The organism is Arthrobacter sp. 05L417 (assembly GCF_056397865.1).
Genome location: NZ_JBFTOG010000027.1, coordinates 1 through 57,671, shown reverse-complemented (window position 1 = coordinate 57,671; position 57,671 = coordinate 1). Strand labels below are relative to the sequence as shown.

The 57,671-nt window shown below is 63.9% G+C and carries 49 protein-coding genes (1 of these 49 running past the window's edge); 26 read left to right on the top strand and 23 right to left on the bottom strand.

What is annotated here, in order from left to right; genetic code table 11:
- Window positions 1-372 carry the 5' end (the start) of a magnesium transporter CorA family protein gene (locus tag AC1DJW_RS17925; protein WP_284752301.1) on the bottom strand. 600 nt of this gene lie to the left of the window's left edge, so the window shows 372 of its 972 coding nt (coding positions 1-372); its start codon is at window positions 370-372; the stop codon falls past the left edge of the window.
- A 146-nt stretch (window positions 373-518) separates the two neighbouring features.
- Between AC1DJW_RS17925 and AC1DJW_RS17920 the strand changes: the two genes are divergently transcribed.
- The 3 genes from AC1DJW_RS17920 (at window position 519) to AC1DJW_RS17910 (ending at window position 8,475) form a co-directional block, all read left to right on the top strand.
- The gene (locus AC1DJW_RS17920; RefSeq protein ID WP_059389945.1) at window positions 519-695 is read left to right on the top strand and encodes a CsbD family protein; all 177 of its coding nucleotides are present in this window, start codon (window positions 519-521) and stop codon (window positions 693-695) included.
- A gap of 176 nt (window positions 696-871) precedes the next feature.
- Window positions 872-5,695 (top strand): NAD-glutamate dehydrogenase, encoded by a 4,824-nt coding sequence (locus tag AC1DJW_RS17915; RefSeq protein ID WP_476902068.1) that lies wholly within the window; start codon window positions 872-874, stop codon window positions 5,693-5,695.
- Between the two features lie 611 nt (window positions 5,696-6,306).
- On the top strand, window positions 6,307-8,475 hold the full coding sequence (locus AC1DJW_RS17910; protein ID WP_476902067.1) for a bifunctional polysaccharide deacetylase/glycosyltransferase family 2 protein: 2,169 nt from the start codon (window positions 6,307-6,309) through the stop codon (window positions 8,473-8,475).
- Between the two features lie 28 nt (window positions 8,476-8,503).
- Here AC1DJW_RS17910 and AC1DJW_RS17905 read toward each other — a convergent pair whose 3' ends face one another.
- Both AC1DJW_RS17905 and AC1DJW_RS17900 read right to left on the bottom strand, forming a co-directional pair.
- Window positions 8,504-10,096, bottom strand: coding sequence for an AMP-binding protein (locus tag AC1DJW_RS17905; protein ID WP_476902066.1), 1,593 nt, complete (start codon window positions 10,094-10,096; stop codon window positions 8,504-8,506).
- A 114-nt stretch (window positions 10,097-10,210) separates the two neighbouring features.
- Window positions 10,211-11,227, bottom strand: a complete 1,017-nt coding sequence (locus AC1DJW_RS17900) for a LacI family DNA-binding transcriptional regulator (protein ID WP_459341596.1) — start codon at window positions 11,225-11,227, stop codon at window positions 10,211-10,213.
- A 199-nt stretch (window positions 11,228-11,426) separates the two neighbouring features.
- Between AC1DJW_RS17900 and AC1DJW_RS17895 the strand changes: the two genes are divergently transcribed.
- The 8 genes from AC1DJW_RS17895 to AC1DJW_RS17860 are packed head-to-tail and all read left to right on the top strand — an operon-like array spanning window position 11,427 to window position 20,333.
- Window positions 11,427-12,806, top strand: a complete 1,380-nt coding sequence (locus AC1DJW_RS17895) for an FAD-binding protein (protein WP_459341597.1) — start codon at window positions 11,427-11,429, stop codon at window positions 12,804-12,806.
- Window positions 12,803-13,807 carry a zinc-dependent alcohol dehydrogenase gene (locus tag AC1DJW_RS17890; protein ID WP_476902065.1) on the top strand — a complete coding sequence of 335 codons (1,005 nt, stop codon included), beginning with the start codon at window positions 12,803-12,805 and terminating at the stop codon, window positions 13,805-13,807. Before AC1DJW_RS17895 ends, AC1DJW_RS17890 begins: the two co-directional genes overlap by 4 nt.
- Before the next feature lie 53 nt (window positions 13,808-13,860).
- Window positions 13,861-15,228 (top strand): MFS transporter, encoded by a 1,368-nt coding sequence (locus AC1DJW_RS17885; RefSeq protein WP_390277134.1) that lies wholly within the window; start codon window positions 13,861-13,863, stop codon window positions 15,226-15,228.
- A gap of 2 nt (window positions 15,229-15,230) precedes the next feature.
- Window positions 15,231-16,361 (top strand): Gfo/Idh/MocA family protein, encoded by a 1,131-nt coding sequence (locus tag AC1DJW_RS17880; RefSeq protein WP_306959959.1) that lies wholly within the window; start codon window positions 15,231-15,233, stop codon window positions 16,359-16,361.
- Window positions 16,358-17,230: a sugar phosphate isomerase/epimerase family protein gene (locus tag AC1DJW_RS17875; protein ID WP_390277136.1), complete on the top strand. Its 873-nt coding sequence runs from the start codon at window positions 16,358-16,360 to the stop codon at window positions 17,228-17,230. The genes AC1DJW_RS17880 and AC1DJW_RS17875 overlap by 4 nt, the downstream gene beginning before the upstream one ends.
- Window positions 17,227-18,387, top strand: coding sequence for a dihydrodipicolinate synthase family protein (locus tag AC1DJW_RS17870; RefSeq protein ID WP_476902064.1), 1,161 nt, complete (start codon window positions 17,227-17,229; stop codon window positions 18,385-18,387). Before AC1DJW_RS17875 ends, AC1DJW_RS17870 begins: the two co-directional genes overlap by 4 nt.
- Window positions 18,388-18,390: 3 nt before the next feature.
- Entirely contained in the window at window positions 18,391-19,176 is a 786-nt protein-coding gene (locus tag AC1DJW_RS17865; protein WP_476902063.1) for an SDR family NAD(P)-dependent oxidoreductase, read from the top strand.
- Entirely contained in the window at window positions 19,173-20,333 is a 1,161-nt protein-coding gene (locus AC1DJW_RS17860) for a glycerate kinase (RefSeq protein ID WP_476902062.1), read from the top strand. Before AC1DJW_RS17865 ends, AC1DJW_RS17860 begins: the two co-directional genes overlap by 4 nt.
- Here the strand turns inward: AC1DJW_RS17860 and AC1DJW_RS17855 are convergent.
- From AC1DJW_RS17855 to AC1DJW_RS17845, 3 genes are all read right to left on the bottom strand, one after another.
- On the bottom strand, window positions 20,330-20,689 hold the full coding sequence (locus tag AC1DJW_RS17855) for a YegP family protein (RefSeq protein ID WP_284752287.1): 360 nt from the start codon (window positions 20,687-20,689) through the stop codon (window positions 20,330-20,332). The genes AC1DJW_RS17860 and AC1DJW_RS17855 overlap by 4 nt on opposite strands.
- A gap of 197 nt (window positions 20,690-20,886) precedes the next feature.
- Window positions 20,887-21,750 carry an HNH endonuclease gene (locus AC1DJW_RS17850; protein ID WP_476902061.1) on the bottom strand — a complete coding sequence of 288 codons (864 nt, stop codon included), beginning with the start codon at window positions 21,748-21,750 and terminating at the stop codon, window positions 20,887-20,889.
- Between the two features lie 28 nt (window positions 21,751-21,778).
- Window positions 21,779-22,243: a GatB/YqeY domain-containing protein gene (locus AC1DJW_RS17845; RefSeq protein ID WP_476902060.1), complete on the bottom strand. Its 465-nt coding sequence runs from the start codon at window positions 22,241-22,243 to the stop codon at window positions 21,779-21,781.
- A gap of 170 nt (window positions 22,244-22,413) precedes the next feature.
- Between AC1DJW_RS17845 and AC1DJW_RS17840 the strand changes: the two genes are divergently transcribed.
- The gene (locus AC1DJW_RS17840) at window positions 22,414-24,909 is read left to right on the top strand and encodes an ATP-dependent Clp protease ATP-binding subunit (protein ID WP_284752284.1); all 2,496 of its coding nucleotides are present in this window, start codon (window positions 22,414-22,416) and stop codon (window positions 24,907-24,909) included.
- A gap of 44 nt (window positions 24,910-24,953) precedes the next feature.
- On the opposite strand, the gene AC1DJW_RS17835 is transcribed toward AC1DJW_RS17840, so the two are convergent.
- The 4 genes from AC1DJW_RS17835 to AC1DJW_RS17820 all read right to left on the bottom strand — a co-directional run bounded on the left by AC1DJW_RS17835 (window position 24,954) and on the right by AC1DJW_RS17820 (window position 29,764).
- Window positions 24,954-25,820 carry an SDR family oxidoreductase gene (locus AC1DJW_RS17835; RefSeq protein ID WP_476902059.1) on the bottom strand — a complete coding sequence of 289 codons (867 nt, stop codon included), beginning with the start codon at window positions 25,818-25,820 and terminating at the stop codon, window positions 24,954-24,956.
- A gap of 27 nt (window positions 25,821-25,847) precedes the next feature.
- Window positions 25,848-26,273 carry an SRPBCC family protein gene (locus AC1DJW_RS17830; RefSeq protein WP_284752282.1) on the bottom strand — a complete coding sequence of 142 codons (426 nt, stop codon included), beginning with the start codon at window positions 26,271-26,273 and terminating at the stop codon, window positions 25,848-25,850.
- Between the two features lie 144 nt (window positions 26,274-26,417).
- A complete protein-coding gene (locus AC1DJW_RS17825) occupies window positions 26,418-28,532 on the bottom strand; it encodes an ABC transporter permease subunit (RefSeq protein ID WP_476902058.1) in 2,115 nt (704 codons plus the stop codon).
- An 8-nt stretch (window positions 28,533-28,540) separates the two neighbouring features.
- Entirely contained in the window at window positions 28,541-29,764 is a 1,224-nt protein-coding gene (locus tag AC1DJW_RS17820; RefSeq protein ID WP_459341608.1) for a sugar ABC transporter substrate-binding protein, read from the bottom strand.
- 413 nt (window positions 29,765-30,177) lie between these two features.
- Here AC1DJW_RS17820 and AC1DJW_RS17815 point away from each other — a divergent pair, with 413 nt between their 5' ends.
- The gene (locus tag AC1DJW_RS17815; protein ID WP_059389950.1) at window positions 30,178-30,540 is read left to right on the top strand and encodes an SPW repeat protein; all 363 of its coding nucleotides are present in this window, start codon (window positions 30,178-30,180) and stop codon (window positions 30,538-30,540) included.
- Between the two features lie 123 nt (window positions 30,541-30,663).
- Here AC1DJW_RS17815 and AC1DJW_RS17810 read toward each other — a convergent pair whose 3' ends face one another.
- Both AC1DJW_RS17810 and AC1DJW_RS17805 read right to left on the bottom strand, forming a co-directional pair.
- On the bottom strand, window positions 30,664-31,662 hold the full coding sequence (locus AC1DJW_RS17810) for a zinc-dependent alcohol dehydrogenase family protein (RefSeq protein ID WP_390277159.1): 999 nt from the start codon (window positions 31,660-31,662) through the stop codon (window positions 30,664-30,666).
- A gap of 115 nt (window positions 31,663-31,777) precedes the next feature.
- Complete coding sequence (locus AC1DJW_RS17805) at window positions 31,778-32,833, bottom strand: zinc-dependent alcohol dehydrogenase family protein (protein WP_476902057.1); 1,056 nt, start codon at window positions 32,831-32,833, stop codon at window positions 31,778-31,780.
- 142 nt (window positions 32,834-32,975) lie between these two features.
- Between AC1DJW_RS17805 and AC1DJW_RS17800 the strand changes: the two genes are divergently transcribed.
- The 7 genes from AC1DJW_RS17800 (at window position 32,976) to AC1DJW_RS17770 (ending at window position 39,490) form a co-directional block, all read left to right on the top strand.
- On the top strand, window positions 32,976-33,986 hold the full coding sequence (locus AC1DJW_RS17800; RefSeq protein WP_284752277.1) for a LacI family DNA-binding transcriptional regulator: 1,011 nt from the start codon (window positions 32,976-32,978) through the stop codon (window positions 33,984-33,986).
- A 102-nt stretch (window positions 33,987-34,088) separates the two neighbouring features.
- Window positions 34,089-35,819, top strand: coding sequence for a ribulokinase (gene araB, locus AC1DJW_RS17795; protein ID WP_476902056.1), 1,731 nt, complete (start codon window positions 34,089-34,091; stop codon window positions 35,817-35,819).
- Window positions 35,816-36,523, top strand: a complete 708-nt coding sequence (locus AC1DJW_RS17790) for an L-ribulose-5-phosphate 4-epimerase (RefSeq protein WP_476902055.1) — start codon at window positions 35,816-35,818, stop codon at window positions 36,521-36,523. Before araB ends, AC1DJW_RS17790 begins: the two co-directional genes overlap by 4 nt.
- A 34-nt stretch (window positions 36,524-36,557) precedes the next feature.
- Window positions 36,558-38,078, top strand: a complete 1,521-nt coding sequence (gene araA / locus AC1DJW_RS17785) for an L-arabinose isomerase (RefSeq protein WP_459341614.1) — start codon at window positions 36,558-36,560, stop codon at window positions 38,076-38,078.
- Entirely contained in the window at window positions 38,075-38,977 is a 903-nt protein-coding gene (locus AC1DJW_RS17780) for an aldose 1-epimerase family protein (RefSeq protein ID WP_390277173.1), read from the top strand. The genes araA and AC1DJW_RS17780 overlap by 4 nt, the downstream gene beginning before the upstream one ends.
- Before the next feature lie 101 nt (window positions 38,978-39,078).
- The gene (locus AC1DJW_RS17775; protein WP_390277175.1) at window positions 39,079-39,288 is read left to right on the top strand and encodes a hypothetical protein; all 210 of its coding nucleotides are present in this window, start codon (window positions 39,079-39,081) and stop codon (window positions 39,286-39,288) included.
- Complete coding sequence (locus tag AC1DJW_RS17770; RefSeq protein ID WP_390277176.1) at window positions 39,272-39,490, top strand: hypothetical protein; 219 nt, start codon at window positions 39,272-39,274, stop codon at window positions 39,488-39,490. Before AC1DJW_RS17775 ends, AC1DJW_RS17770 begins: the two co-directional genes overlap by 17 nt.
- 86 nt (window positions 39,491-39,576) lie before the next feature.
- Here AC1DJW_RS17770 and AC1DJW_RS17765 read toward each other — a convergent pair whose 3' ends face one another.
- The 6 genes from AC1DJW_RS17765 to AC1DJW_RS17740 form a co-directional block, all read right to left on the bottom strand.
- Window positions 39,577-39,771 carry a hypothetical protein gene (locus AC1DJW_RS17765; protein WP_390277178.1) on the bottom strand — a complete coding sequence of 65 codons (195 nt, stop codon included), beginning with the start codon at window positions 39,769-39,771 and terminating at the stop codon, window positions 39,577-39,579.
- 122 nt (window positions 39,772-39,893) lie between these two features.
- A complete protein-coding gene (gene arfA / locus AC1DJW_RS17760) occupies window positions 39,894-41,405 on the bottom strand; it encodes an arabinosylfuranosidase ArfA (protein ID WP_390277181.1) in 1,512 nt (503 codons plus the stop codon).
- A 49-nt stretch (window positions 41,406-41,454) separates the two neighbouring features.
- The gene (locus AC1DJW_RS17755) at window positions 41,455-42,354 is read right to left on the bottom strand and encodes a carbohydrate ABC transporter permease (protein WP_390277183.1); all 900 of its coding nucleotides are present in this window, start codon (window positions 42,352-42,354) and stop codon (window positions 41,455-41,457) included.
- Complete coding sequence (locus AC1DJW_RS17750; RefSeq protein ID WP_459341619.1) at window positions 42,351-43,337, bottom strand: carbohydrate ABC transporter permease; 987 nt, start codon at window positions 43,335-43,337, stop codon at window positions 42,351-42,353. The genes AC1DJW_RS17755 and AC1DJW_RS17750 overlap by 4 nt, the downstream gene beginning before the upstream one ends.
- 76 nt (window positions 43,338-43,413) lie before the next feature.
- Entirely contained in the window at window positions 43,414-44,766 is a 1,353-nt protein-coding gene (locus tag AC1DJW_RS17745; protein WP_476902054.1) for an ABC transporter substrate-binding protein, read from the bottom strand.
- A gap of 199 nt (window positions 44,767-44,965) precedes the next feature.
- Window positions 44,966-45,997: a LacI family DNA-binding transcriptional regulator gene (locus AC1DJW_RS17740; RefSeq protein WP_476902053.1), complete on the bottom strand. Its 1,032-nt coding sequence runs from the start codon at window positions 45,995-45,997 to the stop codon at window positions 44,966-44,968.
- Between the two features lie 181 nt (window positions 45,998-46,178).
- Here AC1DJW_RS17740 and AC1DJW_RS17735 point away from each other — a divergent pair, with 181 nt between their 5' ends.
- The 3 genes from AC1DJW_RS17735 to AC1DJW_RS17725 all read left to right on the top strand — a co-directional run bounded on the left by AC1DJW_RS17735 (window position 46,179) and on the right by AC1DJW_RS17725 (window position 48,813).
- The gene (locus AC1DJW_RS17735) at window positions 46,179-46,559 is read left to right on the top strand and encodes a low affinity iron permease family protein (protein ID WP_284752265.1); all 381 of its coding nucleotides are present in this window, start codon (window positions 46,179-46,181) and stop codon (window positions 46,557-46,559) included.
- A 593-nt stretch (window positions 46,560-47,152) separates the two neighbouring features.
- A complete protein-coding gene (locus AC1DJW_RS17730) occupies window positions 47,153-47,575 on the top strand; it encodes an META domain-containing protein (RefSeq protein WP_284752263.1) in 423 nt (140 codons plus the stop codon).
- A 56-nt stretch (window positions 47,576-47,631) separates the two neighbouring features.
- Window positions 47,632-48,813 carry a low temperature requirement protein A gene (locus tag AC1DJW_RS17725; RefSeq protein WP_476902052.1) on the top strand — a complete coding sequence of 394 codons (1,182 nt, stop codon included), beginning with the start codon at window positions 47,632-47,634 and terminating at the stop codon, window positions 48,811-48,813.
- Between the two features lie 53 nt (window positions 48,814-48,866).
- Here the strand turns inward: AC1DJW_RS17725 and AC1DJW_RS17720 are convergent, their stop codons facing one another.
- From AC1DJW_RS17720 to AC1DJW_RS17705, 4 genes are read right to left on the bottom strand one after another with little or no spacing between them, the layout of a single operon-like run.
- The gene (locus AC1DJW_RS17720; RefSeq protein ID WP_476902078.1) at window positions 48,867-50,276 is read right to left on the bottom strand and encodes an aldehyde dehydrogenase family protein; all 1,410 of its coding nucleotides are present in this window, start codon (window positions 50,274-50,276) and stop codon (window positions 48,867-48,869) included.
- A gap of 52 nt (window positions 50,277-50,328) precedes the next feature.
- Window positions 50,329-50,856, bottom strand: coding sequence for a hypothetical protein (locus AC1DJW_RS17715; RefSeq protein WP_476902051.1), 528 nt, complete (start codon window positions 50,854-50,856; stop codon window positions 50,329-50,331).
- A gap of 27 nt (window positions 50,857-50,883) precedes the next feature.
- Window positions 50,884-52,398 (bottom strand): APC family permease, encoded by a 1,515-nt coding sequence (locus tag AC1DJW_RS17710; RefSeq protein ID WP_284752260.1) that lies wholly within the window; start codon window positions 52,396-52,398, stop codon window positions 50,884-50,886.
- Window positions 52,395-54,311, bottom strand: coding sequence for a primary-amine oxidase (locus AC1DJW_RS17705; protein WP_284752368.1), 1,917 nt, complete (start codon window positions 54,309-54,311; stop codon window positions 52,395-52,397). The genes AC1DJW_RS17710 and AC1DJW_RS17705 overlap by 4 nt, the downstream gene beginning before the upstream one ends.
- 134 nt (window positions 54,312-54,445) lie before the next feature.
- Between AC1DJW_RS17705 and AC1DJW_RS17700 the strand changes: the two genes are divergently transcribed.
- Window positions 54,446-55,081: a TetR/AcrR family transcriptional regulator gene (locus AC1DJW_RS17700; RefSeq protein ID WP_459341626.1), complete on the top strand. Its 636-nt coding sequence runs from the start codon at window positions 54,446-54,448 to the stop codon at window positions 55,079-55,081.
- Here the strand turns inward: AC1DJW_RS17700 and AC1DJW_RS17695 are convergent.
- The gene (locus AC1DJW_RS17695; protein ID WP_284752258.1) at window positions 55,078-56,094 is read right to left on the bottom strand and encodes a LacI family DNA-binding transcriptional regulator; all 1,017 of its coding nucleotides are present in this window, start codon (window positions 56,092-56,094) and stop codon (window positions 55,078-55,080) included. The genes AC1DJW_RS17700 and AC1DJW_RS17695 overlap by 4 nt on opposite strands.
- Window positions 56,095-56,306: 212 nt before the next feature.
- On the opposite strand from AC1DJW_RS17695, the gene rhaI reads away from it, so the two are divergent.
- Both rhaI and AC1DJW_RS17685 read left to right on the top strand, forming a co-directional pair.
- Window positions 56,307-57,473: an L-rhamnose isomerase gene (gene rhaI / locus AC1DJW_RS17690; protein ID WP_390277206.1), complete on the top strand. Its 1,167-nt coding sequence runs from the start codon at window positions 56,307-56,309 to the stop codon at window positions 57,471-57,473.
- Window positions 57,474-57,475: 2 nt separating this feature from the next.
- Window positions 57,476-57,671, top strand: a 196-nt coding sequence (locus AC1DJW_RS17685; RefSeq protein ID WP_476902050.1) for a hypothetical protein, incomplete at its 3' end; no start/stop codon positions are given.

The following is a 57,671-nucleotide window of genomic DNA, read 5'->3' as shown; positions in this document are numbered from 1 at the left end:
GTGCGCCGTCAGCTTGTCGGTGTCGAACCCGGTCCCGTGCACTGTCACGAGGGCGTTGTGGGTCACGAACGCCGAGATTTCGACGACGGCCAGTTCGCCGGTGCCTGGCCGCAACGCCGCTTGGTAGGCCGAGAGGAACAGATGGTTCGGGTACCGGTCCAGTTTGGGCCGCTGGAAGTCGTGGACGGCGTCCTCGACGGCGAGGCGGTGGAGCCCGTACACGGTTTCGACGCCGAGCAGGTCATCCGCCGTCGGGTCCGTGTAGTCGATCCACAGCACCACGTCATCCTGGCGGGCCAGGGCTTCGATTTCGTGGGCCCGGACATCGTCGCGTTCGAGTTTGCCTTCGCGGTATAGCCGTATGAACACCATCCGCCCCATGGTACGGGACCCTAATCCGTGCTTCCTGAGTGGCAAGGCTTCCCGGCCGGGACGTGTCTTTGCCGCGCTTCCGTCCCTACAATTTAAGTGCGGCCGCGCGGTGTCCTGCCGCGGGCCGCCGACTAAGGAGAGCCATCATGGGTTGGGGTGAGAGGATCCATCACGCTGCCGGGAAATTCCACGGCAAGGCCACGGAAGCGGCCGGCGAGGCCACCGGCAATGACCGGCTGAAGGCTGAGGGCAAGTCCCGTCAGGTCAGGGCCGATCTGAAGCTGGCAGGCGAAAAGATCAAAGGCGCCTTCAGGAAGCACTAGTCCTCCGACGCCGACAGCAGGGCGCGGGCCGTGCGGCCCGCGCCCGCGTCATGTCCCGATACTTTGTTCGAGCATCTGGACGGGGTCATTACGGCCAGCCATGATGAAGGGAGGCGCGGAGGGCTGGATCGTCAACCCCAGTTTGCGAGTGGCACCCGCAGTGGAGGCGCGGTGACATGACACGCGAATCGGTGCCGGCGGAGCAGGCGAAGTCAGTAGCTTCCCTTGAGCCCAGCGAAGCTTTCGTGGCCGAATACTTTGCCCAGGTGCCCCCGGAGGATCTGCGAAGCTACAGTCCCGAGACACTCCGTGCGCGGGCCGCGCACCATCTGAAAGTGGCGTCGTCGCGCGCGCCCGGGCGGGCCGCCGTCGGGATCCTGACGGAATTGGATGCCAGCGTCGTCGCGGTGGTGACAGAGGACATCCCGTACCTGGTCCACTCCGTCACGGCGGAGCTCACGCGCGACGACACGTCGATCAACCTCCTTGTTCATCCAGGCTTTCGGGTGCTTCGCGACCCGGTGTCCCACGAGCTACTGGACGTCCGCCTCGGAACGTCCGATGGCGCGACCCCTCCGGAAACCGGGGAAACCGAGGTCTGGATTGCCGCGGAGATCGGCAGGCTGGCCGATGCTGCGGCCGTGAGTCAACTGACGGAAAACCTGCAGAGGGTGCTGGATGATGTCCGGGTTGCCGCCGATGACGCGGCCGCCCTCCGTGGCAAGGTCGCCGAAGCAGTTGCCTCCGTGGACGGATTCCCGCGTGATGTGGTGCCGCCACCGGATCAGCTCAGGGAACTGCTCCTCTGGCTCGACGACGGAAACTTCCTGTTTCTCGGGTACACCGAAGACGAACTCACGACGGCGGGCGGCCAGGACATGCTCGTCGAACGGCAAGGCGCCGGGCTGGGTCTGCTGCGGCGGATACAGGGGGACGCCTCCGGAAGCGCTGGGCCACGCGCACCCGGTATCCCAGGGTCACGGGCACTCGCCCTCTCCACCTCGGAGGTGCGATCCACCGTCCTGAGGCGCTCGTACCTGGACGAAGTTCGCCTGCAAATGTTCGATGCGGCCGGCCGGACCACCGGCGAACGACGCTTCTTGGGGTTGTTCACGCCCGGCGCCACGCACCAATCGGTCCGCCGGATTCCGGTAATCCGCGAGAAAGTCCAGGCAGTCAGCGAAAGACTCGGGTTTACGCCCCGATCGCACCAAACCAGGGACCTGATGGCTATCCTGGAGACCTTTCCGCGGGACGAACTGTTCCACGTTGAAGCGGATGAGCTCGCGCGCCTGGCGGGCGAAATTCTTCGTGCCGAGGTGCTGCAGCGGATCCGCGTGTTCCTTCGACCTGACAGCCATGGACGGTTCGTGTCCGCGCTCGTCTTCTTCCCGCGCCACCGTTACAGCACCGCTGTCCGGCTGTTGATGGAGGAAGAACTCAGGCGCGCGTTCAAGGCGGACGCAGTCGATTTCGAAGTCCGTCTGACCGAGTCGCCCATGGCCCGGGTGTTCTTCCGGATCCATGTAGGTGCCACGCCCGACGCCGCCGCGTCCAGGGCCGCCGTCGTCGACCCTTCCCAACTCGAGCGGCGCCTGATAGCCGCTACCCGCTCATGGTCGGACGGGCTCGAGGACGCGGTCCGGGACCGCTTCCCGGCGGCGGAGGCCGCAAGGCTCGCCGGGCTCTGGTCGGACGCCTTTCCCGCCGGTTATCGCGCGGTCTACGAGGCGGAGGCCGCGCTCGGGGACATCGTCAACTTCGAGACCTTCGACCTGGACGGAGCAGGGGGCAGGCCATACGGGGATCCGCTGCTCACGGTGTACGCCAGGAAGGGTGCGCCGGGCACGCTCGTCGAGGACGCCCGGATCCGCCTCTACCTGACAAGGCCCAGGAGCCTGACTCAGATCCTGCCCTTCCTGCACAACTTCGGGCTCGAAGTGCTGGACCAGCGGCCTTTCGAGCTTCGGCGGGGTGGCCAGGAGCTGTTTCTTTACGACCTCGGCGTGAAGTTTCCTGGCGGCGTTGACCCCGAGGGAACCAGCGGACTGCTCGCGGATGCCTTCACGGCGGCCATGCGGGGGGACATCGAATCCGACCGGATCGACGCACTCGTCATCCGGGAACGGATTGCGTGGCGGCAGGCCGCAATCCTGAGAAGTTACGCGAAATACCTCCAGCAGCTGGGGACCACCAACTCGTACGGATTCATCGCGGACACGCTGATCAGCAACGTCCGGGCAACACGCGCGCTCCTTGCCCTGTTCCAAGCGAAGTTCGATCCGGGACTGGACGAGCCTGACCGCGGCAGGAACATTGCTGATGCCAAAAAGGAGTTGCTGGCCGCGATCGACGACGTCCCGGTCCTCGACGCGGACCGGCTGCTGCGCACGTTCATGAACCTCGTCGAAGCCACAACGCGGACCAACTACTTCCTGGACAAGGCCCACTTGAGCTTCAAACTCAATCCCGCCGCGATTGCCGGTGCCCCGTTTCCGCGCCCGAAGTACGAGATCTGGGTGTACTCGCCGCGGGTGGAAGGCGTCCACCTGCGCTTCGGAACCCTGGCGCGCGGGGGTTTGCGGTGGTCTGACCGAAGCGAGGATTTCCGGACCGAGGTCCTGGGACTGGTCAAGGCACAAAACGTGAAGAACTCCGTCATTGTGCCCACAGGAGCAAAAGGAGGTTTCTATCCCAAGCGGCTGCCCGACCCGGCAATGGACCGGGAGGCATGGCTCGCTGAGGGCCTGGAGTGCTATCGGATCTTCGTCAAGGGCATGCTGGACATCACTGACAATTTGCTCGCCTCATCCAGGGGAGAGTCGGTGGTGCCCCCGGCCGGCGTGGTGCGCCATGACGGCGATGACTATTACTTGGTGGTTGCAGCTGACAAGGGAACAGCGTCATTTTCAGACGCGGCCAATTCCGTGGCCCGGGAGTACGGCTTTTGGCTCGGCGACGCGTTCGCGTCCGGGGGATCCGTGGGATATGACCACAAGCAGATGGGCATCACGGCCCGCGGTGCATGGGAATCCGCGAAACACCATTTCAGCGAACTCGGCACGGATTCACAGAGCGAAGACTTCACTGCGGCCGGCATCGGAGACATGAGCGGGGACGTGTTCGGAAACGCGATGCTGCTCTCGCCGCACATCCGCCTGGTGGCGGCTTTCGACCACCGGGACATCTTTCTTGATCCGAGTCCTGACGCGGCAACGTCCTTCGAAGAACGCAGGCGTCTCTTCGGTCTTCCCCGTTCGTCCTGGGCCGACTACGATCCTTCGCTGATCAGCGAAGGCGGGGGTGTCCATTCCCGCCGGGCCAAAGCCATCGGGATCACGGAGCAGGTCCGGACTGCCCTCGGCCTGGAGCCGGGGACGGCTTCGCTGCCTCCCCACGCGCTGATGCAGGCCATTCTCCGGGCGCCCGTGGACCTGCTCTACAACGGGGGAATCGGAACATACGTCAAAGCCTCCACCGAGGACCACACCGACGTCGGCGACAAAGCCAACGACGCCATCAGGGTCAACGGCAACGAGCTGAGGACCCGGATCGTGGCCGAGGGCGGGAACCTGGGGTTCACGCAGCGCGGCCGGATTGAGGCGGCACTCGCCGGTGTCCTCCTCAACACCGATGCGATAGACAATTCGGCCGGCGTGGACTGTTCGGACCACGAGGTCAACATCAAGATCTTCGTTGACCGGATGATTGCGGCAGGGAAAATGGGGTCTGGGGAACGTGCGGGCTTCCTGCATTCCCTGACCGATGAAGTGAGCCGCCTGGTCCTGGCAAACAACACGGACCAGAACGTCCTCCTTTTCAACGACCGGCACTTGGCGCCGGAGCTGAGTCCTGGTTTTGAACGGATCATGGACTGGCTGGAGGACGCGGCGGACTTGGACCGCGGCCTGGAGGCCCTGCCGAGCACGGAACAACTCCAAGACAGGCTGCGGGCAGGCACTGGACTGACCTCGCCGGAGCTGTCGGTGCTAGCCGCCTACGCGAAGATTGAGCTGGCGAGGGAGCTGACCGCCAGCGACCTCGCCGACGATCCCTGGTTCAAGCGGGTCCTCCGTGGCTACTTTCCACGCCAGTTGTCCGAGCGCTTTGATGCTGAACTGGACTCCCACCCGCTGCGTCGGCAGATCATCTGCACGGTGGTGGCCAACGACATGATCAATCTTGGAGGGATCACGTTCGCCTTCCGAGCCATCGAGGAGACTACGGCAACTGCGGCGGCCGTGGCCAGGGCTTTCGTGGTGGTCCGCGAGGCTTATGAGCTGCAGCGGTTCGTGGACAGGATCGCAAGCCTGCCTCCCGGGTTTCCCAGCGAACACGCCGCTGCGGTGGCCCTTCCACTGCGCAGGCTCCTCGACCGGGCAACCCGGTGGTACGTGACACACGATCATCGGGACCAAGGCATCGCGGAAGCCCTGAGGAGGATCGGGCCGACCCTGGACCTGCTACGGACCCGGACCACGGAATTTCTGCGCGGCTCGGACCTTGACCGCGCCGAGCAACGGCTGGCGCATTGGAACGACGTCGGGATGCCGGGTGATCTGGGGCGGCGCGCCTCCGATTTGCTCGAGAGCTTCTCCCTCCTGGACATCTCGCTGGTGGCGGAGCAAGTGGATGAACCCCTCACCACCATCGCCGACATGTACCACACGGTCATTCATTGGATCGGTGTGGGAACGCTGTTGCTGCGCATCACTGACCTGCCGCGGCAAAGCCGGTGGGAAGCCCTGGCTCGTGCAGCCCTGCGCGACGACGCCTATTCCGCCGTCGTCGACATCACCATTTCCGTCATGCGGACGACCCGGGCGAGCGGGGCCTCCGGCGCCTCTGCCGTGGACCGCATCGTGGAGTGGGAGAGCGGACGCCAGGAGCAGCTGGGAAGGATCAAGGACACCTTTGTGGAGGTCACCAAACCCGGGCAAGTAGACCTCGCGTCGATCTCCGTGGCCCTGAAACTCCTGCGAACGCTGGCGAAGCGCTAGCCGTTTTGAACCTTGAACCCGGGGGATCGTCGCACAAGACGCTTTTTGGGCTACGGGATGCGAATCCTCTAAGGTTGGTGCCCGATGGCAGCTTTTAATGAAACGTCCGATCAGCCTGGATCCGCGTCGCCGAGTGGGCCTGTCTTCGTCGACGCCTCAGGCCGGCGCCTGCAGAGGCTCAAGCTTATTGGGCTCGGAGCCCTTGTGCTCGCAGGAGGCTATGTCATCCTCCTGCTGGTTGCGTTCATGGGAGGGCCCAATGTTGCGGCGCCCTTCCTGCCCCTGCCGGCCGCAGTGAAGCCCTTGGCGCCACCGGCCACTCCGGCAGCCCGTGGTCTTCCGTCATCCCCATCGACTCCGCCTTCCAACGCGGACGGGCTCCCGACCGGCGGGGGCCGATTGCCTGCGCCTTCGACGCCGGCCGCTTTCGGTGTTCCGGTGACTTCTCCTTCGCCCGCTGCTGTGGCACGACCGATCAACGGTGCGGCCGCGCAACATGCTGCCTCGTTTGCGCCGGTTGCGTCCTCTGCGCCGGGCTCGTCGCCGACGGGTCCGGGCAAGAGCGGGACAGCTCCGGGCCAGGCTACGCGACCGTCCACGCCGACGCACCCGTGAGTGCGCGCCGCCTGAGCAAGCGCACTGCTCCGGTCAGTGTCAGGGCGCACTGGTTCATCCTTCTGGCCGTCCTGTTGGCACTGGGTGTCGCACTCGTCGTGCAGGGGTACATGCATCACCTCGCCGGGATCGCCGATGACTCGGTGCCCGGGGGTGGCTCCGCGAGTACCGTCCCGGACGCGGTCTCGCACGGTGGGCCGGTGGTTGATTCCCGCGGCGGCTCCGTTCGTACCGTCGGTCCGCCGGACCGCACGCTCGCGCTGACGTTCGACGACGGTCCGGACCCGGTCTGGACTCCCCGGATCCTTGACGTCCTCCGCAAGCACCATGTCCATGCCACGTTTTTCGTGGTGGGTTCAGCTGCCATCGACAATCCCGACGTCGTACGCCGCATCCTTGCGGACGGCAACGAGATCGGGGTGCACACGTTGACACATGCGGACCTTGGGAGCGCCCCGGCTTGGCGCCAGCAGCTTGAGGTCCAGGGCGACCAGCAAGTGATTGCCGGCATCACGGGCCGTGCCTCGACGCTCCTGCGTCCGCCGTACAGCTCCGAGAACGACGCCGTCCGGGACGGGACGTGGGCGGCGATGCGCACCGCTGCGGACCGGGGTTATCTCACGGTGCTCTCCACCCAGGACAGTGAGGACTGGCAGCGGCCCGGAGTCGCCGCCATCGAGAAGAACCTCACCCCTTCAGGCCCGCAGGGCCAGGTGCTCCTCATGCACGACGGCGGCGGAGACAGGGAGCAGACGGTCACGGCGCTCGACTCCGTCCTCACCAAGGTCGCGGATCAAGGCTTCCGGGTCACGACGGCGGGCGACGCCGTCGGGATCGCAAGCATGCGCGATGCCTCGGTGGGAGAGCAGACCAGCGGAAACGCGTTGGTGTGGGGAATACGGCTCAGCGATTTCTTCATCGCCGCCATCTCCTGGGCGCTCGTTGCGGCCGGAGTCGTGACGGTGGTCCGGGCCGTGCTCGTGGTGGTGTGCGCAGCGCGCCACCGGAAAGCGGCGCGCCGGTCCCTTGCGACCGGCCGCAGCCGACGCCGGGTGGACGTGCCGGTCCGGCCCGAGGTCACGGAGCCGGTCAGCGTCATCGTCCCCGCGTACAACGAGGCCGCCGGCATCGAAGCCGCAGTCCGGTCTATCGCCGAATCAAGCCATCCGGTGGAGATCATTGTGGTTGACGACGGGTCGACCGACGACACCGCGGACATCGTCGAAAAGCTCGGCTTGCCGGGTGTTACGTTGATCCGGAAAGCGAACGGCGGCAAACCCTCCGCGTTGAATGCCGGGCTTGCAGCTGCCGGCCACGATCTCGTGGTGATGGTCGACGGTGATACCGTCTTCGAACCGGAAACGGTTCACGCCCTCATTCAGCCCTTCGCCGACCCTCGAGTGGGCGCAATTTCAGGGAACACCAAGGTTGCCAACCGTGGAGGGATCCTCGGAGCCTGGCAGCACATCGAATACGTCGTCGGCTTCAACCTGGACCGCAGGTTGTTCGACATCGCCGAGTGCATGCCGACCGTTCCCGGGGCTATTGGTGCCTTCCGCCGCGATGCCCTGTTCCGGGTTGGCGGAGTCAGCGACGACACGCTTGCTGAAGACACGGACCTGACCATGGCACTGTGCCGCGATGGCTGGCGGGTCGTGTACCAGGACGATGCGAGGGCCTGGACCGAAGCTCCCGCGAGCCTTGGCGCGCTTTGGAAACAGCGATACCGCTGGTGCTATGGCACGCTTCAGGCCATGTGGAAGCACCGGGGCGCGGTGGTGCAGGGCGGGCAGGCTGGAAAGCTCGGCCGGCGCGGGCTCGGCTATCTGCTCGTCCTCCAGGTGCTGCTGCCGCTGTTCGCTCCAGTAGTGGACGTCTTCGCCATCTACGGCCTGGTCTTCCTTGATCCGGTCCGGATCGCTGCGCTCTGGCTTGTCTTCCTCCTGGTGCAATTCCTTATGGCGGCCTATGCGTTCCGGCTCGACAATGAGTCGCTTCGTCCACTGTGGACCCTTCCGCTTCAGCAGTTCGTCTATCGGCAGCTCATGTATCTCGTCGTCATCCAGTCGGTAGTCACGGCCTTGGCCGGCGTGCACCTGCGGTGGCACCGAATGGAGAGGTATGGAAGCCTGCGTGTGCCACCGGCTTCGCAGGGCCAAGCATAGCCACGGAGAGTGCCGGCGCGGGCTGTCCCTAACCCTTAGCGCGCAGCTCCCGCCGAAGGATCTTTCCTGACGCCGATTTGGGAATCACCTCGACGAACTCCACCGATCGCACGCGCTTGAACGGAGCCACCCGCCCGGCGACGAACTCCATGACCTCCCCGTCCCCGAGCTCGGCCCCCGCCTGCCGGACGACGAACGCCTTCGGCACCTCTTCGCCGTCGTCCGCGTGGGTGCCGATGACCGCGGCGTCCGCAATCCGCGGGTGGGTGAGCAGGAGCGCTTCGAGCTCGGCGGGCGCAATTTGGTAGCCCTTGTACTTGATCAGCTCCTTGAGCCGGTCGACGATCGTCACGACGCCGTCAGCCGTGACGGTCGCTATGTCACCGGTGCGGAGGAAGCCATCCGGATCGATAGTCGCCGCTGTTGCGTCGGGCCGGTTCAGGTAGCCGAGCATGACCTGCGGGCCGCGGACAAGGAGCTGACCGGGAGCGCTCGGTCCTTCGGCCGGGACTTCGATTTCTTCGTCCGTGGCGGGGTCGAGGAGCTTGCACTCTGTGTTCGGCACGGTGTAGCCCACTGAGTCGAGCGGGACATGCTCGGCGCCGTCGCGCGGGATGGCGTGGGATACGGGGCTCAGCTCGGTCATTCCATAGCCCTGGAGCATCGTGCACCCGAGGCGGTTCGCAACAGCGTGCCCCAGTTCGCCGTCAAGGGGCGCTGCTCCCGAAAGCACGGCGCGGACGGACGAGAGGTCGTATTGGTCCACCAGCGGATGCTTCGCCAGTGCGACGGCGATGGGCGGCGCGATGAAGAGGTAGGTACAGCGATGGTCCTGCGTGATCCGGAGGAACTCGGCGAGGTCGAACTTCGGCATCGTGACGAGCCGGGCCCGCTCTCCGAGGGCGAGATTGAGTAGCACGGTCAGGCCGTAGATGTGGAAGAAGGGCAAGACGGCAAGCAGCACGTCGTCGGGAGTCACGCGGAAGAAGGCACTGGATTGCGCGACGTTCGCCACGAGGTTGTACTGGCTCAACAGGACACCCTTCGGCGTGCCGCTCGTGCCCGAGGAGTAGGGCACGACGGCGGCGGCATGCGGATCGACGCTCAGCGTCGGCGCGGGAAGGCCGGCGTCGATGATGTCCGCGAGCGAGGGATGGCCCGCGGCCGAGACGAGGTCGCCGCCGTCGAGCACCACGAGGCGCTCCGCCGGAATGCCGGCGGCCTGGGCGGCGGCCTCCGCGCGCTCCAGGAAGGGCGAGACGGTGAAGAGCCAGGAGGCGCCGGCGTCGCTGAGCTGGCTGCCGACTTCATCGGCGGTATACAGCGCGTTGATCGTGGTGACGACGGCGCCCGCGCGGAGGACCCCGTGGAAGAGGACCGCGAACGCCGGCACGTTGGGGCAGAAGAGGCCCACGGTGGTCCCTGGGCCGGCCCCGTGGCTCGCGAGCCAGCCTGCGGTGGCGTCGATTCGGCTGACGAGTTGCCGGTAGCTCATTTCCACGCCGGACGTGCCGTCCACGAGTGCGGTCCGGTCAAGGTCCTCGCCGCCCAGCCCACCGAATAGATACTCATAGATCGTGACTTCGGGGATCTCGACATCAGCGTACGGGCTGGTGAACATTGCGGCTCCTTCAGCGCACGACGGCGGGAGTCGCCGTCGTGCGTCCATTACACCCGGCGGCGCGGGGCCGGGACAAGGGGCGCCGCGGCGGGATGCCCTTCAGCGGACGCCCGTTTAGTGGGATTGTCCGCGCGGGGCAGAGGTGGATCCGATATGCAGCTCAAAGCTCGGGGGAGCCGGCACGTCTGATGAGCCACCTGCCGTGGCGATGTAACGGGCGGCAAGTCCGCCGAGCTCCACCAGGGGGAGCGTCATTGTCGTGAGGCCGAAGACTGCACCACCACGCGTACCACCTATGCCGGCGACGGACACGTCTTCGGGGATCTTGTACCCTGCGGTCCAAAGATGCGCGAGAACGCCGACGGCCACTTCATCGTTGGTGCAGACGATCGCGTCCGGAAGTTGCGTCGATGCGGTCAGTTCCTCGGCGGCGCGCTTTCCCGATTCCTGGCTCATGCCGGTCAAGCCGAGGACTTGTGCGGGGGCCTGCGCTTCGAACATTGCATCGCGGTAGCCGACAATTCGCTGCTCGGCCGCGGAGAGTCCGGGAATTCCTCCGATGAAGGCAATTTTTCGGTGCCCAAGCGAAAGCATGTATTGGGTAAGTTCGTACGCCGTCGCGGCGTTGTCGATGACGATCTTCGTGGAATCAAACCCCCGGGGAGCGAGCGCCACTACCCGCGTACCGGCCCTTACGGCGAGGTTGACTTCGCGGGCGAGTTGCGCGGTTCCGGGTGAGCCCTCGATGTCGCTGCCGCAAAACACGATCCCGGAGACTTGATGTTCACGCAGGACGCGGAATTTTGTCCGCTCCTGCTCCGGGTCGCGGTTGGCATTGGCCAAAATGGTGACATATCCGAACTTGGCCGCTTCGATCTCGATCCCGCGGGTCATCTCTGCGAAGTATGGATCGAGGATGTCGCTGGCAATGACGCCGATGATTTTGCTGCGCTGTTGCTTCAGCGCCTGGGCCGTGGCGCTCGGCGTGTAGCCCAGAGTGTCCGCTGCAGCCCGCACACTGGCCCGCACATCCTGGGACACCGGGTGCTTCTCCGCCGAGCCGTTGAGCACGCGTGAAGCGGTGGCTACCGAGACGGACGCCAGTTCGGCTATCTCGCGCAACGTGGCCATGTCCAGACTCCTTTGATGTGATCGACGCTCCAGCCTAACCGCAACCGAAGCTGACGATTCCCAATGTCTTCCGGCGCCCCTCTTGACAGGAGGTCCGGGTGGAACTAGCGTAACGGAAAACGTTATCCATTGCTAGAGCAAGAATCTTGCCGCCAACGGTAAACGTTATCCGCAGTAGACAAACTCAAAGGAGAGACAAATGACAGACATTACGGAGCCTTTTGACCTGATCGTCGTCGGTGCGGGGGCGGCAGGTTTGGCAACCGCAAACCGGGCAGTGGACCTTGGGGGACGCGTTCTCCTGCTTGAGAAGGGCGCGGCTGCGGGAGGGTCTGCCGCGCTTTCAGCGGGCATTCTCTGGACGGCACCGAATGTTGATGTCCTTCGCCGCATCCAGCCCGACGGCGATCCGGTCCTGGGGCCATTGGTGGTGGAAGGTTACGAGCAGGCCGTGAAGGATGTGCGTGCCGCCGGTGTCAGCGTCAGCGAAGAATGGCGCGATCACCTCGAATGGGGTCGCGCCTGCAAGGTTGACATCCTTGACCTGTTCGCCAAGTGGACCGCGAAAATCAATGCCAGCGGCGGCGGTCTTCTCACCGGAGTCAGCGACGTCGAACTCATCATCGACGGCGGCAAGGTTGCAGGCGTGACGTTCACCCACGAGGGAGAAGAAAAGAGCGCACTTGGTGCGGCAACAGTACTTGCAACAGGTGGGTTCCAGGGCGACCCCGAGCTCAAGCAGAAGTTCATTGGCAACGGTGCCGACGACATAGCTGTTCGCAGCAACCCGCACTCAGTCGGTGATGGATTTCGCCTCGGAACCGCGGCCGGGGGAGCGGCGAGCCGCCATCTGTCCGGCTTCTACGGCCACACCCTGCCGAGTCCGCTGCCGGTCTCGCCAGAGGTGTTCCTCCGCCTTACCTTGTATTTCTCCGCCTACGGCGTTTTGGTCAACAGGCGCGGCCTGCGATTCACCGATGAGTCGCTCGGCGACGAAGTCTCCAACCAATTCCTTGTCCGGGAGCCGGGGCAGCGCGGCGTCCTGATCTGGGATGACCAGGTCCAGCAGAATCGCGCCCTCGCTGTCCCGTATCCCAGCGGCATGGCGCTTGACCGTCATGGCGAAGCGAAGAAGCTCGGCGCCCGGACCGCGGAAACGGACACCCTGGAGGAACTCGTCGAGGTCGTTGCCAGTTGGGGTGTCGACCGCGCCGCCCTGGCCGCCACCTTGGAAAGCTACCAGCGAGCCTCCGACGGCGAGTCCGTGGCGCTCGACGCCCCGCTGCCTGCGAACCCGAGTGCGCTCAAGAAGGGTCCCTTCAGGGCAATCGAGGTGCAGCCATGCATCACGATTCCGTTCGGCGGACTGCGTGTGGACGGTGATAGCCGGGTCCTGGACCGGGACAACCTTCCCATCCCCGGACTGTTCGCTGCCGGGGCCGACGCCGGGGGAGCCCAGGACCTCCGGTACGTCGGTGGCATCGTCTTCGGATTCGTTTTCGGCCGACGCGCCGCAGACGCCGCCCTTGCCCACATTGTGCGCGGTCACGGGGCCGACGAACTGGTTTCTGCGCCATGAGCGCCCCGACGTTGGCCCGCCGGGTTGCCTGGACGGGCGCGGAACGGCTCGTCGTTGAGCCACGGCCCGCACCGACTCCGCCGGGTCCGGACGAGATAGTGATTCGCGTCGAGAGCGTTGGTGTGTGCGGCACGGACGCTGCGATATGGCGCGGGGATAACAACCGCGTCCGTATCGGAACCATACTCGGGCACGAATTCGGGGGCACCGTTGTGGAGGTCGGCCCGAACGTGACGATCCGGACCGTCGGCCAGCAAGTGGCAGTCGATCCCAACCGCGTCTGTGGCGAATGCCGGGAATGCGCAACAGGTTCGCGTGGACTGTGCCGCCGGCGCGAACTCATGGGCCTCGACGTCGACGGCGGTCTGCAAAACTACGTGACGGTTGACGCCGTCAACACCGTCGCTGTCCCGGGGGCCGCAGATCCACGGGCCCTCGCGCTTATTGAGCCCATCGCCGTCGGAGTGCGCGCTTGCGCCCGCGCGAATGTCTCACCCGGCGCGCGCCTGGTGATCGTCGGCGGCGGGGCGATCGGCATGGCGTCCGCACTCCAGGCCCGCAGCCTTGGCGCGAAAAGCGTCACCGTCATCGAACCCGACGCCGTTCGCCGCGCGACGATCACGGATCACGGGGTCATCGCCCTTGCCCCGGGGGAAGGAGCCGCGGAGCGCTGGGATGTCGCCATTGACACCGTGGGAAGCGGCACCAGCGTCAGCGCCGTGATGGAGCTGCTGGAACCGGGCTCGACGATCTGCGTGGCGGGACTCGCCAAAGGAGGGGCCCTTCCACCAACGGAAGACCTCGTCCGGCGGGAACTCACCCTCACCGGAACCTTCTGCTACACCTCGGAAGACCTCTCGACGGCGGCTGCCTTGGTCGCCCGCCATGGCCTGGCAGCAATCCCCAACGACATTGTCCAGGGCCTCAACGACGCCCCGGCAGCGATCGAAGCATTTGCACAAGGCCGCCTCGGCCGTGGCAAGACCCTCATCATCCCCTAGCCGGAGTCCCCAAGGGGTATCAGGCAACTGAATCTGCAATGAAGGAGAAGTCAGTGAACACATCCCTACACACCACGGCGGCCCACCCGCCGCGGGTCAAGAACAGCCCCACGCGCGCTGCCATCGCAAGCATGGCCGGCGGCACGCTGGAATATTACGACAACTACATTTACGCCTTGGCTGCCGCCCTCGTCTTCGGCAAAGTCTTCTTCCCGGAAGCGGGCGGCGTTGCGACTCTGGCAGCCCTGGCCACTTTCGCCGTTTCCTACGTGGCCCGGCCGATCGGCGCGATTCTGCTGGGACACTTCGGGGACCGGATCGGACGCAAGAAGGTCCTCGTCTTCATTCTCATCCTCATGGGAACATGCACGTTCCTCGTTGGTTGCCTACCCGGATACTCCCAGATCGGAGTTTGGGCGGCAGTCCTCCTGGTGACTCTTCGCATCCTCCAAGGCATTTCCGTCGGCGGCGAGACTGCCGCGGCCACAGTACTCACCATCGAGGTATCGCCGGAAGGGCGCCGGGGCTTCTTCACGAGTTGGGCCCCCAACGGGATCGTCGGAGGCTTCGTCCTGGCCACCCTCATCTTCGTACCGATCTCCGCACTACCCAAAGACCAGCTGCTCAGTTGGGGCTGGCGCATTCCGTTCCTCCTCAGCGCCCTCGTCACAGTCGCCGGTCTCATCATCCGTGCGAAGCTCACCGAGCCGGAAGCATTCCTTGAAGCCAAGGAGGAGCACGCCTTGGTGAAGGTACCGGTGGTCGAAGTGTTCCGCTCGCATTGGGGTGCCATCGTCCGGGTCACCTTCTGCTCGCTTGCGTTCGCGATTGACACCGTCATCAAGGTCTTTGCGCTCTCATTGGCGACGTCTGTCTATGCTGTCCCGAGCAGCACCATGCTGTGGGTCCTCATCGTCAGCCACGTGTGCGCCCTCGTGACCCAGCCTTTGTTCGCTGCCCTCTCTGACCGCATCGGGCGGAAACCGGTATTCATAGCAGGCAACATCGGATCCGCGGCCATGATCTTCGCGTACTTCGCCTCCATCCAATCCGGCAACGCGCCACTGCTCTTCGTGGCGGGATTCCTTTCGGTTTCCTTCGCCTACGCGGCCATCAACGCCACCTACCCGTCGTTCTTCGCGGAAATGTTCAACCTGAAGGTCCGCCAGACCGGCATGGCCCTCGGCTTGCAGATCGGCCTCATCGCAGCCGGGTTCGCGCCGACCATTTACACCGCGCTGACGGCCGGCCACCCGGGCGACTGGATGCCGGTCGCCACCATCTCCGCCGTCATCGCCCTCATGGCCGCAGCCAGCGCCCTCACCGCAAAGGAAACCTTCAAAGTGCCCCTGGAACAACTGGGAGCCCCGATTTCCACCGCCCGCGTGCGTCCTTCCACGTCGAATCCCTCAGGAGAGTAGCAATGAACCACCCCTTCCGCGTAGGAATCGTCGGCTGCGGCAACATCGCCGACAACCACTTCCAGTCCTACTCCGCGTTGCCCGACGTCGAAATCGTCGGAGTCTGCGATGTCGCCGTCGAACGCGCACAAATGTTCGCGGCCGAACGTGGCATCGCGCACGCTGTCCCCTCGGTGAGGGAACTTATAGCGCTGGGAATCGACGCCATCAGCGTCTGCACACCGCACCCGACGCACGAGGCCGTCGTGGCCGAAGCCGCGTCCGCGGGAGTGCACGTTCTATGCGAAAAGCCAATTGCCACCGACACCGGCGCCGCTGAACGAATGGTCAGCGCCGCCGAAGAGGGCGGCATCACCCTGGGGGTGGTGTTCCAGCGCCGCTTTTGGCCCGGCGCCCGGGCCCTCCGGACAGCCATCGACGACGGTCGCCTCGGCACACCGATGCTTGGACACTGCCAAGTACTCCTGCACCGCGGCATCGACTACTACGACGCGGCCGCTTGGCGCGGCACCTGGGCTGCGGACGGCGGCGGAGTGCTCATGACCCAGGCAATCCACAACATCGACCTCCTTCAGTGGTTCATGGGGGACCCCGTGGAGGTCAGCGCCAAGGCCGGTTCCTTCGTCCTCGGCGACACCATCGAAGTCGAAGACACCGCGGCTGCGCTCATCACCTTTGCCTCCGGAGCCATAGCGACACTCAGCGCTACGGTCGCCGCCAGCCCGAACCTTGGCACGCGCATCGTCGTCACTGGAAGCAACGGTGCGACGGTGCAGGTCACGGAATACCCGGAAGGCTCCGACGCGGTGAACGACCTGTGGGCAATACCCGGCGAGGAACGGGCCGGGACGGTATTCCCGGATGGTTTGAGCGGCGATATCCCTGTGGCGGAAGTCAACGCACGGCTCCTGCCCTTGCACAGAGTCCAAGTGGCCGACTTCGTCGATGCCATTCGCTCCGGACGGCAACCAGCCGTCACCGGACGTGAAGCCATGAAGTCGCTCCAAATCGTCGCCGCCGTCTATGAATCGGCTCGTACAGGGCTACCGGTTCAAATCCGCTCCGCGTCTGTGGAATCGCGCCACTTCACCCATCTGTCGCACTCATTGGCCGAAGCGGGGAAATCCCGATGACGCACGTCCGCAGCGAAACGGTGGAACTTAGCCTGAACCAGGCCACCACCCGCCCCTATCCATTGACTGAGACAGCCGAAGCGGCAATGCAAGCGGGCATCCGGCACATCGGTTTGTGGATCGAACCGGTGGAGGAGATCGGAATCGCCCGCACCCGGCGGTTGCTCGCCGACACAGGCTTGTCGGTCAGCTCCGTTTGCAGGGCTGGATTCCTCGCGGACAAAGAAGGCGCCGATCTACGGGCGGCGCTCGAAGGAGTCAAGCGGGCCTTGGAGCTGTCCCGCGAGGTCGGCAGTCCAATGCTGACGCTTATCGCCGGCGGTCTCCCGGCACACGACCGCAGCATTCAGCACGCTGAAGTCCGGCTCCGGGCCGCCATCGAGGAAGTGGAGCCGTACGCCCGCGACGCCGGCGTGAGACTCGCGCTCGAACCTCTGCATCCACTGTTCGTCGGCACGCGGAGCATTGTGACAACCATCGCCCAGGCGCTGCAGGTCACCGCCGACTTCCCCGCCGACACTGTCGGGCTACTCATAGATGCCTATGCCACGTCCTGGGACAGCCGCTTCCATGACGATGTGCTGGCCGCGGGTCCGCGGATCGCGGGCTACCAAGTCAGCGACTTCGCACTGCCCCTTCCTGTCCCGGAGAACATGAACGGCCGCCTCTTTCCAGGGGACGGCGAAATCGATCTAGCAGCCCTCACCGCTTCGATCCGCCACGCCGGCTACAGCGGACCCATCGAAGTCGAAATTTTCAACGAAGACATCTGGAAGCTACCCCTCGAGACGATCATCAAGCGCACCGTCTCCAGCTTCAACCGCTATGTCGGCGAACCCCTCAACGAATCGGAGCGTCAACCAGCATGAAGACCCTGACCACCATTCAGCTACCCGCCGCCTCCGGCCGGCATCGGACCCTGGAACTAGCCCAGCCGGCCACGCTGGAAACACTGACTGCGCCGCCCACATCACGTGTTGCTTACGCGGCCGGGCACGTCGTCGCCGACCCGCTACGGTCCGGCGCGGGATCTCCGGCCGCCATCGACTGGGATGCCACTCTCCAGCTCCGGCATTCCCTCTGGAACCTTGGACTTGGTGTCGCGGAGAGCATGGATACCGCCCAGCGCGGAATGGGGCTCGGACCGGCAGTAGCGCTCGAACTCGCACGGCGCACACTTGCCGAAGCCAAAAGCGTTGGCGGCTCGGTCGTCGTCGGAATCGCCACCGACCAACTGGACGCCGCACCTCATTCACTCGAAGAAATCACCGACGCCTACATCGAGCAGCTGGGCGAAATCGAGGCAGTCGGGGGCAGTGTCGTCATGATGGCAAGCCGTCATCTGGCCCGCACCGCGAGCGGGGCCGACGACTACTTCAACGTCTACGGCAAGGTACTGGATGCGGCCACGCGGCCCGTGATCCTGCACTGGCTGGGCTCGATGTTCGACCCCTCGCTGGAGGGCTACTGGGGCGCCCCTACCATCGCCGATGCCTCGGAAACAGTCTTGGCGCTCATCCGTGCGAAAAGGGAAAAGGTCGCAGGGATCAAGATCTCGCTGCTCGACAAGGACCATGAGATCAGCTTCCGTCGGCGGCTTCCCGCCGGCGTCCGCCTGTTCACCGGCGATGACTTCAACTACGCCGATCTCATCGCCGGGGACGAACAAGGCCACAGCGACGCGCTCCTGGGCGCCTTCGCCGCAGTGCCCCGGTTCGCGTCTGCGGCTTTCGCCAAACTCGACAAAGGAGACGTCGTGGGATTCCGCGACATCCTGGAACCCACGGTCCCTCTCAGCCGGCTCATTTTCGAAACCCCGACACAGTACTACAAAGTGGGCGTCGCCTGGCTCAGTTACCTCACCGGATGGCAAAGCCACTTCAGGATGGTCGCCGGGCTCGAATCCGGCCGCTCGATCCTCCACCTCGCGGACCTCTTCGATGCGGCCAACGGCATCGGCCTGTTCCCTGAGCCCGACCTTTCGGCAGCACGGGCGACGGCGTACTTCCGAGCACAAGGACTGTAGCCAATGGCCCAATACAGCAACCCCGCCCGCGCCGTGGCTGATGCGTCCGCTCAGATGCCCGCCGCAACTCCTTCATTCTCCGATCTCCGCTGCCTGATCGTAGGCGCCGCGTCCGGAATCGGCCATGCAACCGCGGAACTGCTCAGTACGAAAGTTGGCAGAGTCATCGGCGCCGACCTCCCGACCTCCCAATGGCCGGCAGCTCGAACGCCATACTCTCAGCTTCCCATCGATGTTTCCGAACCCCAATCAGTTGAAGAGGCTGTCGAGCAAGCTATCTCCTTGGCCGGAGGCCTGGATGTAGTCATCAACACCGCAGGAATCCTCGGGAAAGTTCAACCCTCCGTCGAAGAAACCCTCGAAGAGTTCGACAGGCTTCTCCGCGTGAACCTTGTTGGTGCGTTCGCACTATCAAAAGCGGTGCTTCCAGGTATGGCGGCGAACGGATTCGGCCGGCTCATCCACTTTTCGTCCACCGCGGGAAAGGAGGGCGTGGCCGGGATGACCGGCTATTCCGCCAGCAAGGCAGGAATCACAGGTCTGGTGAAGGCCTTGGCACGGGAATATGCGACGACCGGAGTCACCGTCAACGCAATCGCACCGGGCAAAATCGACACCCCCTTGGTGAGCGGGCACCCGCCTACTCCGCAAGACCTCGAACGGATCCCCATGCATCGGCTGGGCACAGCGGAGGAGGCCGCCGCGCTGATCGAGTACATCATCTCGCCCAACGCTTCGTACACGACCGGCTTCGTTTATGACCTATCCGGCGGAAGGGCCACCTATTGACCACCACACACGATGCGCGGCTTTCTTCCCGGCCGCTGCGAATTCTCGTCGCTCCCGACAAGTTCAAGGGGTCCCTTACCGCCGGGCAAGCCGCCGATGCTATTGCCGCAGGCGTGCTTGATGCCGCTCCTGACAGTGAGATCACCCTCCTTCCTGTCGCTGACGGCGGTGAGGGGACGATCGATGCACTTGTTGCCGCAGGGGCAGACCTCCACCATCTCACCGTCAGCGGCCCGCTTGGCGAACCAGTGGAAGCGGCCTGGGCCTCTCTCAAGGACACGGCGGTCATCGAGATGGCCCAGGCCGCCGGACTGCAGCTCATTCCACAACCATCTGCAGCAACAGCCGAAGATGCCTCAACGTATGGCGTCGGTCAATTGATTCTCGACGCCCTCGACTCCGGATTCCGCAAGATCATCGTCGCTGCCGGGGGCGTTGCCAGCACCGATGCGGGCGTGGGGGCGCTTTCGGCTCTTGGCCTGACGGTTCTCGATCCAAGCGGGACCGTGATCACACACAGCAGTGACGCCGTGTGCGGGACCGCTATTGACGGATCCACTCTCGACCCACGACTGGCTGGCGCCGAAGTGGTCATCGCCACAGATGTCTGCGTCCCCCTTGTCGGCGAACGAGGGGCGGCACACCTTTTCGGTCCCCAGAAGGGCGCGGACCCGGTGACCATTGAACGCCTCGAACGCCGCCTTGAGAGATGGAATGGCCTCTTCTTCGGCGCGTTCGGCGTTGACGCCTCAGCCACGCCAGGTGTGGGTGCCGCGGGCGGATTCGCAGTCGGCTTCCTTGCAGCGGGTGTTGGCCGGATCGCGCCGGGCATCGAGCTCATCGGGGAACTCATCGGCCTCGATACCGCCATGAGCGGTTCCGATCTGGTGATCGTTGGAGAAGGTTCACTCGACGATCAATCCTTGGAAGGAAAAGCTCCAATTGCGGTAGCCCGGGCCGCAATGCGTCGGGGCATTCCCGTCCTTGCCCTCAGTGGCATCATTCAGGCCGAAACAAGATCACGCCTCCACCTCAACGGGATCGGTGCGGCTGAATGCATCAGGGATCTAACCGAGGACAGGGACGACGCAATCAGGAACGCACGGCCACTGCTGCGTGTCCTCGCGGCGCGGGCAATGGCTTCACGCCTCGTCTAAACCGGTGCAGGATGGTCGACCAGGGCGGGGGTGTGCCAGGGGCGGCCGGTTCTTTCGCGTGGTGGAAGAGGACTATGGTGCCGCGGCGGGACGGGAAGCTGCGGCATTGGGGCAGGACTGGTTTGCCGTACGGCGGGAACCGGTGGCGTGGGTGATGTTCCGCGAACGGGGACTTCGGGGCATAGATCGGTGATCAGGCCCATTCCTGCATATTCGCGTACGTCACTGATGCCGCTCACCGCGGCGCGCTTGTCGGGAAAGGACTTGGAGACGGCTACCACCGTTCCGTCCGGCGCTTTGAGCCTGAATCTGAAGCTCGTGTCCTCGTCGATGAAGAGTTCAAACATCCCGGCCATGCGTATCCTCCTGAACAGCGGGCGGCACGTGACGCCCGGTAGGTCTCGCCGGGTCCTGGGCGCGGCGTTGCGCCCAGTGGTTTTAGTCCGGCAAATGGATCATCTGACTCACAGTGCGTGGTGCTCGCCACACGGTGTAGTTAACCAAAATACGGGGAAGAGCCTTGGCTGGCTAGTGCACCAGGGCGGAACCACGTTTACCGCTGCTCAAGGATCCGGTGCGCGGCGTCCTGGGCGGCCAATGATCTGTCGTCTACAACCTGGCCGGGCAAGTGTCCGGCGGCGGCGATCGCCCGCCGCAACTCGGCCACGGTGCGAGGGGTGCCCACGCCCCGGTGTGCCATGGCGTGGCAGTTGGCACACAGCGGCACGAGGTCCGCTATGGGGTCCAGCCGGTAGCCGCTGCCAAGCTGTGAAACGGGAACAACGTGGTGGACATGGATGAAGTCTTTGCCGATGTCCCCGTAGCTTACTTCGAAGGAGAAGGTGCACACGGCACAAGACGTTCCATGGAAAGCCAGGCAGATCCGACGGGCCTCGGGGTCCCGTTCGTAGCGGTTCGTTTCAATCCTGCTGACTGCTCCTTCCGGGTAGGTCCCTGGGACGATCTGGCCCGGCTCGGAGGCCGCCGGTCCGTGCTCCCGCCACACGCGTTGAAGGCCCGGTCCTGACTCTGTCGGAATGAATCGTCCGGAACCGCGGAAGGTGTCCCAGGCCACGTCCGGCACCTCGCCGCAGAGGACGCTCGACGGTATCTGGCCGCCGAGGGGGAGTAGGGCATTGAAGGCCACGCTTACGTACCACGCAGTACTCTTCGGCCCGGAGCGTTGTGGCGCCTCATAGCTTTCGGACATGACGACGCCGTGTCCTATCAGCCCACGTCCGTGTGGACCCTCGCCTTGCAGGAGAAGCCATGCTTGGTTGCCTGGCTGGATCTTCCGGTGCTGCCCGACGTTCCACGCCTCCAGGAATTGGCCTGTTTCGGCGACCTGCTCGAGCACAGCCTCGTAGTTCCAGTCGTTCCAAAGCCGTGGATTCCATCCCAGGATGATGGCTGCCATGGCTGCTCCTCCCTGCGTGCCGGTGAATCTATGCGAGTCGGGTCCGGACGATCTCGCTGACGGCCTTACCGTCGAAACGGCCGGCAACCTTTGCTGTGACGGGTTTCATCACGGCGCCCATCTGCCTGAGCGTGAGTTCCTGTCCATTGGCCTTCAATTCGGCGATTGCCTCGTCAACGATGTCCTCGACTTCGGCGGGCGTCAACATTCTGGGCAGGTACGCCTCGATGACTTCGGCTTCGGCGACTTCCGCCGCGGCGCGCCCGGCCGCGCCGGCCTCCGTGTAAATGCGGGCCGTGTCCCTGCGCTTAGCGGCTTCCTTCTGCAGCAGGGCGGTCACCTGGGTGTCGTCCAGCTCAACGGGTGCCTTGCCGGACTTCTCACGCGTTTCGATTTCGCCCAGGACGTTGCGGACCGTCGTGAGTGCGGTCTTGTTGCGGTCCTTCATGTGGACTACGACGTCGGCATGCAGGCGTTGCTTCAGGGTGCTCATGGTATTCCCTCTACTTAGTGGTTGCTTTCATTCTTCACGGTCTGGACCGTCTGTGCAGAAGATCCATGCAGCCCGCCGGCCCGGTATCAAAAATTCTGCCTCCGGCGATCCCCCAAGAAGGCCCTCGGCGACGTAGCATCAAGGTAGGCGGCTGCCAGGAGTGTGGCGAAATGTTTGAGAGATTTACGGACCGTGCCCGTCGCGTTGTTGTGCTTGCCCAAGAAGAGGCACGCATGCTCAACCATAACTACATCGGTACCGAGCACATCCTTTTGGGTCTGATCCAGGAGGGCGAGGGGGTTGCCGCCAAGGCGTTGGAGTCGATGAACATTTCGCTCGATGGCGTTCGCGAGCAGGTGCAGGAGATCATCGGCCAGGGCCGGCAAGCCCCATCCGGCCATATCCCGTTCACCCCGCGCGCCAAGAAGGTACTTGAACTCGCACTCCGGGAAGCCCTGCAGCTCGGCCACAACTACATCGGTACTGAGCACATCCTGCTTGGCCTCATCCGCGAGGGTGAGGGCGTTGCCGCGCAGGTGCTTGTCAAGCTTGGCGCCGACCTCGGCCGCGTCCGCCAGCAGGTCATCCATTTGCTTTCCGGCTACGAGGGGAAAGACCCCACTGGGACGGTTGCCGGACCGAGCCAGGCCGAGGTGGCTCCTGCCGGTTCGGTGGTGCTGGACCAGTTCGGCCGCAACCTGACCCAGGCCGCGCGGGAAAACAAGCTCGATCCTGTGATCGGCCGCGAGCTGGAGATGGAACGCGTTATGCAGGTCCTCTCCCGCCGCACCAAGAACAACCCCGTGCTGATCGGCGAGCCCGGCGTCGGAAAGACCGCCGTCGTCGAAGGCCTCGCCCAGGCGATTGTCCGCGGGAACGTGCCGGAGAGCCTGAAGGACAAGCAGCTCTACACGCTCGATTTGGGGTCCGTGGTTGCCGGTTCCCGTTACCGTGGTGACTTTGAAGAGCGACTGAAGAAGGTCCTCAAGGAAATCAGGACACGCGGGGACATCATCCTCTTCATCGACGAGATCCACACGCTCGTGGGCGCCGGCGCTGCAGAGGGTGCCATCGATGCTGCGTCCATCCTCAAGCCGTTGCTGGCGCGCGGTGAGCTCCAGACCATTGGGGCCACCACTTTGGATGAGTACCGCAAGCACATCGAGAAGGATGCCGCGTTGGAGCGCCGCTTCCAGCCGATCCAGGTCCAGGAACCCTCCGTGGCCCACACCGTCGAGATCCTCAAGGGCCTGCGGGACCGTTATGAGGCGCACCACCGGGTGACCATCACCGACGGCGCGCTGGCGGCCGCGGCGAGCCTCTCCGAACGTTACGTTTCGGACCGCTTCCTGCCGGACAAGGCGATTGACCTGATCGACGAGGCGGGTGCACGGCTTCGCATCCGCCGCATGACCCGTCCGCCGGAGCTGAAAGCGATGGATGCACGCATTGCCGAGGTGAAGATGGAGAAGGAATCGGCGATCGACGCCCAGGACTTCGAGGGCGCCGCGTCGCTGCGCATGAAGGAGCAGAAACTCGTCGCCGAACGCAGGGAAAAGGAGCTGAAATGGAAGTCCGGCGGCACGGAAGGCAATTCCGAGGTGGACGAGGAGCTGATCGCCGAGGTTCTCGCGAACTCCACCGGCATCCCGGTCTTCAAACTCACCGAGGAAGAATCCAGCCGCCTCCTCAAGATGGAGGAGGAACTCCACAAGCGCGTCATTGGGCAGAATGAGGCGATTAACTCGGTGTCACGTGCCATCCGCCGCACACGTGCTGGCCTGAAGGACCCAAGGCGTCCGGGTGGCTCGTTCATCTTCGCCGGCCCTACCGGCGTCGGCAAGACCGAGCTCGCCAAGGCGCTGGCCGAGTTCCTCTTCGCTGATGAAGAGGCCCTCATCACGCTGGACATGTCCGAGTACTCGGAAAAGCATTCCGTTTCGCGTCTCTTCGGTGCCCCTCCGGGCTACGTCGGCTACGACGAGGGCGGGCAGCTGACCGAGAAGGTCCGCCGTCGTCCGTTCTCCGTGGTTCTGTTCGACGAAGTGGAGAAGGCGCACTCCGACTTGTTCAACTCGCTGCTGCAGATCCTCGAGGACGGCCGCCTGACGGATAGCCATGGCCGGGTGGTGGACTTCAAGAACACGGTGATCATCATGACCACCAACCTGGGCACCCGCGATATCTCCAAGAGCGTGGCCACCGGCTTCCAGTCCGGCACGGACACCACCACCGGCTACAACCGGATGCGTGCCCGTGTCACAGAGGAGCTCAAGCAGCAATTCCGCCCCGAGTTCCTCAACCGCGTTGACGACGTCATTGTCTTCCCGCAGCTCACGCAAGAAGAGATCATCGAGATCGTGGACCTGATGATCGGTCGCTTGGAACAGCATCTGGCCGACAAGGACATGGGCATCGAGCTTACCGACGCCGCCAAGGTCCTTTTGGCCACCCGCGGCTACAACCCGGCCATGGGCGCCCGGCCGCTGCGCCGCACCATCCAGCGCGAGATCGAGGACCAGCTCTCCGAGAAGATCCTCTTCGGCGAGCTGCACCCGGGCGACATCGTGGTGGTCGATGTGGACGGCGAGGGCGACGACGCCAAGTTCACCTTCGCGGGCAACGCCAAGCCCCGCATTCCCGACGCGCTGCCCGCCGTAGGCTAAGGCGAGTTGACAGACTGCCCCGCCAGGCCGCCGTCGGACCTGTCTCAGTCAAGCTTGTGTCCGAGGCTGGTGAGCAGGCGTGCGACGGCGTCCTCGGCGGTTGGCGGCGGCCCGAAGACCTCGCGTTGCCGTGAGGTGTCGGCGACATAGCGGCCGGTCCGGAACCACTCCATCATCGCCTCAAAGTCCGCCCCCATCTGGTTGATCGGGTTGAGGACGAGCTCGATCCGCCGGCCGAGCATTCGGGCAGAAATATCGGCGATGTCCTGCATGGTTACCGGCCGGTCCCAACCGATGTCGATGCGCTGCCCCTCGACGCCGCTCGCGTCGACTGCCGCCGCAAGGTATCCGGCGAGGTCACTGGCAAGAATGTACGTCAGGGGAACGCTCGACGACCCGAACCATATGAGCCGCCCCTCGCTGAAAGGGTCGCCGAAGCGGGCGATCTGCTCGAGGAAGGCGCCCGGACGCAGAGCCACGAACGGGACCCCGAGTTCTTCCAGGCGATCCTCGGTCAGTTTCTTGTGCCAGAAGTGCGGAACATCCGGAGTCTGATCGCACGTGAGGATGCTGGTGAGAACGAATCGGCGAATACCGGTGCGGCTGGCCGCATCGACGAGGTTGATGTTGCCCACCGTGTCGGTGAGAGGGGTGTCGCCTTCCCGGTGATGGGTGTATCCCGCCGCTGAGGTGATCACAGCGTCGACGCCGTCCATGGCTCTCGCAAGCGATTCCGGGTCCATCATGTCGCCACGTGCGATCGTCGCCCCTGCTTCTTCCAGGCGGCCAGCATCCGAACCGGGCCGCACCAAGGCGCGGACCTGTTTTCCGCCTGCCAGCAGCCTGGACACTACCTGGCTGCCGAGCATCCCGGTTCCGCCGACCACAAGCACTGGTCCAGACTCAGTCATCTACTTCTCCACCTCGCGGCGCCACCCTCAGGTTTCGTTTCCACGCGACTCTATGAACTCCTTGAATTTCTTCAGGTCCGCCTTCACCTGCATCGCGTCAACTTGAAGCGCGGCTCCAGCCTTCTCCATGACGGTTTCGGGCGCCCATTCGAAATGTACCTTCACGTGCGTGTGGTCGGCGTCCAGCGGCGAAAACCTGATGATGCCGGCGTGCGACTTGCCGTCAATACTGCGCCAAGCAATCCGATCATCGGGTTCCTGGTCGACTATTTCCGTATCGAATTCCCGCTCCACACCCCCTACCTTGGTGACCCAATGGTTGGTGGTGTCGCTCAGCTGGGTTACGGATTCCACACCGGGCATGAACCGGGGAAACGACTCAAACTGCGTCCACTGCTTGTAAGCCGTATGGACGGGAACGGCCACGTCAATCGCTTCTTCAACCTTTTGCATCTTTCCTCCTCGCTCGGACTTGCGTGAGCCGGCCGCAGGGATGGCCAATGGGGCCGTCCCTCCGGAAAGCCAGCCACTCTTGAACGTTAAGCCAGCTGATTATCCGCGTCTAGACCTGCCACAACCGCGGGCATAGTTGCCTCCTTAGGTCCGGGAGCGCCCGCGGCGTGCGACGGCGTCGATCGTCACGGCCGCGACGAGAACCAGCGCCGTGACAACGTACTTGGCCGGTGCGCTGTAGCCCTGCAGGCCCATGCCGTTATCGATCGTAGCGATCACCAGCCCGCCCAGGACCCCGTGCAGCACCTTGCCGCGCCCGCCGAAGAGGCTGGTCCCGCCGATTACCGCGGCCGCCACGGCGTAAAGCACCAGCGTGCCGCCGTCGTACGACGTCGAGACGGAACGGAGCCGTGACGCGTAGACGATTCCGCCGATTCCTGCGGTGAAGGAAGCGAGAATGAAGGCGAGAGTGCGGATGCGCGCAAGGTTTACGCCTCCCCGCCGTGCGGCCTCGGCGTTGCCGCCAATGGCGTAGACATAGCGGCCGAACCGGGTACGCCCGAGCAGCAACGTCCAGACGGCGAGGACTCCGAGCACCACGAGAAGCACCCACGGCACGCCGCTGATTTCGACCAGGGTTCCCCGGTCCGTATTGCAGAGCCAGACGATGGCCACACCGGCGGCGAGCACCGCCGCGATCTTCAGCGCGCTCACGCTGGCGGGCGGCGCGACGAGTCCGGTATTGCGCCGGCGGGCGTCCCGCAGCCACGTCCATGTGCTGAACGCTCCGACGACGACGAGCATGAGGATCCAGCTGGTGACGGGGCTGAGGTTGCCGCTCGCGATGTTGTTGATGACGGTGTCGTTGATAGGCACCACGCCGCCGCTGCCGAGGATGATGAGCATCACGCCAAGCCAGCCGAGCTGGCCGCCAAGAGTTACGACGAACGACGGCAGTCCGAGCCGGGTGATGATCGTCCCGTGGAGCAGTCCGATCCCGGCACAGCTCAGCAGGCCGACGGCGATCGCCGCCCACCATGGCCAACCGGTCGACTCCTGGACGAGTTCGGCCATGATGACGCCGCCCACCCCGCCGACGTAGCCGATGGACAGATCGATCTCGCCGAGCAGGAGCACGAAGACCTGTCCCATCGCCAACAGCATGAAAACCGAACCCTGGATAAGCAGGTTCACCATGTTGCCGGGAGTCAGGAAGTTCGGGTTCAGCGATTGGAACAGTACCGAGATCAGCAACAGGCCCGCGAGAACCGGCAGCACTCCGCTCTCGCCGCCCCGGACCCGCGCGAACGCCGCGCGGAAATATTCGGGGAGCGAAGTCGCGGTGATGTCCGGGTTCAACGCCAATGCGGCCTTCCGCTTGGCGGCTGCCGTGGTCGGTTCGTCCTGGAGCACGGCTGCCGCGGAGGGGAGGGGCCCTTTGCCGGCGGTGAGCGGGCGCTTCGACGGCGGCGGTGCGAGTTCCGGCTTTGCCCGATCGGAGAACCCTGTGGTCATCAGGTCGACCACTATCTGCCGGTCCATTTCCGTGACGGGTCTGATTGCCACGAGCTGCCCGAGCCTGAGCACGGCGATGCGGTCTGCGACCTCGAACACGTCGTTCATGTTGTGCGAGACGACGATGACGGCAACGCCACGGTCGGCGAGCTGGCGGATCAGATGAAGGACGACCTCCGTCTGGGCGACGCCGAGGGCCGCGGTGGGCTCGTCCATGATGACGAGCTTCGAGTTCCACAGCACCGACTTCGCGATCGCCACGGACTGGCGTTGCCCGCCGGACAGTGAGGCGACGGGCTGCCGGATGGAACGCACGGTGGTCACGGCCAGGCTCGCGAGCGTCTCCCGGGCCGCGATCTCCATGCTCTCCTCGTCGAGGAGAAAACGGCGCAGGCGTTCGCGGCCGAGGAACAGGTTCTGCACGATGTCGAGGTTGTCGCACAGTGCCAGGTCCTGGTAGACGGTCTCGATGCCGAGCGCCGCGGCTTCGTGCGGCGAGTGCAACCGTACGGGCTGGTTTTCCCAAAACAGCTGCCCGTCGTCGGGGGTGTGAATGCCGGCGACGCATTTGATCAATACCGATTTGCCCGCGCCGTTGTCGCCGGCAAGCGCAGTCACCTTGCCGATCGGCACCTCAAGGGTGATGTCGACCAGTGCCTGCACCGGCCCGAAGTTCTTGTCGATGCCCTCCAGCCGAAGCAGGGGCCCGACGTCGGCGGGGTCCGGGGTTGCCAACTCACTCATCGTTCGGACTACTGGATACCTGCCGCGGTGCACGCGTCCTTCACCTGTGAGATGCACAGCGAAGAGCTCGTCACGGCACCGTCCTTGACGACCGTGTCCGCCATGTTCTTCGTGGTCACCCACAGCGGGGTCAGCAGGACCGATGCGACGTCGGCCTTCGCGGTGTCGTCTGTGGTCTTGCCGTTTACCAACGTTGACGGAACGGTCACGCCCGCCCGCAGGTAGAGAGCTGCCGCGGCGGCCGCCTGGGCCTCAAAGTAGATCGGCTTGTACACCGTTCCGCACTGGTACCCCTTCAGGATGTTCTGCAGGCCGGACAAGGACGCATCCTGGCCCGTCGTCGGGAAGGTCTTGGCGGGAATTTGCTTGCTCTGCAGGTAGGCGATCACGGCGTTGGCGTTGTCGTCGTTAGGCGTGACCACTGCGTTGATGTTCGGGTGGGCGGTGTACTGCTGGGCGAACGTCGTCTGCGCTACCGACGGCGTCCAGGTGCCCGCCGGCTCTCCTACGTTGACGTATTCGCCATTGTCGAAGTGCGGCTTGAGTACGCCGTTGTAGCCTTCTGCGAACAGTTTCGCGTTGTTGTCGGTTGGGTCACCATCCATGACCAGGATGTTTGGTTTGGTGACTTTCCAGTCTGCGATGCACGTGACCTCGCCTTGGCCGATCAACTGACCAACCTTGACGTTGTCGAAGCTGACATAGGTGCGATCCTTTGCCCCGCCTTTGACGAGCCGGTCATAGTCGATCACTTTGACGCCGCGCGCGCTGGCGGCCGCCTCGATGGCTGCGCCCGAACCGGAGTCGAGGGCGTCGACAAGCAGCACGGATGCCCCGGCCGTGATATCAGCCTCGGCCTGCGTCTGCATCGTGCTTGCGCTGCCCTGCGCATTGTCGATCTTGAACTTGGAGGAATCGAGTCCAGCGGCTTCAAATGCCTTCTTGAGGTACGGGGCATCGAACGTGACGTATCGCGCCGAAGTGGTGGTGTCCGGCAGCAGCACGCCCACCATGCCCTTTCCTTGTGAAGCGAGTGACGTGAGCTGTTTCATCGCCGAGAAATCCGCCGTGAACGCATCCGCAGATATCTGCGGTACCGCTCCTCCGGAACTCGCGGCGCTCGACGGCGACGACGATGTGCCCGTGCTCGAGCATGCGGCGAGTGCCGTGATAGCGAGGGTTGCAATGAAGGCGGTTCCGGCGCCTCGTGCCGGGACCTTCATGTTTAACATTTCTTTCCTTCTGTTGGTTGCGACTGCAGGCGACCTGGCGGGGTCGGGCCGGAACCTGGGCGTTGGCGGCGGACGCAGGTACACGCCGGAGGCCACGGCGGTTCGCACCAACGGACGTCGATGAGTCAGCACTGGGCTGACTGCGACGTTACGACCAGCGACTCGATATCACGGGGTCCTCTCCGGACGGACGTCCCGGCGACGCCGGGCATGTTCGTCGATGTTGCTCTATGACTACGTTGTAGACCGGAAGTCTGCTCTTAGCAAGGCTTCATACGCCGCAGGATTCGACGACGGCGGTCCATTACCGCACGCGTATGTCGGGAAGTAGCTGCGTGCGGATTTTGTTACACCAATACCGGAGTACTTGCTCGGTGCCCCGGAATGCAGTCCACATCACAGAGGTGGGTTCAATGAAGAAATGGACGCGATGGCAGGATTGGGTCACGGTTGTCGCCGGTCTCTATGCTGCTTTATCGGTCATCTGGACCACGGCCGCCGGCTCGTCGGCTGCCTTGATGGTCGTATTCGGCGCTTTGCTGATCGTTAGTGGTGTCATCAATCTGGCCATGCCCGGAACGCCGGTCATGGAGTGGGTGCAGGCGGCCTTCGGTGCCTTGCTGTTCCTTTCTCCGTGGCTAGGCTCGTACTCCATGCAAGCCGGAGTCGCCTGGACATCGTGGATCGCTGGCCTGGTGGCACTCGTCGTCACCGCGATGGCGATCAAGCCCAGCACCGAGGAACATCGGCATCACATGGTCAGCCCTTCGCACTGAAGTGTTGAACGCGATGTGTTGAAACGCTGAACAGCGGAATACCGACCGGCGGGCCGTCATCGGACCCGCCGATCGCCGTTTTTTGCTCCGGCCTGCCCGTCTGTGATGGGGGACATCCGCAGTTCAGACCTTCAGGACGGCAGCTCCGGTAACACGGCTACCGGCCAAATCCCGGAGCGCCCGATCGGCCTGAGCCAACGGATACACCGTCGTGGTGGGAGCCAGCGGAATTTCCGCGGCCAGGGACCAGAACTCTTCGCCGTCTGCCCGGGTGTTGGCGGTGACACTGCGGAGCTGCCGCTCATAGAAGAGATCGGCAGAATAGTTCAAGGGCGGTATGTCACTCAGGTGGATGCCGGCAATGGCGAGGGTACCGCCCCGGTCCAATGCCTTGAGGGCGACAGGGACGAGGTCCCCGACCGGGGCAAAAAGTATCGCCGAGTCGAGGGGGCTGGGCGGGGAATCATACGCGTCGCCGACAAACACGGCGCCCAGCTCGCGCGCCAGTGCACGGGCCGACTCCGAACGGGTCATCACGTAGACCTGCGCTCCTTGGTGGCGCGCCATCTGCGCCGTGAGATGGGCGGATCCTCCGAAACCATAGATGCCCAGCCGGCCACCCTCCGGAACAGCGGCCCGTTTGAGCGCCCGGTACCCGATGATGCCGGAGCACAAAAGAGGGGCCGCCTGTTCGTCCGAAAACCGGGGCGGGATGGCATAGGCAAAATCCTCGGACACCGTGAGTTGTTCGGCATAGCCACCGTCCCTGTCCCAACCCGTGAAGACGGGGGAGAGGCAAAGGTTCTCGTCGCCGCGGCGGCAAAACCCGCAGCTCCCGCAGGTTCCACCCAGCCATGCCACTCCGACCCTGTCACCGCGCCGGAACCGCACGCACCCTTCGCCCGTCTCGCTGACTACTCCTACTGCCTCGTGGCCGGGGACAACATTCGGCCTCCGAGGGGCGAGATCGCCCTCTGCCAGATGCAGATCCGTGCGGCAGACACCACAGGTCCGGACTCTGACCAGGAGCTCACGCACTCCTGGTTGAGGATCGGGGCGTTCGCCCCAAACAAGTGGCCCGGATTCAATCGGAGCTGGTTCCCGGACCCACCACGCACGCACGACTGTTCACTCCTTTGGGTTCAGGCCAGCCCTCCTATATGGATTCTCTCGCCGTTCCCGCGGGCACGCCACGGTCCACCTATCCCGCAAGAAGCCACGGGTTCCGACCACGGCCTCAGGGAGTGAGCAGGACCTTGATGGAGCGCCGTTCGTCCATGGCGCGGTAGGCCTCGGGGGCTTCCTCGAGCGGCATCACGGTGTCGAAGACCCTGCCCGGATTGATCTTGCCGTCGAGCACGTCCGCGAGCAGTTCGGGGATGTACGAGCGCGCAGGCGCCATTCCGCCGGCAATCGAGATGTTCGTGTCGAACAAGTAGCGCAACGGGGCTTCGGCTCCGCCTGTCGGGACACCGACAAAGCCGAGGGCGCCGCCCGGGCGGACACTGTGCAGTGCCTGTTCCATGGATTCCTTGGTCCCGACGCACTCCAGCACGGAGTCGGCCAAAACGCCGCCCAGCAACTCGCGGACCTTGGCTACGCCGTCCTCGCCGCGTTCTGCGACGATGTCCGTTGCGCCGAACTCGAGGGCAATCGCCTGGCGGTCGGCGTGCCGGGACATCGCGATGATTCGTTCGGCTCCGAGCCGCTTTGCTGCGAGCACGCCGCAGAGCCCTACTGCGCCGTCGCCTACGACGACGACCGTCCTGCCGGGGCCGACCTTCGCCGCGATGGCGGCGTGGTGGCCGGTGGCCATCACATCGGAGAGCGTCAGCAAGCTCGCGCGGAGGGCGTCGTCGGGCTCCGTGACGCCGGGAACTTTGACGAGCGTAGACTCGGCGAGGGGTACCCGGACGGCCTGGCCCTGGCCGCCGTCGATCGCGTGACCGCTGTCATCCTTGCCGCCCCAGCCTGCCAAGTGGTCGCAGGCCACTGTGACGCCAGCGAGGCACTGCGGGCATTTTCCGCAGCTGACCACGAACGGAGCGATCACGAAATCGCCGGGCGCCAGGGTGGTGACGTCGTTACCGACGCTCTCCACGGTACCGATGAATTCATGTCCGATGGCCGAAGGCTTGTGGGTGGCCTTGACACCGCGGTACGGCCACAGGTCCGATCCGCAGACGCAGGAGGCCGTGACTTTGACAACGACGTCGGTGGGCAGCTGGACCGTGGGGTAGTTACGGTCTTCAACACGGATGTCGCCTGGACCGTGGATGATGGTGGCGCGCATGGGACTCCTCAAATGGTGGTTGTTGGGCTTGGATCGAGTCTATCCCCGGCACGCCTGTGGTCCTGTACTGACCGGTAGCCTAGCCTGCGAGTCACAGCGGCCCCGTTCGCCGCATGGCCTCCACGTCGAGCACAATAGCCCCATGACAAATACCAGCGGGCGCTTGCCACGGCTTGAAGACGTAGCGGAACTGGCGGGAGTCTCGCACCAGACCGTCTCCCGGGTGATCAACGATCACCCCAACGTCAGTAAAGGCACCCGGGAGCGCGTCGAGGCGGCGATCGCCGAGCTGGGCTACCGGCGCAACACGGCCGCGCGGAGCCTCGTGACCCGCCGTTCCCAGACCATCGGCGTCCTGGCGAGCGAGCTGGCACAATACGGCCCGGCGAACACCTTGCTCGGCGTGGAACAAGCGGCGAGGGATGCCGGCTATTTCGTCAGCATCGCAGCCTTGAGGACGGTCAATCGCGAGTCGATCCTTGATGCGGTCCGGCATTTCCTGGATCAGTCCGTGGACGGGATCGTGGTGATCGTGCCGCATTCGGAAACCCTGCTCGCGTTGGCGGAAGTGAACCCCGGGGTTCCCGTGGTGGCCGTGGGGTCGCTGGGCGGCGCCTCCGTCGGCGGTGCCATGGTGGACCAAAGGCGGGGCGCGGAATTGGCCGTCAGGCATCTGGTGGATCAAGGGCATCGCCGGATCGGGCACGTGGCCGGCCCTCAGGACTGGATCGACGGCGTGGCCCGGTCCGAAGGGTGGAGCGAGGCCTTGCAGGCCGCGGGCCTTGAGGACGACCTGCTGGTGGTGGGGGACTGGAGTGCCGGCAGCGGCTATGACATCGGCAAGAAGCTTGCCGATGAAAGGACTGCCACCGCGCTTTTCGTGGGAAATGACCAGATGGCATTGGGCCTGCTGCGTGCGTTCAACGAGGCCGGTGTCCGGGTGCCCGAGGATGTTTCGGTGGTGGGTTTCGATGACCAGCCCGAATCGGGCTATTTCACGCCACCGTTGACCACGGTGCGCCAGGACTTCGAGGAACTCGGCCGGCGCTGCATGGATCTCATGCTGAGCGGCATCGAGAACGGGGAAAGTGTCGGCACCACCGTTGTGGAGCCCGAGTTGGTGGTGCGGCAAAGTACTTCGGCTCCCGCCTGATCGCTTTCTGTTCATGTGGGCTGGACGGCTTGACGTGAATTTTGTTAGCGCTCACAATAGAACCAATCCGCAAGGCTGCGGGCTGGCTTATTGGAGGACTTCATGGACGTCACAGCGGACGGCAACGAACATTACGTCATCGGCGTGGACTACGGCACGCTTTCCGGCAGGGCCGTGGTGGTGCGGGTCAGGGACGGCAAGGAACTGGGAAGCGGAGTGTTTGAGTACCCGCACGCGGTCATCACGGAGGCCTTGCCGGCCGATCTGGCCGGCGAGCCTGCTGGCCCAGCTGTCCGCCTTCCCGGCGAATGGGCGCTGCAGGTGCCGCAAGACTACCGCGACGTGTTGCGCCATGCGGTCCCCGCAGCGGTGCGCGACGCCGGGATCGATCCTGCCGCCGTCGTCGGGATTGCCACGGACTTCACGGCGTGCACGATGGTGCCGGTGAAGGCTGACGGCACTCCGCTGAACGAGCTGCCCGGCTTCGCCCGAAGGCCGCACGCTTACGTGAAGTTGTGGCGCCACCACGCGGCCCAGGAGCAGGCGGACCGCATCAACGCACTCGCCGCCGAGCGGGGCGAGGCCTGGCTGCCGCGCTACGGCGGGCTCATTTCATCTGAGTGGGAGTTCGCCAAAGGCCTCCAACTCCTGGAGGAGGACCCGGAAGCGTATGCGGCGATCGACCACTGGGTGGAAGCCGCTGACTGGATCGTCTGGCAGCTGTGCGGAAACTATGTGCGGAATGCGTGCACCGCGGGGTACAAGGGCATCTACCAGGACGGCGCCTACCCGTCCGGGGAATTCCTCGGGGCCCTGAATCCGGCGTTCACGGACTTCGTGTCCAGCAAGCTCGAACACACCATCGGCCGCCTGGGTGATGCGGCCGGTTACCTGACGGCCGAAGCCGCCGCCTGGACCGGCCTGCGCGAGGGCATCGCCGTCGCGGTCGGGAATGTGGACGCCCACGTCACCGCGCCTGCGGCGCGGGCCGTGCAGCCGGGACAGCTCGTCGCGATCATGGGCACCTCCACGTGCCACGTCATGAACGCCGACGTCCTTCGCGAGGTGCCGGGCATGTGCGGAGTGGTCGACGGCGGGATCGTGGACGGTCTTTGGGGTTACGAAGCCGGCCAGTCCGGGGTGGGCGACATCTTCGGCTGGTTCACCAAGTACGGAGTCCCGCCCGAATACCATGCAGCCGCCGAAGCAGCAGGGCTGGGCATCCACGAATACCTCACCGAACTCGCCTCCACCCAGGAGATCGGTGAACACGGACTCATCGCCCTGGACTGGCACTCGGGGAACCGGTCCGTCCTGGTGGACCACGAACTGTCCGGAGTGATCGTGGGCCAGACCCTCGCGACGCGCCCGGAGGACATCTACCGGGCCCTGCTGGAGGCCACGGCCTTCGGCACCCGCACCATCGTGGACGCCTTCCGCGACTCCGGAGTGCCGGTGAAGGAGTTCATCGTTGCCGGAGGGCTCCTGAAGAACAAGCTCCTGATGCAGATCTACGCCGACATCACAGGGCTGCCGCTTTCCACGATCGGCTCCACCCAGGGTCCCGCGTTGGGTTCGGCGATCCACGCGGCCGTCGCCGCGGGGGAGTACCCGGACATCCGGGAGGCCGCGGCCGCCATGGGATCCGAGCCGGGCGCCGTCTACACGCCGATCCCTGAAAACGTAGCCGCCTACGAGGAGCTGTTCCGCGAATACCGGACCCTGCACGACTACTTCGGCAGGGGAGCCAACGAGGTCATGCACCGGCTCAAGAAGATCCAGCGGAACAGCGCGTCGCTGCTTGCCGCGATCCCCGCGGGGGCCTCGGCATGAGCGCCCTGCTGGAGACGATTGCCCGGATCCGGGCCGAGGTGTGCGCGCTGCACGCCGAACTCACCCGCTACGAGCTTGTCGTCTGGACTGCAGGCAATGTCTCGGCCCGCGTCCCCGAGCATGACTTGATGGTTATCAAACCATCAGGGGTGTCCTACGATGCGCTGGCCCCGGAGCTCATGGTGGTCACGGACCTGCACGGCACACCGGTTTGCGGTATCAACACCGGGAGCGACGGCACGGTCGCGTGGGGCAATCCGGACCTCTCGCCGTCGTCAGACACTGCCGCGCACGCCTACGTGTACCGGCACATGCCCGACGTCGGCGGCGTGGTGCACACGCATTCCACCTACGCGACGGCCTGGGCCGCGCGCGGGGAACCGATCCCGTGCGTGCTGACCATGATGGGCGACGAATTCGGCGGCACCATCCCGGTGGGCCCGTTCGCGCTGATCGGGGACGACTCGATCGGCCGCGGCATCGTGGACACGCTCCGCGCCTCCCATTCACCAGCCGTCCTGATGCAGAACCACGGCCCGTTCACCATCGGCAAGGACGCCCGCTCCGCCGTCAAGGCCGCCGTGATGTGCGAGGAAGTGGCCCGCACGGTCCACATTTCCCGGCAGCTCGGCGAGCCGCTGCCCATCGACGCCGGCCAGATCGAGTCCCTCTACAGCCGCTACCAGAACGTCTACGGCCGCTAACGCGCCCCGCCCCCAAACTTTCAAGGAGAAACCCATGCCCATAGCCCACAACACCTCCCTAGAACACTACGAAGTCTGGTTCCTCACCGGCAGCCAGCACCTCTATGGCGAGGACGTCCTCAAGCAGGTCGCTGCGCAGTCCCAGGAGATCGCCGCCGCCCTGAACGCGTCTTCCGCTGTTCCGGTCAAGCTGGTCTGGAAGCCCGTGCTGACGGATGCTGACGCGATCCGCCGCACCGCGCTCGAGGCGAACGCGGACGATTCCGTGATCGGCGTGACCGCCTGGATGCACACCTTCAGCCCGGCCAAGATGTGGATCCAGGGACTGGACCTGCTCCGCAAACCCCTCCTGCACCTGCACACCCAGGCGAACGTGGCCCTGCCCTGGGCCGACATCGACTTCGACTTCATGAACCTGAATCAGGCAGCCCACGGCGACCGCGAATTCGGCTACATCCAGTCCCGCCTCGGCGTGCCGCGGAAGACCGTCGTCGGGCACGTCTCCAACCCCGAGGTCACCCGTCAGGTGGGCGCCTGGCAGCGCGCTTCCGCCGGATGGGCCGCCGTGCGCACCCTGAAGCTGACCCGCTTCGGTGACAACATGCGCAACGTCGCCGTCACCGAAGGGGACAAGACCGATGCCGAGCTCCGCTTCGGCGTCTCGGTCAACACCTGGTCCGTCAACGAACTCGCCGACGCCGTCCACGGCGCGCCGGAGTCCGACGTCGACGCCCTCGTCGCCGAATACGAGCGCCTCTACGAGGTGGCAGCGGAACTGCGAGCCGGCGGTGCCCGGCACGAGTCGCTGCGATACAGCGCCCGCATCGAGCTCGGTCTCCGGTCCTTCCTGGAGGCGAACGGCTCCGCCGCGTTCACGACGTCGTTCGAGGATCTGGGCGCGCTGCGCCAGCTTCCCGGCATGGCCGTGCAGCGGCTCATGGCCGACGGCTACGGCTTCGGCGCCGAGGGCGACTGGAAGACCGCGATCCTGGTCCGGGCCGCCAAGGTCATGGGCGCCGGCCTGCCCGGCGGCGCTTCCCTCATGGAGGACTACACCTACCACCTGACCCCGGGACAGGAGAAGATCCTCGGCGCGCACATGCTCGAAGTCTGCCCCTCCCTGACTGCCACCAAGCCGCGGGTGGAAATCCACCCGCTGGGCATCGGCGGCAAGGAAGACCCCGTCCGCATGGTCTTCGACACCGACGCCGGGCCGGGCGTCGTCGTCGCGCTCTCGGACATGCGCGACCGCTTCCGCCTCGTGGCGAACGCCGTCGACGTCGTCGCCCTCGACGAACCGCTGCCGAACCTGCCAGTCGCCCGTGCGCTCTGGGAGCCCAAGCCCGACTTCGCCACCTCCGCCGCCGCGTGGCTCACCGCAGGCGCCGCGCACCACACCGTCCTTTCCACGCAAGTGGGCATGGACGTGTTTGAAGACTTCGCCGAAATCGCCCGGACCGAACTGCTCACCATCGACGAAGGCACCACCATCAAGCAGTTCAAGAAGGAACTGGCCTGGAACGCCGCCTACTACAAACTCGCCGGTGGACTGTGAACGGCGAGGAATTCCGGCTGGTCTCAGGGGACTACGCCGCCTCGATCGTCCAGCGAAGCGGTGCCCTGCGGCAGCTGACTTTCCGGGGTCGGGACCTGGTGGTCCCGTTCCCTTCCGGCGAACCGATCCCGGACTACCGGGGAATCATTGCCGCGCCCTGGCCCAACCGGATCGCGGATGGAAGCTACCGCCACGACAGCGCCGTCCTGCATCTTCCGCTCAACGAGCCCGCGAGGCGGACCGCACTGCACGGACTCGTCTTCGACCAGCTCTGGACCCTTCAAGCCGGCAGCGCCGATACACTCAGCCTGGGCTACGAACTTGCGGCCAGCGCCGGGTACCCATTCCGGCTCTCGCTGCAAGTGGACTATCGGCTGGATGGCGACGGACTGCACACCACGGTGACGGCCCGAAACCTCGGTGAACGGACAGCGCCTTACGGTGTGTGCCCGCACCCCTATTTGCTGGCAGGACCCGCCCCGCTGGACGACTGGACTCTCGAACTTCCCGCCGAATCCTTCATGGAGGTCACCGCGGACAGGCTGCTACCCCTGGGCACACGCGCCGTGGCCGGCCACGAATTCGACTTCCGCACACCGCGCACCATCGGCGCGACGGAAATCGATCACGCCTTTACGGACATCGCGTTCGACGACGACGGGACCGCCCGCATGGTAGTCCGCGACCCCTCTGGAACGGGTGTCGGCATGTCGTGGGACCGGAACAGCCCCTGGCTACAGGTCCACACCGCGGACAAGCCCACCCCCTTGCCTAACCGGCTCGGGCTCGCCGTGGAACCCATGACCTGCCCACCGGATGCCTTCAACAGCGGCCAGGACCTGGCCCGGCTGGAAGCAGGCTCGGTGCACGAGGCACAGTGGACCATATTCGCTGCGTGACCACAGGAGCGCTCGAATCGACCAAGGCCCGATGGTCACTGGCATAACCCAGCCGAGTCAGCATCGTCGAAAGAACTGAGCACATATAGAAAGGCCCTCCAATGTTCAACGCCACCGAATGCATCGAAATCCAAGTGAAGAGCCGGCACGCCCTCGACGGTCGGCTCGAGGCCGCGGTGAAGGACCTTCAGGAAACCGCCATGCGATCAAGGACCTGCGGGATACTCATCACGCGTCATCAGCCTGGTCACTATACGGCCGAACTCTCCGGCCAGGTTCCTTTCGGAATCACCCGTGAACTTTGTCGCTGAACACATGCTTGGGGAAATCAACCACTGGCCACCGCTGGTGGGGCACACCATCGAACTGTTCCGAGACGGCACGCGTGTCCGCATCGCTGAAGTGGAAGATGCCACGGCAGATTCTTCGGTTATGTGGCTGCGCTTCGACGGGATCCACGGCAGGCAACTCATCACGCGTGGCGACGGCTACGATGTCCGCGTCATCGACTGAGTAGATCTCGGGGGCCGCTTACGGTTCGCGTGACACAGGAGAAGCCCGGGCTATCGGCGATGGCCGTTAGCCCGGGCTTCTTCGATTTATTCGTGGAATTTCTCCCGCGCCTCACGCTGTTGCCGCTCAAGCTTGGCTTCCGCTTCGGTCCGTCGCTGGCCGATGATGCGCATCTGGTGAGTGGTCGGGTGTTCGTATTCGTCAACGAAGGTGCCCTTTTCCCTGGGAAGGTTAGTGCCGGCAGCCGGGGATACAAACTTTTGGTCTTCGTTTTCGCTCATATCAAAATCGTCCCACCGGGCGGAGACCGGCAAAAGAGGATCGGTCCGCGGTGATGCAAATAGAAGCGACATCCCGGTCTTCGGACCGGGATGTCGCTTGGCTTCTGTCCAATTGAACAAAGTCAGCCGAGGTGCAGCGCCGTCCAAGAGACGGGAGGCAGGGTGATTTCGACGACGCCGTTGCGCACCACGGCAGTCTTGTTCGGGTGCAGTCCTACGCGGTTCGGATCGTCGAGCGTGTTCTTGGCGTATACGTCCGCGTCCGAGAGCGTCTGCGCGTCCACAACGATCGCGCTGTCAAGGGCCACAAGATCTATGGTTACGGTTGCCTCCTCGCTCCGTGATCGGTTGACCAGGAAGACCGACGTCGTAGCCGCGTCCGCGTCGTAGGTCGCGACGGCGTCGATGAGCGGGACGGTGCCGTAGGCGTCCGTGCTGTACGTATCCGCTTCCAGCCTCACATCCAAGGCGACTCCCTTGGCCAGTTTGGATGTCAACGCGAACGGGAAAAATGTGGTCTGTTTCCACGCCGGGCCGCCGGGTTCGGTCATGATGGGAGCGATCACGTTGACAAGCTGCGCCAGGGAAGCGGACGTGACACGATCGGCGTGCTTGAGCAGTGAAATCAGCAGGTTGCCGAAGACGACGGCGTCGGCCACGGAATACGTGTCCTCAAGCAGCCGTGGCGCCTTGGGCCAGTTGTCCATCCCTTCGATTTTGTCCACGTTATGGAACCGTTCGAGATACCACACATTCCATTCGTCGAAGGAAATGTTGATGGTCTTAGTGCTTCCATTGACAGCCTTGACGTGGTCCGCCGTCGCCACCACGGATTCAATGAAGTGGTCCATGTCGGTCGCGGAGGCAAGGAACGAATCCAGGTCTCCGTTCTTCTCTTCGTAGTAGGCGTGGCAGGAAATGTAATCGACGTCGTCGTAGGAGTGGGTCAGTACTATGCGCTCCCACTCTCCGAAGGTGGGCATGTGGGCGCTGGATGAGCCACAGACCACGAGTTCAACGGAAGGGTCCAGCTGGCGCATTGCCTTCGCGGTCTGCGATGCGATTTTGCCGTAGTCGTCAGCGGAGCGATGGCCCAACTGCCACGGGCCGTCCATTTCGTTGCCGAGGCACCACATTTTGATGCCGAAAGGCTCCGCCCGGCCATGGGCGGCCCGGCGGTCTGACAGCTCCGTCCCGGAGCGGATGTTGGAGTACTCCAACAGCTCCAAGGCTTCCAGCGTGCCGCGGGTGCCGAGGTTGACGGCTAGCATGAGTTCGCTGCCCACCTTCTCCAGCCACGTGCTGAACTCGTGCATGCCGATCTCGTTGGTTTCGGTGGAGTGCCAAGCGAGGTCGAGGCGGCGAGGACGCTGTTCCTTGGGTCCAACGCTGTCCTCCCAGCGGAACCCGGAGACGAAGTTGCCGCCGGGGTAGCGGATGGTGGAGACACCGAGTTCTTTGACGAGCTCGATCACATCGGTGCGGAAGCCGTCGGCGTCGGCGCTGGGGTGTCCGGGTTCGTAGATGCCGTCGTAGACACAGCGTCCAAGGTGTTCAACAAACGAACCGAAGAGGCGGGGATTGACGGTGCCCACTGCGAATTGTGGGTCGATGGTAAGGCGTGCGGAAACCATTGTCTGCTTTCAGTGAGAGGAGCGGGGAGAGAAAGGGTGCTTTGAGGGCCTATTTGAGGCTGCCGAGTGACAGGCCGCCCTGCCAGTACTTCTGCAGGGTGAGGAATGCCACCACGAGGGGAATGATGGAAATGAACGAACCGACCACGATCAGGCTCCAGAGTGAGTGGCCACCCCCGTTGTTGGACGAAGCCAGCTGCTCCCAGAGCCCGATGCCCACGGTGAGCGGATAGAGCCTCTCAGTGGACAACATGGCCAAGGGCAGGAAGTAGTTGTTCCACGTCCCCACGACGGAAAGCAGCAGGACAGTCACCAGCGCCGGCCGAAGCAGGGGCAAGGAGACTTGGAAAAACGTGCGCAGTTCACCGGCTCCGTCCACTCTGGCCGCGTCGAGCAACTCATCAGGCACCGCTTCTGCGGTGTATACCCGCATCAAGTAGACACCGAAGGGGCTAAGCAGCGACGGCAGGATGACCGCCCACACGGTATCGGTCAGTTTGAGGTTGGACATCAGGATGAATGTAGGGATGACCAGCGCCGTCATGGGGACCATCACGGCACCGAGCAGTAATGCGAACGTAAGGTTCCGTCCCCGGAACTTGTACTTGGCGAAGCCGTAACCGGCCAGGACCGAGATTGCGGTCGCTCCCAAGCCGCCGCTGACAGCGTAGAGCAGCGAATTGCCCAGCCACTGTACGTATTCCCCGCCGTTGTAGGCGAAAAGGTCCTGGATGTTCGCGATGAGGTTGAAATTCTTGTCGAACCACATAGCGCCGGAAGAGCCGGCGAAAAGTCCTTGGGCGTCTTTCGTGCTGGCGACGAACAGCCACCAAATGGGAGCCAGGAAATACAGGACCAGGACGCCCAGAAAGACATGAGCCACTACGTTGCGGCGACGGGGCCGCGACAGCCGGGTTGCGGCCGGGAGATTTGTTGTTAGTGCGCTCATGAGAGGTTGCTCCCTTTCTTACGGGTAGCGAACATGAAGACATACACCGCGATGAAGACGACGATGCCGAGGGAGAAGGATATGGCCGAGGCGTAGTTGAACTGGGCGTATCCGAAGGCCAAATTGAACGCGTAGATGTTCGGGGTGAAATCCGGAGTGATGCTGCCATTGGCTACCGGCCCGAGGATTTGCGGCTCGGAGAAGAACTGCAGCGTCCCGATCAGCGCAAAGATAAGAATGAGCACCAGTGCCGAAGAAACCAGGGGTATTTTGATGCGAAAAGCAACTTGCCTTTCGGAGGCGCCGTCAATCTTGGCGGCCTCGTAGAGCGTCGGATCAATTCCCTGCAATGCCGCGTAAATGATGATCATGTAATAGCCGGCCCACTGCCACGTCACAACGTTGAGCAAGCCATAGAAGACGTTGTCCTGACTGAGCAGGAAGGGCGCCGACGCGTGAAACAGGGAGAACAACTGCTCCAGGGGACCGAATGTCGGACTGTAGAGAAACCCCCACATCAGGGCGCCGATCACCGCGGGCACTGCGTACGGCAGGAAGATCATGAGCCGGGAGAACCTGGCGAGCCGTGTGGTGAGGTGGTCGAGCACGAGGGCGGCCGCCAGGGAGACGGCCATCTGGACCGGAATGAGGACCAAGGAGAAGCGCACCACGAACCAGACGCCCTTGAGGAACTGCGGATCCGAGAAAGCGTGGAGATAGTTCTCCAAACCGCTGAACCGCGTACCTGTCGCCAGGCCCTTGGTGAACAGGCTGAGGTAGAGGGCGTAAGCAAGCGGAGCCAGAAGGAACGCCACGAAAACTACGCCGAACGGTGCGATGAAGAGCCACCCGGTCCTGGCCCGCCGTGCATTCATTCTGTCGCTGCGGGAGCGGATTCTGCGTTCGGGCGGAGGCGGGGGATTCACCTTGTCCGGCGTGGAAGTGTGTGGCAACGACGTCACCGTTGACCCGTGAACTGCCATGAGCTGTCCTGCAACTTTCTATTGATCGATTCCGTCCCGTTCCGCCCGCCCGGGGCCGGCGGAACGGGAGGGCCTGTCAGTTGACCGTGAACCCTTGGCTCTTCGCGTAGTTCACCATGATGCCCTGCAGCTCGGCGGCTGCTTCGTCCCCGCTGACTTTGCCGGCGTTGATCTTGACCGTCTCGGCCTGCAGCTGCGCGTAGTAGTAGACGCTGAACGGGCTGTAATTGAAGCCCTTGTAGGCATTTTCGGCCGGGATGTAGATGTCCTTGTTTGCGGTCTGTCCGCCAAAGAAGTCCACGGCGTTGTTGGTGAATGCGTCCGACTTCAGCACATTCTGGTTGAGCGGGAAGATTGTCTGGGTCTTCCAGCCATCCGTCAGAGAGGCGTCGTCGGCGTAGAGGCCCTTGGCGACTTCGGCGGCGAGCTTCTGGTCACCGGCCTGTGAGGTGACGGCAAAGGTGGATCCTCCCCAGTTAACGGAGACAGGGTTGCTTGGATCCCATTGGGGGAGCGGCGCCGCAGCGAATGTTCCCTTCTCGTTGCCCTTGCCCACCCCAGACCCGGTGAGGTAGCCGGGAGCCCATGCAGCGGAGATGTACGTGGCGTACTTGCCGCCGATCATTCCTGAGATGTAGTCGGTGGTGAACTGGTCCTGGGTGGCAACCAGGCCCTTCTTCACGAGCCCTGCCCAGTAGTTCAGGACGTCCTTGGCCGGCTGGCTGTCGAGGTGGATGGAGATATTCTTCTGGTCTGCCAGGTCATAAGTGAAGGGAACGGCGCCCTTTTGGGCCATGAGGGCGGTCAGGGCGGCAGGGACATTGCTGCCAAGATCCCCGAATGCAGGGCCGCCGGCGTCTTTGACCTTCTGCGCGGCCGTTTCGTACTCGGCCCATGTCGTCGGCGGCTTGATACCGTACTTGTCCAGCACGTCCTTGCGGTAGATCATGGCCATGGGCCCGCCGTCGACCGGAATCGCGTAGACCGAATCGCCCTGCGAGACGTCTTTCCAGGAACCGGCACTGAAGTTTTTCTTGACGTCTCCGGCGCCATACTTGCTCAGGTCGACAAGTGCGTTCTGCAGTTCAAAACCCGTCAGCTGGTCAGCCTCGAGCATGATCACGTCAGGGGCTCCCTTGCCTGCCTGGATAGCTGTTTGGAACTTCGCGTACTCCGGACCACCCTGGCCGGCCACGGTCCAGCAGACCTGGACATCGGTGTGGGAGTTGTTGAAGTTGTCGACGACCGTGGCCATGTTGGGATACCACGCCCACACGGAGACCTTCGGAGCGTCGGCATGGACAATCTTGTTGGTGCAATTGGTGGTGTTGGAGCCCGCACTGGCGGCATCCGCGCCACCACTGCACCCTGCGAGTGTGGCGGCCAGGGCAGCGGCTGACACTGCTGCCGCGATTGCTTTCTTGTTCACGTAGTTTCCCTTCGGTCGTGCATGGACGTCGTCGTCGGAGGTAGAGCAGGCGAGGGTAGGGCGTCCTCCAGCCAACGGATGCTGGCGGGATCTGGACGGGCTCGGTAGGGACAAGAAGAGATTCCCAAGCTTTTACATCGATGTAAGTAATCGTTGTAAATCCATGATGATGTGACCGGACTTACATGTCAAGAAGAAATTAGGCGGAGTCTTCGGCAGGCTGGATCGCTGTGGACTCCCGGCTGACGACCTTGAAACCTGCTTCAAACTCGCGGGCGGGCGTTGCTTCGGCCGCGCCGTCGATCCGCTCAAGGAGCATCGCGACGGCGGTCTCGGCGATCTCCTGCCGGCCGGGATCTATGGTCGACAACGTCGGTAGTGAATACCGGGTCTCGTCGATGTCGTCAAAGCCGATGATTGCCACATCCTCGGGGATTCTCAGTCCGGCGTCCTGCATGACACGCATGGCGCCCAGGGCGAGGGAGTCGTTGAATGCCACGACGCCGTCGAAGTCCAGCCCGGACGCCAGGACCTCCCGCATGGCCTGGGCGCCGTCGGACCGGTGCCACGACTGGACGTCGATTGCCAGTTCGTCGCGGTAATCCAGCCCGGCCTTCTGCAGGGCACGGCGGTACCCTTCCAAGCGGAGCCCGGCTGAGCCGATGACTTCATTTCGGTGGGCACCAAAGGCGAGTAGTTTCGTTCGTCCGCGTTGCAGGAGGTGTTCCGTGGCTGCTTGAGAAGCCTCGATGTTTTGCATGGTGACGTGGTCCGTGGGGCCGTGAAAGATCCGCTCACCCAGGAGGACCATGGGAGTCGGGATGTCGATGAGGCCCGCGTCCTCCTGGCTCAGGCCGAGCACGCTGTACAAGACGCCATCGACCATCCTCATCCGTGGGCCATGCAGGACCTCCAACTCGCGTGCCCGTGAGCCTCCGCTTTGCTCGATGATCACGACTTTCCCGCGCTTTGAGGCGGCCGTCATGACGGCGTCGGCAAGTTCAGCAAAGTATGCGTTCTTCAAATCCGGGATGATGAGGCTGATGACGTCCGTACGGCCCGACCGCAACCCACGGGCCGAGAGATTGGGTTGGTAGCCAAGTTTCTCGATGGCTAGCAAAACCCGCTCGCGCGTCTCGGCTTTGATGTTTGGATGGTCATTGATGACGTTGGATACCGTCTTGATTGACACATCGGCCGCTTGGGCCACATCCCGCATGGTAATTGCCACTTTTCCTTCTTCCGCGCGCAAGCCGGTACCCGTCTTAACCTGCAGATTACAACGTTGGAAAGATTTTGGGCCGAAATGTCATCACTCGCGTGGCCGAGGCGTGGTCAAGCTTGGCCGAAGGGGGCGGGGCAAAAGGCGCGAACTAGTAGTTGCAGTCCCGGTAATGGGAGATGATGTCTGCATGAGTGGCAAAACTGGAGACTCCCGTCAGGACTTTTTTACCCGGTTCACCACGAGGGTGGCTAAAGTTCTCGGCCACGCCTGGGTATTCAGCGCGGCGGTAATCATTCTCATCGTTTGGGCCTTCACTGGACCACTGCTGGGATTTTCGGATACCTGGCAATTGGTCATCAATACCGGCACCACTATCGTGACGTTTCTTATGGTCTTCATCATCCAGAACACCCAAAACAGAGACAGTGCCGCCCTTCACGTGAAGCTTGACGCTGTGATGCGTGAACTCCAGATCACCAACTCCAAGCTCTATGAAGCTGAAGACGAAGGCGAGAAGGAGCTCGAGGAGCAGCGTCGACGCATCGAGCAGCAGGCCGAGTCCGACTGATCTACCTGAGTCTTGAGGTGGGGGCGGGTCCTACATTAGCCACTGGACTGAGACGTTCATGGCGAGTAGGGCATTCGTCAGCGGCGCAAGTATTGAATCGTCGGCCTCCATACGGTGCAGCGTCTCGAGGAATTCGTCCACCTGAGTGTTCGTGAACCCGCCCGCCCGGAGTTGCTGGACGGCAAGATCAGTATTTTGTTTCCGGGTGTTGCTGAATCGCGGATTTACCTCTGGCTGTACCGGTTCCGAATCCATTGCTTTTGCTTGCCCCCAACTTTTCCATGTCCGTGGGACGCTCCTCGCAAAGCGTATTCCTGCATTCCACATGCTACTATCCCGGGCTGCGTGGGGCGCACTGCCGGTACTGTATGACCAATGAAAGCTCCCTCGGAACTGGAGCTACGGCGCGACCTTAGCCCCGGCACGGGCATAGACTCCTTCAACAGCGGGCACCGAGCAGCGTTCGTCTACCAGGGGGCACAATGCAGCGCAGAGGTGGTTTGCAAGGAAAGCTGATTCTTCTGCTTCTTATCGGAACGACGCTGACTTCGTGTGCGTCACAACAAGCCGGGGAGCCGCGAACCACCGCACCCATGCCTCCCCAGACGGGCCCCACGTCCCTTGTGACAACCCCTGCGCCGCCGCGGGAGATGTGCGCAGCATTCCTGCCGTCGGCTCCGTGTACCGAGTACGTCAGTACTGCCGGAACATCAGACGGCGTTGACCTGCCCTGGGCGGCATCAGGGCGACTCACGGTGCAATTGAGTTCCGTGAATGGTTCTCTCTACATCGCTGCGAAAACTCCCTGCTCGCCGATCAGCGGAGCGGCCACAATTACGGGGGACACATTGGTGGTCGGCACGCTCGGGATCGGCGCCATGGGGTGCGCCGCCGACGCCGCCACTCGGCAACAGTGGTTTGTGGATTTCCTGAAGCGACCCATTGAAATGTCATTTAGCCAGGGCACGCTCACCTGGAAGAGCGGCTCCGACATGCTCACTTTCAAGGGAAAGTAGCCAACCCAAATCGCTCCCCTGGGGAAGGGAAGTCCGGCAGCCAATAGCATGGGTCAATGATGGATAAGTCGCCGGTTCCCGGCGGGTTGAAACACGAGGTGGCCCGTGACCCTGGCCGCGTCCACTGGATGGAGTTGTTCTTCGACCTCGTCTTTGTGGCCTTCGTTGGGCAGCTTGCCCGCGGGATCCATGGCGATCCTGGATGGGCCGAATTCGGCACCTACGTCCTGCTTTTCTTTCCGGCGTGGTGGGCTTGGGTGAACATTGTTTCCGTGGTCAACCTCCTGCCTGGTTTGTCGTCCAGGGCGCTGGGTGTCGCGATGCTCGCGGCCATGGCGGCGGCGAGCGTCATGGCCGCGGCCGCGCCCGGCGCCTTTGGCGAACGGGCTTGGGCCTTTTCGTTGGCCAATGCCGCCATTCGCGTTGTCCTGCTGGTCTTGTGGCTGTACCAACACCGCGAAAATTCGTCAGAGACTCCGTGGCGGATCTGGATCTACAACGGCGGCACGGCCTTCCTCTGGCTCATCTCGGCCTTCTTGCCTCTCCAGACCGCTGTCATTCTGTGGGCTGCCGCGATCGTCGTCGAGGTTGGCATGGTGGCGATTGGCGCCCGCCTTTGGCCCAACCGGGGCATCGGTGGCATCAACATCGAGCACGCTTCCGAGCGGCTTGGATTGTTCGTCATCATTGTCCTCGGCGAATCCATATTCACGATCGTCACTGAGGTGTCCGACGATTGGGGCCCGGGCGCGGGACTCGTCGGCGCGCTCGGATTCCTCGTTGTTGCCTTCCTCGGCTGGGCGTTCTTCCAATACGGCACCGGGACCATCACCGCGGGGCTCGAGCGGCTGCAGGCCCGGTCCGACTTCGCCGGGATCCTTCAGACCACCTTGTTTATGCCGTTTCTCCTGGTGCTGGGAGTGACTGCGATCGCCGGGGCGATCGCGACGGCCATTCCAGCACCTTATGAGCACTTGCCGTTCGGTTCCGGGATTTCGCTCGGCGGAGGCCTGGCCCTCTTCTATGGATGTAATGCGATCGTGTCGCTTCGCTACGGTCAGCCTCTACACGCAGTGCTGCCATGGGCAGTTCCTACTGTGGTGATCGCTGTCTTGCTCGCACCGGTCAGCGCTGTGGTTCCCGCCGCCGTCGTCTTGGCCCTTGCTGTGATTGTCGTGCTCCTTGTCACGGCCTACGTCGAGATTCAAAGGCGACGGGGGCACGCCCCAACTGACTGACAGTTGTTGTCGTTCTGGAGCCTCAAAACGACAACAACTGCGGGCTAGTTGGGTCAGCCGTTGATGATCTGGGGTACGCCGAGGGCTTTGAGGCCTTCGACGCCGAATTCGAGGCCGTAGCCGGATTGTTTGGCCCCGCCGAAGGGGATGCGGGGGTCGACGTTGCCGTGTTTGTTGATCCAGACGGTTCCGGCATCGAGGCGGGCGGCGACGTCGCGGGCGGCGACTGGGTTCGTGGACCAGACGGAGGCGCCGAGTCCGACGTCGAGCGCGTTCGCCTTGGCGACGGCCTCGTCCACGCTGCTGTAGCGGATGATGGGCAGGGCGGGGCCGAACTGCTCTTCGGCGACGAGCGGGTTGTCGTTGTCGATGTCGGCCACGAGGGTGGTGGGATAGAAGTTGCCGGGCAGGCCCGGGTCCGGATTGCCGCCGAGCAGGATGCGGGCGCCGGAATCGCGGGCGGCCTCGACGAGGCGGGCGACGATGTCGAACTGCTGCCGGTTCTGCAAAGGTCCGAGGACGTTCGCTTCATCAAGGCCAACCCCCATGGGCATGTTGGCGGCGACCTTGGTGAGTTCGGTGCACACTTCCTCGTAGAGGGAGTCGTGGACGTAGAGGCGTTTGAGGGCGGCACAGGTCTGGCCGGTGTTGATGAAGGCGCCCCAGAAGAGGCCTTCGGCGATCGCTTTGGGGTCGGCGTCGGGCAGGACGATGCCGGCGTCGTTGCCGCCCAGTTCCAGGGTGAGGCGTTTCACCGTGTCGGCGCTGGAGCGGATGATGGCTTTGCCGGTAGCGGTGGAGCCGGTGAACATGACCTTGCCGATGGCGGGGTGGGAGGCCAGCGCCTCGCCGACGTCGCGTCCGCCGGAGACCACCGTGAGGAGGCCTTCGGGGAGTTCCTCGTTGATCACTTTCGCCAGGGCGAGGACGGACAGGGGGGTGTATTCGGAGGGTTTGACGACGACGGCGTTGCCCATGCGCAGGGCGGGGGCGATCTGCCAGATGGTGATCATCATGGGCCAGTTCCAGGGGCCGATGGCGCCGACGACGCCGATGGGCCGGTAGTGCAGTTCGGCGCGGATTTCGCCGTCGTCGACGATGGTTTCGGGGTCGAGCGGGGTCGCGGCGGTGGCGCGCAGCCACGCGGCGCAGGCGCCGACTTCGAAGCGGGCGTTGGGGCCGTTGAGCGGTTTGCCTTGTTCGCGGGAGAGCAGGCGGGCGAGTTCTTCGGCGGAGCGTTCGACGGCGTCGGCGGCCTTCAGGAGCGCGGCGGACCGGGCGTCGTGGCCCGCCGCGGCCCACGCGGGCTGGGCGGCCCGGGCTGCGGTGATGGCGGCCTCGAGGTCACCGACGGTGTGGACCGGGGCCTCGCCGACGGCGGTGTCCGTGCCGGGGTCGAGGATGGTCCGGGTTTCGCCGGTGGTCGGGGTGATTGAAGACAGGAGGGCGTCGTAGCTTTCCAAGGGTTTACTCCACTCTGAGTTGGTAATGGTTTCGATGGACAACGTTGTAGGGTCAGACGGCCATCAGGATCATGGCGCCCAAGGCGCCCGCCGAAGAGATGGCCTCAAGCGATGCAGACCGGTGACGACGGTGTCCTCGGCCGTTTCGCCCAAGCGTTCGGGCCGCCAGGGCGATTGAGTAGGCGATGACCGCTGCCGCGAGGGCAACTGCCAGGACCGGGTTCGCTCCACCAAGTCCTGAATGCGCATGTGTTTGGTGTGCTGAACTGGATGGGGCTGTGGGAAGGGTTGTGACCAAGATGGCGAACATGGCCACCATGGACAGGGAACGGTGCATTTCCATGCCGCCGCGGCGATCCTTGGGCAGGAGCACCAACGGAAGAGGGGACGTGAGGAGCAGCAACAGGCCCCACACGACGCCCGGAACGATTCCTGGCCCGACGGTCGTGTCCGCCATCGCAACGAGCATGAGTGCCATCGGTCCCCACTGGCTGAGGTTCCTGACCAGTCCTTCGCGCATCGGGCTCCAGATTCCGAGGGCGCAGCAGGCAAGCATGACGATCGAAAGGGTTGTGTGCATGTTGTTCACAAGTCGTCGGTCCCGGCGCTACAAGTCTTCTTCGTCCCCGAGGTGGACGACCGCCGGCCCCTCTTCGCCGTGCCCGATCCGCCGATACACGGCGGGGCTGCTCCGGCGGAGGCGGAACGCCCACGCGACCCCCACCAGCCCGGGCACTATGATCGTGGCCGGCAGGATGAACGTCAGCGCATTGGTCTCGTTTTGGCCGAGCAGTACGTTGAAGTTGACCACGATCAGAACGAAGATCGCCGCCAGGAGCAGGAACCCCAGGGCAGGGGCGATCACGCGGGTCCAGATTCCAGCGTCATGCCTGTTCTTGCGGAAGAATCCAATGACAGCCAGCGAGACGATCGTCATCAAGAGGACAAGTCCCATGGCGCCGTCGTTCGTCAGCCACGTGAACATGGTCAGGACAGGGTAGAGATCACCCAACGATGATCCGGTCCCCGCGATGGCGAACGCCACCGTGACCACGACGGCGATGACCGTCTGGACGATCGACCCGGCGTAGGGGGCGCCACTGTGCCGCCGTACTGCACCCAGCTTCCGGGGGAGGACTTGTTCCCGGCCAAGGGAGAAGAAGTAGCGCGCTGCGGCGTTGTGGAAGCTGACGAGGGCTGCGAAGAGGCTGGTGACGAAGAGCAGGCGGGCCACGTCGGCGAGAAGCACCCCGGCATGGTCACTGAGGAAGCCGAACATCAGGTCGGGTCCTTGTTTCGCGGAAGCGTCCACCACTGCGGACGGTCCGGTTCCGACCGCCATGGCCCACGAGGAAACGGCGTAGAACAAGGCGATGATGGCCACGGCAGTGTATGTGGCCCGGGCGACCGTGTGCTTGGGGTCCTTGCTTTCCTCACCGTAGATCGCTGCCGACTCGAATCCCATGAACGCCGCGATGCCGAAGGAGAGGACCGCTCCTACGCCCGGCACAAAGAGGCTCTGCGGGCTGAGCGGCGCTCCGCTGACTCCCTCGGGTGCCACAACGAAGGAGACGACGTCGTAGACGATCACCACAAGGAACTCCAGGCCGACGAGCACCCCGAGGACCTTCGCTGACAGGTCCACCCTGTTCACGCCGAGGAATGCGACGACGGCGATGCAGACCAGCACCGGAATCCACCAAGGGACAGTGATGCCGAAGCGTTCGTTGATCAGGCTTGAGACGGTGAAGCCGAAGAGCCCGTAGATTCCGACTTGCATCAGGTTGTAAGCCATCAGGGCCACCATGGAAACCCCGACGCCGACCGGCCGCGAGATGCCTTGCGCCACGTAGGAATAGAAAGCGCCGGCGTTGACGACGTACCGGCTCATTGCCGCGTACCCGACGGCGAACACGGCGAGGGTTCCGCCGAGCAGCAGGAAGGACAGCGGAACGCCGGTTACCCCGGTGACGGCAAACGTCGTCGTGACGCCGCCGGCGAGGACGGTGAGCGGAGCCGAGGCGGCGATGATCATGAATGTCACCGCGGGTACGCCGAGACGGCGTCGATGGTGATGCGGGTGGCCCACTTCAGTGGTCTCTTTCCCGGTTGTTAAACTCATTTCTGGGCCTCCATGTGGCAGTGGCCGCCTTCGGCGGGCTTCGACGCAGGGACGTCGAGGACGGGGCTCCGGTCGAAGAAGCCCTCGGGGCGGAGTTTGAATCCCACCGTGTCGACAGGCATGATCGGCCAGTCCTCGGGGCGGGGGAAGTGGGTCAGCCCGAAGGTGTGCCACACGACAATGTCTTGTCCATCGATGTCCCTGTCTTGGGCAATGTAGGACGGCAATCCGGCTCCTCCGGAATGCTGGTTGACGAAGTCGCCGCTGGGGTAGCGCTCATTCTCGTCGTAGCGCGTCACCCACAGATCCTTCGTAGCGAACGCTGCGCGCTGGGCGATGGATGATTGGGGGTCCGCCAGGAGCATGGGATGCCCTTGTCCGTGGAGCTTGTACCCCACAGGATCGCCCAGGCGGTTGAGTGATTCGGGATTGGAGATGATCCAGGCCCGTCCGGCCGCCATGTCGGACTCCCGCACGGCCTCCGCTTCGCTCTTGAGCACAGTCCGACGGCGGGCGAAGGCGTTGCCGCGCTCGTTGCCTTCTCCCATGGGTACCCGGACGGCGTCCTCTTCCTCGACCCTGTTGCTCAGGCCGTCGATGGCGAAGTCCAGGCGGGCACTGAAAAGGTGCTGGTGGAACGGAGCCCCAAGGCCCGGAGCGAGCTCCGAGGCGTAAGGGTAGCCTTTTCCGGGGTGGGCACTGGTGAAGACGACGCCGGTGGCCTTGGCTTCGAACTCAATGGTGCCATCAAGGTAGAGGTACCAGTAGAAGCCGTAGTCGTAGTTGCCGATGGTCGTGAAGAAACTGATGACGAGCCGGCGGTTCCGGCGAGTGTAGTTCACGCCGCTCCAGAGGTCGCTGTGCTTGGCGAGGATGCTCCAGTCCTCCTCATGCATGCAGATGCCGTTGCGGATTTCCCGTGGCCGGCCGAACGCGTCGCTCACTACCGGGCTGAGGTAGGTGATTTCGCCGAGGCAATCGCAGCCGAGCTCGAGCGAGTTGGCGTATTGGCCCACGAGGTATTCGCCGGTATCGAAGTAGTTCTGCCAGGAGCGCACAGGGGAAGGGTCGCCGTAAGGCACCACCATTTCGGCGATGGAAGCACGCTTGAGGATGCTGCGACGGCGATCGACGTCGTCGAACGCCACATTGTGCAGAACAACGCCTTCCCGGACATCGAAGCCGATGTCCAGGCTCCACTTCTCCCACTCGACGTGGTTTCCATTGCGGACGGTGAAGCTCGGACCCTCCGGCTGGGTGATGTGGATCGGCTTCTGGGTGGTGCGCATCGCTCCGGTCAGCTCCGGGTCCGTAAAGTTGCCGTGTTCTTGCGGCACCGGGACGGCTCCGAAATCCAAGACCTGGTCCACCGTCTTGCTGACGACGTCAACGTAGGCAACCAGCCCATCCACGGGGTGGGCCCAGGCGCTGTCCCCGGGGAACTCCTGGACGAAAGCCAAACCGCGCAGAATCCGGCGACCCTTCTCCTCCGGGTACTCGAAGACCCCGGCTGACAGGGGAGCGACCCTGACTTTGCTGACGTCGAGGTTCCGGTCAGCCAAGGCCTTGAGCCACCGTTCGTCCTGCGCGAGGATCTCTTCGACCACCTCGAACTCTTCTTCGATGACGGGAAGCTCGCCCGTCACCGAAGTGTCGAGTTCAACCTTCGAGACGACTTCCTGGTGTGTCACAGAGACCACGACGTCCTGTGCCGCACCGGTTGAAACATTGTGCAGGAACGCCCTGAACCTGCGGTCCACAGCCTCCGCATTCCGTGGTGGCTCAAGGAGGCCAAGGTAGGCGATCCGGATGGATCCGTTGAAGAGTCCGGCGTCAGCCAAAATGCCCCTGACGGCCGTGATGTCTTCGGCACTGGTCAATGCAAACGGAGACAGTCCGGCAAACGCAGCCATTTCGGCGATTTCGGGAGAGGAAGTTGTGCTCATGGAAGGCCTTTGTGTGTGGCGATTTATTTTCTATGTGTGTAGAGAATAGCATCGTGTAATCTGAGTCACAACGGTTGTAGAAAAAAAGATTTGGGGAAAGCGTGCCGAAGATCGTAGACCACGACAAGCGCCGGGTGGAGCTTGTCGAAGCCACGTGGCGGATCATCGCCAGCAGGGGGATAGAGGGCGCCACGATGCGCGAGATAGCAACGGAGGCAGGCTTTGCCAACGGTGCCCTCAAGCCGTATTTCCCTACGAAAGACGATCTCTTGACGTTTGCTTTCGGCCACGTCTTCAACCAGACGAACACCCGTATGAGCGATTCCACGGCCGGCCAGCGGGGCCTGTCTGCATTGCGCAGCTATTGCCACGAAATTTTGCCGCTCGACGCCGAGAGGCTCAACGAGGCGCGAATCGCGATCGCCTTCTGGCAGCGCGCACTGACGGACCCGGCGAAGGCCGCCTTGCATGATTCCTCGATGGAGCAATGGCGTGAGGCACTATTCGACAAGCTCGGTGAAGCCAGGGAACTTGGCGAACTGAAGGAGGGGCTGAACGACGACGACATCGTTGGCGGGATCATGACGTTCGCGCTCGGTGCACAGATCACAGCCACGCTGACGCCGGAACACCACTCAGCGGATCAGCTACGGTCCCAACTGGAGACTTATATATCGCTCATTTCATCCGAAAAAGGCGATCTCGTGCCGACGGCCGGATCGAAAGGATCCGCCTAGCGGCGCAGGGTGCTCTGCCTCGCCACGAGTTCCGGCGTGAACACCACTTGGCTGTGGACGTGACCGGGTTCGTCGTCGATTTCGTCGAAGAGGAGCTGTGCGGCACGCTCGCCGATCAGCTGCCTCGGCTGACTGATGGAGGTGAGCGGGATGCTCGACTGCGAGGCAAAATCGATGTCGTCAAACCCAACGATGGCGACGTCCTCGGGCACGCGGAGCCCGTTCGCGGCGAAGGATTGCAAGAGACCAAGAGCCAATTGATCGTTGGCGGCAAACACGGCGTCCGGGCGCTTGTCGGATTGGAGATTGGACATTAGGTCTCCAATCCGGCGCCCGCGTTCAAATTTCAGATCCGGCGTTTCGAAGAGCTGAAGCGGGACCCCAGCACGTGCTGCCGCATCGGCGGCTCCCCGATAGCGGTCCTCGACCTGCTGCAGCGTGAAAGGGCCGCCGACGAATGCAGGGCGTACCGAACCGACGCTGACGAGATGATCCAGGGCCGTGGCGCCGCCGGCAACGTCGTCCACTGATACCGAGCAGAACTGATCCGTGCTTGCGAGCCTGTCGACGAGTACTGAGGGGATGCCCCGATCGCGCATTCTTTCGAGCCGCTGAAGAACTTGTCCGAACGGAGTGATCAAAACGCCTTGGACGCGTTGCTGCTCGAACAGGTCCAGATATGCCTGCTCTCGGCCGGCGTCTTCGGCACTGTTGGCCAGGATCAGGGAGTGCTTGTGGTCTTCGGCGACGTTTTCAGCGCCCAAAGCGACATCGGTGAAGAAGGGGTTGCGCACGTCCAGCACAAGCATGCCGAGGCTCCTGGTGGATCCTGAACGCAGCGAGCGGGCTGATTCGTTGCGCACGAACCCCAGCTCCTCGATGGCTGCCAGAACGCGGGTCCTCTTGTCGAAGGACACCTGGTCCGGCCGGTTGAGGACATTCGAAACCGTACCGACCGAAACTCTCGCAAGGGCAGCGACGTCTGTCAGCTTTGCTCCCGGGCCGCTTGGCACGCTCAACCTCCCAATTGATGAATCGAATCAAACCGCTTCATCAATATTACGTGGTTCGACTGGCGATCTCCGGGATTGACTGTTGACACGCCATGGAAGCAGGCCCTACCGTGTGAGTAGGTTCTTGAATGAATCGATTCAAGACGGTTTCGATTCAAGGAAGAAGAGCATTGCTGTTCGAAGACGACGCACAGGCAACAGAAGGAACAATCATGAACACCACGGAAACGGCCCTGGGCCGCCTCGGGGAACTGGCCATCGAGGTCCCGTCCTGGGCCTACGGCAATTCGGGCACACGGTTCAAGGTGTTCGGTACGCCCGGCACCCCGCGGACCATCCAGGAGAAGCTGGCTGACGCCGCGAAAGTCCACGAGCTGACGGGCCTCGCACCGACTGTGGCACTGCACATCCCGTGGGACAAAGTGGACGATTACTCCGCCCTCCGCGAGTACGCGGCGGACCTTGGCATCGGACTGGGGACCATCAACTCGAACACGTTCCAGGACGACGAATACAAGTACGGCTCCCTGACGTCCTCCGATTCGGCGGTGCGTCGCCGGGCGATCGATCACCACCTGGAGTGCATCGAGATCATGCATGCCACGGGCTCCCGGGACCTGAAGGTCTGGCTGGCTGACGGCACCAACTATCCGGGCCAGGATGACATGCGCGGCCGCCAGGACCGCCTCGCGGAATCCCTCCAGGAGATCTACGCGGGCCTTGGGGATAGCCAGCGCCTGGTGCTGGAGTACAAGTTCTTCGAGCCGGCTTTCTATCACACCGACGTTCCGGACTGGGGCACGTCCTATGCACAGACGCTGGCTCTGGGGGAGAAGGCCTTCGTCTGCCTGGACACCGGCCACCATGCCCCGGGCACGAACATCGAGTTCATCGTGATGCAGCTGTTGCGCCTGGGCAAGCTGGGTTCCTTCGATTTCAACTCGCGCTTCTATGCCGACGATGACCTGATCGTCGGGGCCGCGGATCCTTTCCAGTTGTTCCGCATCATGCACGAGGTCATCCGCGGCGGCGGATTCGGAAAGGATTCGGGCGTCGCCTTGATGCTGGACCAGTGCCACAACCTGGAGGAGAAGATCCCGGGCCAGATCCGCTCCGTGCTCAACGTCCAGGAAATGACGGCCCGGGCACTGCTCATCGACACGGACGCGCTCACCGAGGCGCAGCGTGAAGGCGACGTCCTTGCCGCGAACGGCATTTTCAACGATGCCTTCTATACCGATGTCCGGCCGGTCCTGGCCGGGTGGCGCGAATCGCGCGGCCTGCCCGCGGACCCGATGACCGCGTTCAAGGCCAGCGGCTACCAGAAGAAGATCAACGAGGACCGCGTGGGCGGCCAGCAAGCCGGATGGGGCGCATAAGCATGAACATGCAGAACACAACTAACAAGACCGTTGAAGAACTGATCGGCCGTTCCAACCGCCTGGGCGCGGACAAGCGGAACACGAACTTCGCCGGTGGGAACACCTCGGCGAAGGGCACGGAGAAGGACCCGGTGACCGGGGAGGACGTGGAGCTGTTGTGGGTCAAGGGTTCCGGCGGGGACCTGGGAACCCTGA

Excerpts from the sequence above, each read along its gene's own strand:
- AC1DJW_RS17705 (WP_284752368.1), bottom strand. The coding sequence starts at position 54,311 with ATGGCTGCGTTTGCCGGACTGTCTCCGTTTGCATTGACCAGTGCCGAA.
- AC1DJW_RS17835 (WP_476902059.1), bottom strand. The coding sequence starts at position 25,820 with ATGACTGAGTCTGGACCAGTGCTTGTGGTCGGCGGAACCGGGATGCTC.
- arfA (WP_390277181.1), bottom strand. The coding sequence starts at position 41,405 with ATGGTTTCCGCACGCCTTACCATCGACCCACAATTCGCAGTGGGCACC.
- AC1DJW_RS17855 (WP_284752287.1), bottom strand. The coding sequence starts at position 20,689 with ATGGCCGGGATGTTTGAACTCTTCATCGACGAGGACACGAGCTTCAGA.
- AC1DJW_RS17865 (WP_476902063.1), top strand. The coding sequence starts at position 18,391 with ATGGCCCAATACAGCAACCCCGCCCGCGCCGTGGCTGATGCGTCCGCT.
- AC1DJW_RS17840 (WP_284752284.1), top strand. The coding sequence starts at position 22,414 with ATGTTTGAGAGATTTACGGACCGTGCCCGTCGCGTTGTTGTGCTTGCC.
- AC1DJW_RS17725 (WP_476902052.1), top strand. The coding sequence starts at position 47,632 with ATGATGGATAAGTCGCCGGTTCCCGGCGGGTTGAAACACGAGGTGGCC.
- AC1DJW_RS17905 (WP_476902066.1), bottom strand. The coding sequence starts at position 10,096 with ATGTTCACCAGCCCGTACGCTGATGTCGAGATCCCCGAAGTCACGATC.
- AC1DJW_RS17890 (WP_476902065.1), top strand. The coding sequence starts at position 12,803 with ATGAGCGCCCCGACGTTGGCCCGCCGGGTTGCCTGGACGGGCGCGGAA.
- araB (WP_476902056.1), top strand. The coding sequence starts at position 34,089 with ATGGACGTCACAGCGGACGGCAACGAACATTACGTCATCGGCGTGGAC.
- AC1DJW_RS17915 (WP_476902068.1), top strand. The coding sequence starts at position 872 with ATGACACGCGAATCGGTGCCGGCGGAGCAGGCGAAGTCAGTAGCTTCC.
- AC1DJW_RS17750 (WP_459341619.1), bottom strand. The coding sequence starts at position 43,337 with ATGGCAGTTCACGGGTCAACGGTGACGTCGTTGCCACACACTTCCACG.
- AC1DJW_RS17900 (WP_459341596.1), bottom strand. The coding sequence starts at position 11,227 with ATGGCCACGTTGCGCGAGATAGCCGAACTGGCGTCCGTCTCGGTAGCC.
- AC1DJW_RS17820 (WP_459341608.1), bottom strand. The coding sequence starts at position 29,764 with ATGTTAAACATGAAGGTCCCGGCACGAGGCGCCGGAACCGCCTTCATT.
- AC1DJW_RS17805 (WP_476902057.1), bottom strand. The coding sequence starts at position 32,833 with ATGCGCGCCACCATCATCCACGGTCCAGGCGACATCCGTGTTGAAGAC.
- AC1DJW_RS17815 (WP_059389950.1), top strand. The coding sequence starts at position 30,178 with ATGAAGAAATGGACGCGATGGCAGGATTGGGTCACGGTTGTCGCCGGT.
- AC1DJW_RS17830 (WP_284752282.1), bottom strand. The coding sequence starts at position 26,273 with ATGCAAAAGGTTGAAGAAGCGATTGACGTGGCCGTTCCCGTCCATACG.
- AC1DJW_RS17880 (WP_306959959.1), top strand. The coding sequence starts at position 15,231 with ATGAACCACCCCTTCCGCGTAGGAATCGTCGGCTGCGGCAACATCGCC.
- AC1DJW_RS17790 (WP_476902055.1), top strand. The coding sequence starts at position 35,816 with ATGAGCGCCCTGCTGGAGACGATTGCCCGGATCCGGGCCGAGGTGTGC.
- rhaI (WP_390277206.1), top strand. The coding sequence starts at position 56,307 with ATGAACACCACGGAAACGGCCCTGGGCCGCCTCGGGGAACTGGCCATC.
- AC1DJW_RS17755 (WP_390277183.1), bottom strand. The coding sequence starts at position 42,354 with ATGAGCGCACTAACAACAAATCTCCCGGCCGCAACCCGGCTGTCGCGG.
- AC1DJW_RS17800 (WP_284752277.1), top strand. The coding sequence starts at position 32,976 with ATGACAAATACCAGCGGGCGCTTGCCACGGCTTGAAGACGTAGCGGAA.
- AC1DJW_RS17845 (WP_476902060.1), bottom strand. The coding sequence starts at position 22,243 with ATGAGCACCCTGAAGCAACGCCTGCATGCCGACGTCGTAGTCCACATG.
- AC1DJW_RS17895 (WP_459341597.1), top strand. The coding sequence starts at position 11,427 with ATGACAGACATTACGGAGCCTTTTGACCTGATCGTCGTCGGTGCGGGG.
- AC1DJW_RS17710 (WP_284752260.1), bottom strand. The coding sequence starts at position 52,398 with ATGAGTTTAACAACCGGGAAAGAGACCACTGAAGTGGGCCACCCGCAT.
- AC1DJW_RS17920 (WP_059389945.1), top strand. The coding sequence starts at position 519 with ATGGGTTGGGGTGAGAGGATCCATCACGCTGCCGGGAAATTCCACGGC.
- AC1DJW_RS17825 (WP_476902058.1), bottom strand. The coding sequence starts at position 28,532 with ATGAGTGAGTTGGCAACCCCGGACCCCGCCGACGTCGGGCCCCTGCTT.
- araA (WP_459341614.1), top strand. The coding sequence starts at position 36,558 with ATGCCCATAGCCCACAACACCTCCCTAGAACACTACGAAGTCTGGTTC.
- AC1DJW_RS17850 (WP_476902061.1), bottom strand. The coding sequence starts at position 21,750 with ATGGCAGCCATCATCCTGGGATGGAATCCACGGCTTTGGAACGACTGG.
- AC1DJW_RS17775 (WP_390277175.1), top strand. The coding sequence starts at position 39,079 with ATGTTCAACGCCACCGAATGCATCGAAATCCAAGTGAAGAGCCGGCAC.
- AC1DJW_RS17735 (WP_284752265.1), top strand. The coding sequence starts at position 46,179 with ATGAGTGGCAAAACTGGAGACTCCCGTCAGGACTTTTTTACCCGGTTC.
- AC1DJW_RS17715 (WP_476902051.1), bottom strand. The coding sequence starts at position 50,856 with ATGCACACAACCCTTTCGATCGTCATGCTTGCCTGCTGCGCCCTCGGA.
- AC1DJW_RS17765 (WP_390277178.1), bottom strand. The coding sequence starts at position 39,771 with ATGAGCGAAAACGAAGACCAAAAGTTTGTATCCCCGGCTGCCGGCACT.
- AC1DJW_RS17730 (WP_284752263.1), top strand. The coding sequence starts at position 47,153 with ATGCCTCCCCAGACGGGCCCCACGTCCCTTGTGACAACCCCTGCGCCG.
- AC1DJW_RS17875 (WP_390277136.1), top strand. The coding sequence starts at position 16,358 with ATGACGCACGTCCGCAGCGAAACGGTGGAACTTAGCCTGAACCAGGCC.
- AC1DJW_RS17870 (WP_476902064.1), top strand. The coding sequence starts at position 17,227 with ATGAAGACCCTGACCACCATTCAGCTACCCGCCGCCTCCGGCCGGCAT.